This is a genomic window from Dietzia sp. NPDC055877 (assembly GCF_053615975.1).
Map to the genome: position 1 here is coordinate 282,991 of NZ_JBSHCV010000002.1, position 54,475 is coordinate 337,465.

The window sequence follows — 54,475 nt, forward strand, 5'->3', positions numbered from 1 at the left end:
CGTCGGCGACCTCCGGTCGAAGACGCAGGGCCGGGCCAACTACTCGATGGTCTTCTCCCACTACGCCGAGGTTCCGGCGAGTGTGTCGAAGGAGATCATCGCCAAGGCGACCGGCGAGTAACCGGTATGGTCCCGTTCCGCCCTCGCGGCGGGACGGGGCCGATGCCGGCGGCGCACGGTCGAACCTCCGGGTGGCCGCCGGTTCGTGCCCCACGGCACGATGAGTAAGATCAATCCACACAAAGCAGTGCCCACTACCCGAAGTGGGGACAGACCAGTCCAGGAGGACATCAAGTGGCGAAGGCGAAGTTCGAGCGGACGAAGCCGCACGTTAACATCGGCACCATCGGTCACGTCGACCATGGCAAGACCACCACCACCGCGGCCATCACCAAGGTACTCGCGGACGCGTTCCCGGACCTCAACGACTCGTTCGCGTTCGACGAGATCGACAAGGCGCCGGAGGAGAAGGCTCGTGGTATCACGATCAACATCTCCCACGTCGAGTACCAGACCGAGAAGCGTCACTACGCGCACGTCGACGCCCCCGGTCACGCCGACTACATCAAGAACATGATCACCGGTGCCGCCCAGATGGACGGCGCGATCCTCGTCGTGGCCGCCACCGACGGCCCGATGCCCCAGACGCGTGAGCACGTGCTGCTCGCCCGTCAGGTCGGCGTTCCCTACATCCTCGTCGCGCTCAACAAGTGCGACATGGTGGACGACGAGGAGATCCTCGAGCTCGTCGAGATGGAGGTCCGCGAGCTGCTGGCTTCGCAGGACTTCGACGAGGACGCCCCCGTCATCCACATCTCCGCCCTGAAGGCTCTCGAGGGTGAGCAGAAGTGGGTCGACTCGGTCCTGGAGCTCATGCAGGCCTGTGACGACTCCATCCCGGATCCCGAGCGCGAGACGGACAAGCCGTTCCTCATGCCCGTCGAGGACGTCTTCACCATCACCGGTCGTGGCACCGTCGTCACCGGTCGTATCGAGCGTGGCCAGATCAACGTGAACGAGGATGTCGAGCTCATCGGCATCAAGGATAAGGCCACCAAGACCACCATCACGGGCATCGAGATGTTCCGTAAGCTCCTCGACTACGGCGAGGCGGGCGACAACGTCGGCCTGCTGGTCCGTGGCCTCAAGCGTGAGGACGTCGAGCGCGGCCAGGTCGTCATCAAGCCGGGCGCCTACACCCCGCACACCACGTTCGAGGGCCAGGCGTACATCCTGTCCAAGGACGAGGGCGGCCGCCACACGCCGTTCTTCAACAACTACCGTCCGCAGTTCTACTTCCGTACCACGGACGTGACCGGCGTCGTGACCCTCCCCGAGGGCACCGAGATGGTCATGCCGGGCGACAACACCGAGATGAGCGTCGAGCTCATCCAGCCGGTCGCCATGGATGAGGGCCTGCGCTTCGCGATCCGTGAGGGTGGCCGCACCGTCGGCGCCGGACAGGTCACCAAGATCATCAAGTGATCGTCTGACCTCACGGACCGGGTGAAGTAACCGGACCAGAGAGTAAGGGGCGCCCCGCCTGAGCGGGGCGCCCCTTACTCTATTTGTCGACTTCCGGTAGGTCGGACGGACAGGTGGTCACCGGCGACGTCCGAGCACGCTCATCGCCACGGAGAGCCCGATCGCGGCCACGCCGGCCAGCGCGGTCACCGCCACCGCGGCGACCTGCTCGGCCGAGGCGGAGTGTTCACCGCGTGCCGAGCCGATGACCCCGTGCCGCCGGTCGACCTCTTCGAGCGCGCGCAGCAGCTCGTCCGGGTTCCCGCCCTTGTCCGGGTGATGACGCAGCACGGCCTGACGACGGTCCCTCTTGTAGGCGGCGGGATCACGTGGTTCGCGGCGGGTGTTCACGGGGGAGCTCCTCGGGGCAGGCTCGTCAGGTCGATGGTCGTTCCGACGATACCCGTGCGGGGGCGGGGCCCCGCGGCGCCGGTGGACGCCTCTGTACCGGGTCCGCCCCGGGCGATTTTGCTCTGTGCGCCACCGTGCGGCATACTGGTGAAGTTGCCCGGACAAGGCGGCATCCGAACGTGGGTACATTTTACCCGCGGCAGGGGCCGGGTTGGCCGGGCGAGCACGACCGTGGCGGGTGAGCGATCACCCGCTGGAAAAGTGGGAGGGCGACACGCCCGACCGCGTGGACGCGTCGTGACACGTCAACAGCGGCAGCGGATCGGTCCGCCGTCTTCTTCGCCCAGCGGGGAGCGGCATCCCGTCCTCTGGATCACCTGAGTCGTGTTGCGCCTATGGCCGCGCGTCCGGGGACCTCCACGACGGGCACCGATGCACGAGACCGGGTGGTAGACGGTTTGACGGTGTCACATATGACAAGCGAACACAGCAGTGTCCCCGCCAGGCGAGGGCGCTCACGACAGCCGCCTTCACGGGCGGGAGGAGAAGAGGACGAAGTGGCGGGACAAAAGATCCGCATCCGGCTCAAGGCCTACGACCACGAGGCGATCGACGCCTCGGCGCGCAAGATCGTCGAGACGGTGACCCGTACCGGCGCTCGCGTCGTCGGTCCGGTGCCGCTGCCCACCGAGAAGAACGTTTACTGCGTCATCCGCTCGCCGCACAAGTACAAGGACTCGCGTGAGCACTTCGAGATGCGTACCCACAAGCGGCTGATCGACATCCTCGACCCCACGCCCAAGACCGTGGACGCGCTCATGCGCATCGACCTGCCTGCCAGCGTCGACGTCAACATCCAGTGACCTCCGACCGCGTAGCGGTCAGCAAGCAACGTGCAGCGGAGACAGTGAACAGATGAGTAACACCGAGATCAAGGGCATCCTGGGCGCCAAGCTCGGCATGACCCAGGTCTTCGACGAGAACAACCGGGTGGTTCCGGTCACCGTCGTCAAGGCCGGGCCGTGCGTCGTCACCGGGATTCGTACCGAAGAGACCGACGGCTACAACGCCGTCCAGATCGCGTTCGGCGCGATCGACCCCCGCAAGGTCACCAAGCCTGTCGCGGGTCAGTTCGACAAGGCCGGGGTCACCCCGCGCCGCCATGTCGCGGAGATCCGCCTCGAGAACGCCGAGCAGGCCGCCGGCTTCGAGATCGGCCAGGAGCTCGGCGCGGACGTGTTCGAGGACGGCGCTTTCGTCGACGTCACCGGAACGTCCAAGGGCAAGGGCTTCGCCGGCACCATGAAGCGTCACGGCTTCGCCGGTCAGGGCGCCTCGCACGGTACCCAGGCCGTCCACCGCAAGCCGGGCTCGATCGGTGGCGCCGCCACCCCGGGTCGCGTCTTCCGCGGCAAGAAGATGGCTGGCCGCATGGGTAACGAGCGGGTCACCACCATGAACCTCAAGGTCCACAAGGTCGACGCCGAGGCCGGCGTCCTCCTCATCAAGGGTGCCATCCCCGGCCGCAATGGCGGCCTCGTGATGGTCCGTTCCGCAGTGAAGGGCGGTGCGCGCGCATGACCACCACGGAGAACACCGTGAACCTCAAGCTCGACGTCCGTACTCCGGCCGGGAAGACCGACGGTGCCGTCGAGCTCCCCGCCGAGATCTTCGGTGTCGAGCCCAACCTGCCGCTGATGCATCAGGTCGTGGTGGCCCAGCTGGCCGCCGCACGTCAGGGCACCCACTCGACCAAGACCCGTGGCGAGGTGCGCGGCGGTGGCCGCAAGCCGTTCCGTCAGAAGGGCACCGGCCGCGCGCGCCAGGGCTCGACCCGCGCACCCGCGTACACCGGCGGTGGCACCGTCCACGGTCCGAAGCCGCGGGACTACTCGCAGCGCACGCCCAAGAAGATGAAGGCCGCCGCCCTGCGCGGTGCCCTCTCCGACCGGGTCGCCAGCGAGCGGCTCCACGTCGTGACCGAGTTCATCGAGGGGCAGAAGCCGTCGACCTCGGGCGTCCGGACGTTCCTGGCGTCGTTGTCCGACCGCAAGAAGTTCCTGATCGTGGTGGGTCGTGAGGACCTCGCTGCATGGCGTTCGGTCGCCAACCTCGATCACGTCCACCCGATCGCTCCGGATCAGCTCAACACCTACGACGTCCTCAACGCCGACGACGTCGTGTTCACGGTCGAGACTCTGGACGCGTTCGTCACGCAGGCGGGTCGCATCCTCGCCGGCAAGGCTGCGAAGGAGGCCGACAAGTGAGCACAGTCGCCGATCCCCGGGACGTGATTCTCGCCCCGGTCGTCTCCGAGAAGGCCTACGGCCTGCTCGAGCAGGGCGTGTACACGTTCCTGGTGGCGCCGGACGCCAACAAGACGCAGATCAAGATCGCCATCCAGGAGATCTTCGGCGTCACCGTTGATTCCGTCAACACCGCAAACCGTAAGGGCAAGCGCAAGCGCACCCGCACCGGGTTCGGTCAGCGCAAGAGCACCAAGCGCGCCATCGTGACCCTCGCGGCCGACAGCAAGCCCATCGAGATCCCGGGTCTGACCGCCTGACGGCGGGAAGAGTTAAGGACGAGAGAACCTCATGGCTATCCGCAAGTACAAGCCCACGACCCCCGGTCGTCGCGGCTCGAGCGTCTCGGACTTCGCCGAGATCACCCGCTCGACGCCCGAGAAGTCGCTGCTGCGCCCGCTGAGCAAGACCGGCGGTCGTAACGGCCACGGCCGTATCACCACTCGCCACAAGGGCGGTGGGCACAAGCGCCAGTACCGTGTCATCGACTTCCGTCGCAACGACAAGGACGGCGTGCTCGCCACCGTCGCGCACATCGAGTACGACCCGAACCGCACCGCCAACATCGCCCTGCTGCACTACGCAGACGGTGAGAAGCGGTACATCCTGGCCCCGCGCAACCTGAAGCAGGGCATGAAGGTCGAGTCGGGTGCGAACGCCGACATCAAGACCGGCAACAACCTGCCGCTCCGCAACATCCCCGCCGGCACCGTCGTGCACGTGGTGGAGTTGCGTCCGGGCGGCGGCGCCAAGATGGCCCGCGCGGCCGGCGCCGGAATCCAGCTTCTCGGTAAGGAAGGTGCCTACGCCACGCTGCGTATGCCCTCCGGCGAGATCCGTCGTGTCGACGTCCGTTGCCGGGCGACGATCGGCGAGGTCGGCAACGCCGAGCAGATCAACATCAACTGGGGTAAGGCCGGCCGCATGCGGTGGAAGGGCGTTCGCCCGACCGTCCGTGGCGTGGTCATGAACCCCGTCGACCACCCGCACGGCGGTGGCGAGGGCAAGACGTCCGGTGGACGTCACCCCGTCAGCCCGTGGGGGCAGCTTGAGGGACGTACCCGCAAGCCCAACAAGGCGAGTGACAGTCTTATCGTCCGTCGCCGTCGCACCGGCAAGAAGCGCTAAGGAGGGAAACTAGGATGCCTCGTAGTCTCAAGAAGGGTCCGTTCGTCGACGAACACCTCCTCGCGAAGGTGGACGTGCAGAACGACAAGGGCACTCATCAGGTCATCAAGACCTGGTCGCGTCGCTCGACGATCCTGCCCGATTTCATCGGACACACGTTTGCCGTTCATGACGGCCGCAAGCATGTGCCCGTGTTCGTGTCCGACTCGATGGTGGGTCACAAGCTCGGCGAGTTCGCGCCGACACGCACGTTCAAGGGGCACATCAAGGACGATCGGAAGAGTAAGCGTCGATGAGCACTGATACCCAGCAGAACGAGCAGCAGGCCGATCAGAACCTGACGGCCCGCGCGACCGCGAAGTTCGTCCGTGTCACGCCCATGAAGGCGCGTCGCGTGATCGACCTGATCCGTGGCAAGGACGCTGCAGACGCGCTGAACACGCTGCGGTTCGCCCCGCAGTCCGCCAGCGAGCCCGTCGCCAAGGTCCTGGCCTCCGCGATCGCCAACGCAGAGAACAACCTCGACCTGGATCCCCGGACCCTGGTCGTCTCGACGGCGTACGCCGACGAGGGCCCGACGCTCAAGCGGTTCCAGCCGCGTGCACAGGGTCGTGCGTTCCGCGTGCGTAAGCGCACGAGCCACATCACCATCGAGGTGACCAGCGTGCCCGACAAGGCCGGTGCCGGCCGGGGACGTCGCAACCAGGGAGGTGCCCGCTAAATGGGACAGAAGATCCAGCCGCACGGCTTCCGTCTCGGCATCACCTCGGACTGGACGTCCAAGTGGTATGCCGACAAGCAGTACGCAGACTACGTCGCCGAGGACATCAAGATCCGCGAGCTCCTGTCCAAGGGCATGGAGCGGGCCGGGATCTCGGGCGTCGACATCTCGCGTACCCGTGACCGGGTCCACGTCGACATCCACACCGCCCGCCCGGGCATCGTGATCGGTCGTCGTGGCGCCGAGGCCGACCGCCTGCGTGGCGAGCTCGAGAAGCTCACCGGCAAGCAGGTCCACCTCAACATCCTCGAGATCAAGAACACCGAGGCCGACGCCCAGCTGGTGGCCCAGGGCATCGCCGAGCAGCTCACGAACCGCGTGGCGTTCCGCCGCGCGATGCGTAAGGGCATCCAGTCGGCCATGCGCCAGCCCCAGGTCAAGGGCATCAAGGTGGTCTGCTCGGGTCGTCTCGGCGGCGCCGAGATGTCCCGCTCGGAGCGGTACCACGAGGGACGCGTCCCTCTGCACACCCTGCGTGCCGAGATCGATTACGGCACCTACGAGGCCAAGACGACCTTCGGTCGCATCGGCGTCAAGGTGTGGATCTACAAGGGTGACGTCGTCGGCGGTCGTCGCGAGTCCGACCAGTTCGCCCAGTCCAGCAACCGCGGCGGTGGCGACCGTGGCCCGCGCCGCGAGCGTGGCGCCGGCCGCCCGCGTCGTTCCGGCGCCCAGGGCACCACGGCCACGAGCACCGAGACCGGCCGTGCCGGCTCGGCTGCCCCGGCCGAGGCGCCCGCAGAAAACAAGGAGGCCTGACAGTGCTGATCCCCAAGCGCGTCAAGCACCGCAAGCAGCACCACCCCGGTCGTAAGGGCGGGGCGAAGGGCGGCACCAAGGTCACGTTCGGTGACTACGGGATCCAGGCTCTCGAGCCGGCCTACATCACCAACCGGCAGATCGAGTCCGCTCGTATCGCGATCAACCGCCACATCAAGCGTGGCGGCAAGGTCTGGATCAACATCTACCCGGATCGTCCGCTGACGAAGAAGCCCGCCGAGGTCCGGATGGGTTCCGGTAAGGGATCCGTCGAGTGGTGGGTCGCCAACGTCAAGCCGGGTCGCATCCTGTTCGAGATGTCGTACCCGAACGAGGAGACCGCCCGGGAGGCTCTGCGCCGTGCGCAGCACAAGCTCCCGTGCAAGACCCGCATCGTCACCCGGGAGGAGCAGTTCTGATGGCAAGTGGAATCACCGCCCCCGAGCTGCGCGAGCTCGACGCCGATGCGCTGACCGCGCGCCTTCGCGAGGCCAAGGAAGAGCTGTTCAACCTGCGCTTCCAGATGGCCACCGGTCAGCTGACCAACAACCGTCGCCTGCGGGTCGTACGACACGACATCGCGCGCATCTACACCGTCATCCGTGAGCGTGAGCTCGGGCTGTCGGCGGCGCCGGGTGATGCCAAGTGAGTGACAAGGAAACAGTTGTGACTGAGTCAGGCGAGAGCACGGAGCGCAACAGCCGCAAGGTGCGCATCGGGTACGTCGTGTCCGACAAGATGGAGAAGACCATCGTCGTCGAGCTCGAGGACCGCGTGAAGCATCCCCTGTACGGCAAGATCATGCGCCGTACCGAGCGTGTGAAGGCGCACGACGAGACCAACACCGCCGGCATCGGCGATCGCGTGCGGATCATGGAGACCCGCCCGATCTCCGCCAGCAAGCGGTACCGCCTCGTCGAGGTGCTGGAGCGGGCCAAGTAGTCCACTCCGCTCAGATAGTCCGGCCCGGCCACGAGAACTCTCGTGGCCGGGCCGACCTCTTTTTCCAGTGTTCCTCGCAGTAGGACCGCGCCGCCGAGGATTACCCAGGCGAAACAAAATATGAGTAATGTGTCACCCGTTCGAAGGGCACCGCGTGTCAGACAGGAGCGACACATGAGCACCCGGATCTTCTCGGGACCCAGGCCTCCGCGTAATCGCGGTGGTCGGCGCCGGTCCTACCCGGTGGCTGTCGCGGCCGCGGTGGCCGCACTCTCAGTCACCGGCGCGCCGGCGGTGAGCGCCCAGGGCTCCGGGGTGGGATCACTGGATCCGCAGTCATTTGCTCCCAGTGTCGCTCCCGGCAGCCTGTTCGGCGTACCGTCGCTCAGCCTGGCCGCGGCGACCCAGGTCGGAGCGCCGATCCCACTCACGGCTGTCCTCGGATCCCTCGGGATGGTGGGGTCGTCGGACTTCGCGAGGCCGGGTAGTTCGGGCAGCGCGCCGGCGGAGCCCATAGCGACGCGGGATCCGGACATCAAGGCGACAACGATCAGGTCGGTCGAGCCACTGTTCCCGGCGTCGACAGACGAGGTGGACCGCCGCGCAGAGGTATGGACCGTCACGTCGGAATCGATGCAGCGTGAGGTGCGGGTCGAGGTCTACCGGGCTCCGGCCGGGGTCGACGCCCCGAACATGTACTTCCTCGACGGTGTGGGTAGTGAGTCGCCGTCGGGCTGGAGCGGGGGGATGGGATGGGGCGATCCCCGGCTGCGCCAGCGTGCGGTGAACGTGGTCGCGCCCACGGGGGCGCCGTCCTCGATGTGGAGTGACTGGGAGGAAGACGACCCGGTCCTCGGCCCGAACATGTGGGAGACCTTCCTGGTGGAGGAGCTGCCCGGACTACTCTCCAGGGGCCTGGAGGGCACGGTGGAGCCCGTGGCGCATAACGGCGACTGGGGAGTCCTGGGTGTGTCGATGGGCGCGGCATCGGCCGTGCATCTCGCGAACACCAACGATATGTTCGGGGGAGTGGCCGGCGTCAGCGGCGCCTACTCCACGATGGACGCTCTCGGGTACCAGTACGCGAGGTTGACCGTGGCCGCGCGGGGCGGCGACGCGACCAACATGTGGGGCACCCGGGGCGCGGAGCCGTGGCGTGAGCACGACACGATCGCGAACCCCGCCGGGCTGGCGGGCAAGTCGGTCTACCTCAGCGCCGCGACCGGCCGCGTCGGGTCGAGCGAACTCGGACGCTTCGGTAGTAACGAGATGGTCCTTCTCGACGGGCACGTGTTGGAGAAGGGATCGTTCGAGAGCACCCGTGCGCTGGAATCGGCTCTCGCCTCCGTCCCCGGTGTGCACCTGCAGATGAACTATATGCCGACCGGCATCCACAACTGGCCGGTGTTCGTCACCGAGATGCTCCCGGGTACCGACCACATCCTGAGCGGACTGGCGCCGGCGACACCCAACGGCCGCACGACCACCGGGGCGGTGGGGGAGCGGGCTTCGGGCTCCCTCGGGTCGGCGACCTCCAGCGGATCGGCCGGCTCCGGTGGTGGCACCGGGTCGCTCGGTTCGAGCGGGTGATGATCCGGATTTGGGCTGAGTAGCCCGCTCACCCTACACTGGAGCAGTTGCCCGACCTGCGCGCGTCCGCGCGTGCGGCCCGGCGACATGACCGCGTGTGTCGGGTCGGTATCCGGCACACACAGAACAGACCTGGTCAGGAGAACCATGATCCAGCAGGAGTCGCGACTGAAGGTCGCCGACAACACGGGTGCCAAGGAGATTCTGTGCATCCGCGTTCTCGGTGGATCCAAGCGTCGCTACGCGGGCGTCGGTGACATCATCGTCGCCAGCGTCAAGGACGCCATCCCCGGTGGCAACGTCAAGAAGGGCGAGATCGTCAAGGCGGTCATCGTGCGCACCGCCAAGGAGCGCCGTCGCCCGGACGGCTCGTACATCAAGTTCGATGAGAACGCCGCCGTCATCATCAAGAACGACAACGATCCGCGCGGAACGCGCATCTTCGGGCCCGTCGGCCGCGAGCTGCGCGACAAGAAGTTCATGCGCATCGTCTCGCTGGCTCCGGAGGTGCTCTGACATGAAGGTCCACAAGGGCGATACGGTGCTCGTCATCTCGGGCAAGGACAAGGGCGCCAAGGGCAAGGTCATCCAGGCCTTCCCGGCGCAGGAGAAGGTCCTCGTCGAGGGCGTCAACCGCATCAAGAAGCACACCTCCAACTCGGCTGCCGAGCGTGGCGCCTCTTCCGGTGGCATCGTCACCCAGGAGGCCCCGATCCACGTGTCGAACGTGATGGTCGTGGACGCTGACGGCACCCCGACCCGGGTCGGAATCCGCACCGACGAGAACGGCAAGCGTGTCCGTGTCTCGCGCAAGACCGGGAAGGACCTGTGACCATGACTGATACCGCGCTTCCCACTGGTTACACCCCGCGCCTCAAGGCCAAGTACCGCAGCGAGATCAAGCCGGCGCTGAACGAGACGTTCGAGTACGAGAACGTCATGCAGATCCCCGGCGTCGTCAAGGTCGTCGTGAACATGGGTGTCGGTGACGCGGCTCGCGACGCCAAGCTCATCAACGGTGCGATCAACGACCTCACCCTGATCACCGGTCAGAAGCCGGAGGTCCGTCGGGCCCGCAAGTCGATCGCGCAGTTCAAGCTGCGTGAGGGCATGCCGATCGGCGCGCGCGTCACCCTGCGTGGCGATCGCATGTGGGAGTTCCTGGATCGCCTGACGACCGTTGCCCTTCCCCGCATCCGCGACTTCCGCGGTCTCTCGGGCAAGCAGTTCGACGGCCACGGCAACTACACGTTCGGCCTCAACGAGCAGAGCATGTTCTACGAGATCGACGTGGACAAGATCGACCGCCCCCGCGGCATGGACATCACGGTCGTCACCACGGCGACCAACAACGAAGAGGGCCGGGCGCTGCTCAAGCAGCTCGGGTTCCCCTTCAAGGAGGACTGACCTCCGACCGGCCGGACCGGCCGTCCCCGCCGGGGCTTCGCGCCATGCGCTGGCCACGGCGGCGGGCAGACGGCCCAGTCGTCAGGTCGTCCACGGTGAGAAGAGCACCGGGGACGGCGGGACACCCGGCACGCCCCACGGGGACCCCGGATCCCACACAAGAGAACATTCGCACTCTTCGTGATAGGCCCACGACGTCAGCTGCCCGGCCCACAGGCCGCCGCACACGACGTGTTGCATGGGAACCGTTACGAGAAAGGAACATGGTCCATCCATGTCGATGACCGATCCCATCGCGGACATGCTGACGCGTGTGCGTAACGCCAATTCGGCGTTCCACGAAACCGTGTCGATGCCGCATTCCAAGCTCAAGGGCAACATCGCGGCGATCCTCAAGCAGGAGGGCTACATCGCCGACTACGCCGTGGCCGACGCCGAGGTGGGCAAGAAGCTCACAATCGACCTCAAGTACGGCCCGTCGCGCCAGCGGAGCATCCAGGGCATCAAGCGCATCTCCAAGCCGGGTCTGCGCGTGTATGCCAAGTCGACCGAGCTGCCCAAGGTCCTCGGTGGCCTGGGTGTCGCGATCATCTCGACCTCCCAGGGGCTCCTCACCGACCGTCAGGCGAACAACAAGAAGGTGGGCGGGGAAGTCCTCGCCTACGTCTGGTAAGGGGGCGAGAAATGTCACGTATCGGCAAGGCTCCGATCAACGTCCCGTCCGGTGTCGACATCAAGGTCGACGGCCAGACCGTCACGGTCAAGGGCCCCAAGGGTGAGCTCACCCAGGTGCTGCCCGACCCCATCTCGGTGACGATCGAGGAGGGCACCCTCACGGTGAACCGTCCCGATGACCACCGCGACAACCGCTCCCTGCACGGCCTCTCGCGCTCGCTGATCAACAACATGGTCGTCGGCGTCACCGAGGGCTACAAGCAGGACATGGAGATCTTCGGCGTCGGTTACCGCGTCGTGGCCAAGGGCAAGGACCTCGAGTTCGCGCTCGGCTACTCGCACCCGGTACCGGTCACCGCTCCCGACGGCATCGCGTTCGCCGTGGACGGTGCGACCAAGTTCTCGATCTCCGGTATCGACAAGCAGCAGGTGGGCCAGATCGCCGCCAACATCAAGCGACTGCGGAAGCACGACCCGTACAAGGGTAAGGGCATCCGCTACGCGGGCGAGCAGGTCCGTCGCAAGGTCGGAAAGACGGGTAAGTGATCATGAGCAGCACCAAGAAGCGTTCCCCGCTGGGTACCGATGCCTCGACCGCACGTCGGGAGAGCCGCGCCCGGCGCCATTACCGCCTCCGCAAGAAGGTCTCCGGTACGCCGGAGCGTCCGCGGTTGGTCGTGAACCGGTCCTCGCGCCACATGCACGCCCAGATCGTCGACGACCTGGCCGGCCGTACGTTGGCCGCCGCGTCGACCATCGAGGCCGATGTGCGTGCACTCGAGGGCGACAAGAAGGCCCGCAGCGCGAAGGTCGGCCAGCTCCTGGCCGAGCGTGCGAAGGCCGCCGGCATCGACGCAGTCGTGTTCGACCGTGGTGGCAACCGGTACCACGGCCGGATCGCGTCGCTCGCCGACGCCGCCCGCGAGGGTGGGCTGGAGTTCTGATGATCAACACCACTGCACTGACCGCTAATGGAAGGACCGTCTGATGCCGGGACGTCAGCGTCGTGACGGCGGAAGCAACGGGCCCGCCGCAGACAACAAGAACACCAACGACAACGCCCAGGGCCGCGGCAACGACCGTGGCCGTGGTCGGGGCCGCGACGACCGTCGGGGTCGCGACGAGGAGAAGTCGCAGTACATCGAGCGCGTCGTCACCATCAACCGCGTCTCCAAGGTCGTGAAGGGTGGCCGTCGCTTCAGCTTCACCGCCCTCGTGATCCTCGGTGACGGTAACGGCATGGTCGGCGTCGGCTACGGCAAGGCCAAGGAGGTGCCGGCGGCCATCCAGAAGGGTGCCGAGGAGGCCCGGAAGAACTTCTTCCGCGTTCCGCTCATCGGCTCCACCATCCCCCACCCGATCCAGGGTGAGGAGGCCGCCGGTGTCGTCATGCTCCGTCCGGCTTCGCCCGGTACCGGTGTCATCGCCGGCGGCGCCGCCCGCGCCGTGCTGGAGTGTGCCGGCGTCAACGACATCCTGTGCAAGTCGCTGGGGTCGGACAACGCGATCAATGTCGTTCACGCCACCGTGGCCGCGCTCAAGGGCCTGCATCGTCCGGAGGAGGTCGCGGCTCGTCGTGGGCTTCCGATCGAGGACGTCGCTCCCGCGGGCATGCTCCGCGCCCGTGCCGGACAGGGGGCCTGATCATGGCTAACCTCAAGATCACCCAGGTCCGCGGGACCATCGGGTCCAAGAAGAACCAGCGGGACTCCCTGCGTACGCTCGGCCTCAAGGGCATCCGGAAGTCGGTCGTGCGTGAGGACAACGCGCAGACCCGGGGTCTCATCAACGTCGTGAACCACCTCGTCGTGGTCGAAGAGACGGAGTGAGCATGAGCATCAAGTTGCACCACCTGCGCCCGGCGCCCGGTGCCCACACCGAGAAGACCCGTGTCGGTCGTGGTGAGGGTTCGAAGGGCAAGACCGCCGGCCGCGGCACCAAGGGCACCAAGGCCCGTAAGAACGTCCCCGCCGGGTTCGAGGGCGGCCAGATGCCGATCCAGATGCGTCTCCCGAAGCTCAAGGGCTTCAAGAACCGCAACAAGGTCGTCTTCCAGGTCGTCAATGTCTCGGACATCGAGCGGCTGTTCCCGAACGGCGGGCAGGTCGGCGTCGCCGAGCTCGTCGCCGCGGGTGCCGTTCGCAAGAACGAGCCGGTCAAGGTGCTCGGTGACGGGGAGATCTCCGTCGCTGTCACCGTGACCGTCGACAAGGTTTCCGCGTCGGCCAAGAGCAAGATCGAGGCTGCCGGCGGAAGCGTGTCGGAGGCCGGGGCCTGATTCCCCGACCGGCCCCCACGGGGCCGACGACGGGTGCAGGGGCCGTGTCCGAGACTCTCGGATCCGGCCCCTGCGTTCGTCTTGATAGAGTTTTCCCGTTGTGCGTTCCGGGGCCGACCGATCGGTCTCACCGTCCGTTCCCGGCGCATCTGATCTCGACGACAGGCGGCCGCGAGCCGTCAATGACCAGGAGGACATGTGCTCTCCGCACTCGCGTCCGCGATCAAGGACAGTGACCTGAGGAAGAAGATCTTCTTCACGCTCGGGATCATCATCCTGTACCGGATCGGCGCACAGATCCCGTCGCCCGGCGTCGACTACCCCAAGCTCCGCGGGTTGCTCGACACGGCGATGACCGGAGACAACGCGCAGTTGTACTCCCTGGTCAATCTCTTCTCGGGTGGCGCACTCCTGCAGCTGTCGGTGTTCGCGATCGGCATCATGCCGTACATCACGGCCAGCATCATCGTGCAGCTGCTCACCGTGGTCATCCCGCATTTCGAGCAGCTGAAGAAGGAAGGCCAGTCGGGCCAGGCCAAGATGACGCAGTACACGCGTTATCTGACCATCGCCCTGGCCATCCTCCAGTCCGCCGGTATCGTCGCGCTCGCCGACCGTGGTCAGCTCCTCGGCAACGGCCAGTCGGTCCTGATGGACAACGACATCCTCACGCTGATCACCATCGTGCTCGTCATGACCGGCGGCGCCGCTCTCGTCATGTGGTTCGGCGAGCTCATCACCGACCGTGGCGTCGGTAACGGCATGTCCCTGCTCATCTTCGCCGGAATCGCCTCCCGCATCCCGGCGGAGGGTGTGAACATCTACCAGAACTCGTCGACGCTGAAGTTCGCCGCGGTGATGTTCGCCGTGGTGCTGATCGTCGTCGCCGTCGTCTTCGTCGAGCAGGGTCAGCGTCGGATCCCGGTCCAGTACGCCAAGCGCATGGTCGGACGTCGCCAGTACGGCGGCACCTCCACCTACCTTCCGCTCAAGGTCAACCAGGCCGGCGTCATCCCGGTCATCTTCGCGTCGTCGCTGATGTACGTGCCGATCCTCATCACTCAGTTGATCTCCGGTCCCGACGGCACGGGCGATGGATTCTGGCAGCGCTATGTCATGCAGTACCTGCAGAACCCCTCGAGCGTGGGCTACATCCTCCTGTACTTCGTCCTGATCATCTTCTTCTCGTACTTCTACGTCGCCATCCAGTTCGATCCGATGGAGCAGGCCGAGAACATGAAGAAGTACGGCGGCTTCATCCCGGGCATCCGTCCCGGTCGACCGACCGCCGAGTACCTGGGCTACGTCCTCAACCGCATTCTTCTGTTCGGCTCCCTGTACCTCGGTCTCATCGCGGTGCTCCCGAACATCTTCCTGGACATGGGCAGCGGGGGTGGAGATCTCCAGAACATGCCGTTCGGCGGTACCGCGGTGCTCATCATGGTCTCCGTGGGCCTCGACACCGTGAAGCAGATCGAGGCGCAGCTGATGCAGCGCAACTACGAGGGTTTCCTCAAGTAGCCGCTCAGGATCACGCGCAACACAACACCGTAGAAAGGCTGGTCATCACCATGCGTCTCGTCCTCCTCGGCCCTCCCGGCGCCGGCAAGGGAACCCAGGCGGCCCTGCTCTCCGAGAAGCTCGGCGTGCCCCACATCTCGACCGGCGACCTGTTCCGCGCGAACATCTCGCAGGGGACCGATCTGGGCAAGGAGGCGAAGTCGTACATCGACGCGGGCAACCTCGTCCCCGCCGAGGTCACCAACCGCATGGTCGAGGCGCGGATCGTCGAGCCCGACGCCACCGAGGGCTTTCTCCTCGACGGCTACCCGCGCAGCGTCGAGCAGGCGGATGCGCTGAAGGTCATGCTCGCCGAGTCGGGCAACTCGCTCGACGGCGTGCTCGAGTTCCGCGTGGACGAGGACACGGTCGTCGCACGGATGCTGGCCCGCGGCCGCGAGGACGACACGGAGGACGTCATCCGCAACCGGATGTCGGTCTACCAGTCGGAGACCGCACCTCTGCTGGAGTACTACGCGGGGCAGGTGTCGACCATCGACGCCGTCGGTGAGGTCGAGGAGATCAACTCCCGCGCACTCGCCGCTCTCGGACGCTGACGACCGCCGTGTTCGGTAGATCCCGCAAAGGGGCGGTAACCGCACGCACCCCGGGTGAACTCGATGCCATGGAGGCGGCCGGCCGGATCGTCGGCCGGGCCCTGGTGGCGGCCCGGGAGGCGGCCGTTCCCGGAGCGACGACCGCTGATCTCGACGCGATCGTCGAACAACTGATCCGGGATGCCGGTGCGGTGCCGTCCTTCAAGGGCTACGAGGGTTTCCCGGGGTCGGTCTGTTCCTCGGTGAACGAGGTCGTGGTCCACGGCATCCCCGGCTCGTCCACGGTGCTGGCCGAGGGCGACCTGGTGTCCGTCGACTGTGGAGCGATACTCGACGGCTGGCACGGCGATTCCGCCTGGTCCTTCGGCGTCGGGGCGCTCGAGCCCGGGGTGCAGGCGCTGAATGACGCGACACGCGAGGTCCTGGCCGAGGGCATGCTCGCCATGCGGCCGGGTAACCGGCTCACGGACGTCTCGCATGCACTCGAGGTCGCGACCCGCCGCGCCGAGGAGCGGCACGGCGTATCGCTGGGCATCGTGGACGGCTACGGGGGACACGGGATCGGCCGCGAGATGCACGAATGGCCGTTCCTCGCGAACGAGGGCAAGCCCGGCCGGGGGCCGAGGCTCCAGGAGGGCTCGGTCCTGGCGATCGAGCCGATGCTCGTCCTCGGCGGAGAGACGGACACCACGACCCTGTCCGATGACTGGACCGTCGTGACCGTGGACGGCTCGCCGGCCGCGCACTGGGAGCACACCATCGCCGTGACCGCCGACGGGCCCCGGATCCTCACGCCGCGGCCCCGGGAGTGACCGGCGGCCCGGTGCGACACCCGAGAACGATTTCTTATACGTAGTCTTCTCCGCATATCGTGTGTTCGACGCGAACATCAGGCCATCCTCGAAAGGTGCCGGCATGCTCTCTCGCCCTCAGGCTGGTCGTCGGACCCCCTCACTGACGTGGGCGGCGGGCACTGTCCTCATGATTCTGGCGCTGATCGCCGGGCAACTCACGAGCGCGTTCGCGCCGTCGGCGGCGGCGCAATCCGTGGCGGACGACGCCGGCGGTTCGCTCATGGCGCAGCCGGGGCCGGGCCCCTTCTACCAGGCGGATCCGGCGGTCCTGTCCGAGGCCAGACCAGGCCAGGTCATCAATTCACGTGGCGCCGCGATGCCGGCCTTCGCGGGTTACGGCATCACCGAGATCGCCTACCGGTCGACCGACACCGCGGACCGTCCGATCCTGGCCACCGCGACGGTGGTGCGTCCGCATCATGCGCGTCCCAACGGTCCCGTCCTGAGCTACCAGCACTACCTCAACGCGCTCGGGCAGGGATGCGCGCCGACCGAGACGCTGGTCAATCCGACGGTCGAGACCGTCCAGGACAACGCGATGGCCTTCCTGCGTTTCCAACTGGATCGCGGCTGGACGGTCATCATCCCCGACCACCTCGGTCCGAAGGTCGCTTATCCCGGTGGCCGTCTGTCGGCGAGGATCGTCCTCGACGGGATGAGGGCGGTGCGGGATGATCCGCGATTCGACTCCCGGGAGAGCCGATTCGGTGCGCTCGGCTACTCGGGTGGGGGCATCGCGAGCGCCTGGGTGGCGCTCCTGCACGACGAGTACGCGCCCGACGTCAATCTGGTCGGTGTGGCCCAGGGCGGCGTCCCGACGGACATGACCACGATGGCCCGCATGATCGGCAACGACCCGCATCCCGCATTCGGTCTGGCCTTCGCCGCCGCGGTGGGGATGGCGCGCGAGTACCCGGAGGAGATCCGACTCGAGGAGAAGTTGACGCCGGAGGGCTGGGGGCTCTACAACCAGGTCCGGGACAGGTGCACCGCCACGCTGCTGACCCGTGGGGCCTTCAAGTCGGTGCCGATGGTGCTGAACGGGGGGAACCTCATGGCGGAGGAGGGCCTGATGCGCGCGCTCGCGGACAACAGCATTCGCCTGAGTCCTGATGTCCCCCGGGTGCCGGTCTACATGTGGCACTCGGGCACCGATCCACTGGTGCCGTTCTGGGACGCGGAGGAGACCGCGAAGCGGTACTGCCGTGAGGGATCGCCGGTCACGTGGGAGCCCGGGTTCGCCCCCGAGCACCTTCTCGGGGCGGTCGAGAAGCTGCCGGCGGCACTGGGGTGGTTGCAGCAGCGGTTCGACGGCGTGCCCGCGGGATCCGCCTGCTACCACTGACCGGTTCCGGCGCGATTGGCGCAGCGGGGGCCACTGACGTAGGCTTATACGTCGGTGTGCCCACCAGTGCACCACAATCCGGTAGACGTCACCCGGGGAATCGTGGAGGACCGTAACCAGCATGGCAAAGAAAGACGGAGCCATCGAGGTCGAGGGCCGTGTCATCGAGCCGTTGCCGAACGCTATGTTCCGCATCGAACTCGAGAACGGGCACAAGGTCCTCGCTCACATCAGCGGGAAGATGCGGCAGCACTACATCCGCATCCTTCCGGAGGATCGCGTCGTCGTGGAGCTCTCGCCCTACGACCTGACGCGTGGCCGGATCGTCTACCGCTACAAGTAAGACGTTCAACTCCCTGAACCAGCCGCCGCGCCCCCTCGTGGGTACGGCGGGTTCACACCCTCGGTTGCGGAGGCCGGGGCCCCGAACGGATCGCTCATCGTGAGATGACCATCCGGGCAGGGGGCGGTCGGGGAGCAGACCTACCGCACGACGAAAGAGATACGCCACATGGCACGCCTTGCCGGCGTTGATCTCCCTCGCGACAAGCGCATGGAGATCGCGCTCACCTACATTTTCGGCATCGGTCGCACCCGGTCGCTCGAGATCCTGGAGCGTACGGGCATCGACCCGAACCAGCGCACCAAGGACCTCACCGATGAGCAGCTGACCGTCCTTCGTGACGACATCGAGGGCAACTACAAGGTGGAGGGTGACCTTCGCCGCGAGATCCAGGGCGACATCCGCCGGAAGATCGAGATCGGTAGCTACCAGGGGCTCCGCCACCGTCGTGGCCTGCCCGTCCGTGGTCAGCGCACCAAGACCAACGCCCGTTCCCGTAAGGGTCCGAAGAAGACCGTCGCCGGAAAGAAGAAGTAATGCCCCCCAAGTCACGCGCTGCGGGCCCCAAGAAGTCGGGTCGTCGCAGGGAGAAGAAGAACGTCGCCCACGGGCAGGCTCATATCAAGAGCACGTTCAACAACACCATCGTCTCGATCACCGACCCCACCGGTGCCGTCCTGTCCTGGGCGTCCTCGGGTCACGTCGGCTTCAAGGGGTCGCGCAAGTCGACGCCCTTCGCCGCCCAGCTGGCCGCCGAGAACGCTGCCCGCAAGGCGCAGGAGCACGGCATGAAGAAGGTCGACGTGTTCGTCAAGGGCCCCGGCTCGGGCCGTGAGACCGCGATCCGCTCGCTCCAGGCCGCCGGCCTCGAGGTGGGCACGATCTCCGATGTCACCCCCCAGCCCCACAACGGCTGCCGTCCGCCCAAGCGGCGTCGAGTCTGAGCCGGAAGGAACGTAGAAAACAATGGCACGTTACACCGGCCCAGCCACCCGCAAGTCGCGTCGTCTCGGCGTCGACCTCGTGGGTGGGGACACCGCATTCGAGCGTCGGCCCTTCCCGCCCGGTCACCATGGCCGTGCGCGGATCAAGGAGTCCGAGTACCGCCTCCAGCTGCAGGAGAAGCAGAAGGCCCGCTTCACCTACGGCGTCATGGAGAAGCAGTTCCGTCGTTACTACGAGGAGGCGAACCGTCGCGCCGGCAAGACCGGTGAGAATCTCCTCCAGATTCTCGAGTCGCGACTGGACAACGTCGTCTACCGCGCGGGTCTCGCGCAGACGCGTCGTCAGGCACGTCAGCTCGTGAGCCACGGGCACCTGCTGGTCAACGACCAGAAGGTGACCATCCCGAGCTACCGCGTCTCGCAATACGACATCATCGACGTCCGTCCCAAGTCCACCAAGATGGACTGGTTCGAGATCGCCCAGGAGTCCCTCGGCGAGCGTCCTGTCCCGGCGTGGCTGCAGGTGGTTCCTACGAACCTCCGCATCCTCGTCCACCAGCTCCCCGAGCGCGCCCAGATCGAGGTGCCGCTGCAGGAGCAGTTGATCGTCGAGCTCTACTCGAAGTGATCTGTCCTCCACCGTCGCCGGGCGGGCCGCGTAACGCAGCCCGCCCGGCGACGGTGGGTTCCCACGGCGTCAAATAGCGGGCGCCGAGAATCGAAAGAGGTAGCACATGCTCATCTCCCAGCGGCCCACCCTGACCGAAGAGGTCATCTCCGAGAACCGGTCGCGCTTTGTGCTCGAGCCTCTCGAGCCGGGCTTCGGCTACACCATCGGCAACTCGCTGCGTCGCACGCTGCTGTCGTCCATCCCGGGCGCGGCCGTCACCAGTATCCGCATCGAGGGTGTCCTGCACGAGTTCACCACCGTGCCGGGCGTGAAGGAGGATGTCACCGACATCATCCTGAACCTCAAGGGCCTGGTCGTCTCGTCCGTCGAGGACGAGCCGGTCACGATGTACCTCAAGAAGCAGGGACCGGGCGTCGTCACCGCTGGTGACATCGTTCCCCCCGCCGGCGTCGAGGTGCACAACCCGGACCTGCACATCGCCACTCTCAACGAGAAGGGGCGTCTGGAGATCGAGCTCGTCGTCGAGCGGGGCCGTGGTTACGTCCCCGCCGGGCTGAACAAGGACGCGGGTCACGAGATCGGCCGTATTCCGGTCGACTCGATCTACTCGCCGGTCCTGAAGGTGACCTACAAGGTCGAGGCGACCCGTGTGCACCAGCGCACGGACTTCGACCGTCTGGTCCTGGACGTCGAGACCAAGAACTCGATGACCGCTCGTGACGCCCTGGCGTCCGCCGGTAAGACCCTCGTGGAGCTGTTCGGGCTGGCCCGTGAGCTCAACGAGGAGGCGGAAGGCATCGAGATCGGGCCCAGCCCGGCAGAGGCCGATCACATCGCCGCCTACGGCATGCCCATCGACGACCTGGATCTGTCGGTTCGGTCCTACAACTGCCTCAAGCGTGAGGGCGTCCACACCGTGGGCGAGCTCGTCGCGCGCAGCGAGTCGGATCTGCTCGACATCCGCAACTTCGGTCAGAAGTCGATCGACGAGGTCAAGGTCAAGCTCGTCGAGCTCGGCCTCTCGCTCAAGGACGCGCCTCCCGGATTCGATCCCGCCTCGGTTGCCGGCTACGACGCCGAGACCGGGACCTGGACCGACGAGGGCGGCGAGGATTACGCCGAGACCGAGCAGCTCTGACGAGCGCTCGGCACACAAATTCCTAGGAGAATCTGATGCCCAAGCCCAAGAAGGGCGCCCGCCTCGGCGGATCCGCCGCCCACCAGCGGCTCATCCTCTCGAACCTGGCCACCCAGCTGTTCGAGCATGATGCCATCCGCACCACCGAGACCAAGGCGAAGCTGCTGCGTCCCTACGCGGAGAAGCTGATCACCAAGGCTCGCCGTGGCACGCTGGCCGACCGCCGCGAGGCGGCCAAGGTCATCCGCGACAAGGACGTGCTGCACAAGCTGTTCGCAGAGATCGGCCCCCGGGTCGAGAACCGCGACGGTGGCTACACCCGGATCATCAAGCTCGAGAACCGCAAGGGCGACAACGCGCCCATGGCGATGATCGCGCTCGTGACCGAGGAGCTCGCCTCCGCCGAGGCCTCGCGCGCCACCCGCGCCGCCGCCTCGAAGAAGGCCTCGGAGAAGCCGGCCGAGGAGTCCGCCGACGACGTGACCGCCGAGGCGGAGGCCAACAGCCCGGTCGCCGACCAGGTCGAGGCAGCTGACGAGGCCGAGGTCGAGACCGCCGTCGAGACCGCGGAGGCCGTGTCCGAGGACACGACCCACGCCGACGACGCCGACAAGGCCTGATCGACCCACGATCACAGACGTAGGCCCCGTCTCCGCTTCCCGCGGAGACGGGGCCTACGTCGTCTTCCCGGGGTTGTCAGGTTCCCGGACCTGTTCAGGATCTGGTGGTCACAGCACCGCGGTCACCGCGTCCGCCATGGCGGCCTGCCCCTCGGCGGTCGGGTGCATCGGGTGCGAGCCCGTCCCGGCGCCGGTGAAGTCCGTGTACCGCTCGCCGGCCGGGGCGCACGCGTGACGATCCGCGGCGTCGACGGGCATGACCGGTTCCGCGCCGGCCCGCTCGGCGGCGTCCGCGACGAGGAGGTTGATCCGCTCGGTCACCTGGCGGGTCCACGTCACGTCGCCGGGGGCCATGGCGGACACGAACCCGCAGCCGCCGTGTGCCGGTACGAGTGGCATGTAGCCGGTGGTGACGACCCGCGCTTCGGGAGCGAGCTCACCGATGCGTGCGTACACCGCGTCGAGCGCGTCGGGAAGGGCGCCGAGCGCGTCCGTGACGAGCGCCTCCAGCCGATCGCGGCACGGGGCGCCGGTGTCGGCGCGGGTGCTCGTCACGCACCCGGCGATGTCACCGAAGCCGATGTCGTTGCCGCCGATCGAGAGCGTGACCAGGTCCGTGTCGGCCGTCAGCGCCGCGAACTGGGCCGGGATGTCCGGTCGCTGCGCGCCGATCATGTCGCGGGTCCGGGCTCCGCCGCACGTCGCGTCGACGAACTCGACGGCGCCGGGCCCGCCGGTGCGTGCGCTGGAGACATCGCCTGAGGGGCCGCCGCCGAGGCGTTCGGCGACCAACGCCGGGTAGTTGCGGGTCGAGCGGTAGCACCGCGACGGCCCGGTGGTGGGCGCGTCGACGGGGCCGAACGCGGCGAAGGAGTCGCCCAGCGCGACGTACCGGGAGTACGCGGGCGCGGTGTCGGGTCCGGAGCCGGGGGCGGATCCGGAGCCGGACCGCGCCCCTGCGCCGGTGTCGTCCTCGACTGCCGTGGCGCTGCCGGTGGGCGTGGGGTCGGCGGCGGCGTTGTCGTCGTCGGCGGTGCAGGCTCCCAGTGCCAGGGCGGCCGCCGCTCCCGCGGCGAGAAGCGCGGCGCGGGGCGTCGTCCGTGGGGCCGCGCGCGGTGCCGGGTGGCGCGACGCAGGATGAGGGGAGGACGAGGACGACGACATCTACCCATCCTGCCGCAGGCGGCGCGGGTCGGGCCGGGCGCGTGGCGTCAGTGCACGGGCGTGGACTAGCGTCTGTAGTCCGTGAGCACCCGCCGGATCCGCCTCGACGTCGCCTACGACGGCACCGATTTCTCCGGGTGGGCCCGCCAGCCCGGCCTGCGCACCGTGTGCGGGACCCTCGAAACCGAGCTCGCGAAGGTCCTGCGGGAGCCTGTGACGGTGACCGTCGCCGGCCGGACCGACGCCGGCGTCCACGCGCGCGCCCAGGTCTGCCACCTCGACGTGGACCCCGCCTGGCTCGACCAGCGCTCCTTCGAGGGGCGCCCCGAGCTGCTGGTGCGGCGGTTGGCGCGGCTGCTGCCGGACGACGTCGCGGTGATGGGCGCCCGCTGGGCCCCCGCCGAGTTCGACGCCCGCTTCTCGGCCCTGCGCCGCCATTACGAGTACCGGCTCACCACCGCGCCGTGGGGCGCCGAGCCGACGCGGGCCCGCGACACCGCGGCCTGGCAGCGGCAGGCGGATCTCGACCTGGTGCGGAAGGCCTCCGAGCGGCTGCTGGGCCTGCACGATTTCGCGGCGTTCTGTCGACGCCGTGAGGGTGCCACGACGGTGCGCGAGCTGCAGCGGTTTGACTGGCGCGTGGAGCCGGACCCGCGGGGCCCGGATGCGCCCGGGGCCGCCGAGGTGTGGACGGCGAGTGTGAGTGCCGACGCGTTCTGCTGGTCGATGGTGCGCAGTCTGGTGGGCGGCGTGATGGCCGTGGGGGAGGGGCGGCGCAGCCTCGACTGGATCACCGGTCTGTTGTCGGAGACGCAGCGGTCGTCGGCGGTGCCGGTGGCGCCCGCGCGCGGGCTGGCGTTGGTGCGGGTCGACTATCCCGACGACGACGAGCTCGCCGCCCGCAACCTCGTCACCCGCGAGGTGCGGCAGGCTCCGGGGACGCCGGGACCGGCCGGCGGTTCCTGCTGCGGGTAGGAGCCGCGGTCCGTGCGGTTCGCCCGTCCGCGGCGCCCGCCCTGTCCGCACTTCCCGTCTCGTGCGAGCGTCCCTGCGCCGACGCCCCGTGGCGTCGGCACCGCCTCCGACCTGCCGCCGACCCGCCCGGGTGTGGCGCTGCGGGCACAGGTGGCCGGTTATCCGGATACTGGGGGCAGGTTGGGCCCACGGGCCCCTGGCACCTGCGGAAGGAGAACAGATGGCGATCGGTGCGGCGCGACCCCGGCAGCTCTCGCGGTCGCTGGACTTCTCCGGAGTACGCATCGAGACCGCCCGCCTGCGGTCCGACCGGGCCGTCACCGCGTTCTGGCGGTGGTGGGCCGAGGGCGGTCGCGGGCGCGCGACCGCGGCCCTGGACTCGGGGGACGGGCGCCGTGTGGTCCCCGAGATCACCTCGCTGGTCGAGGCCATCGACCCCGGGTTGTCGTGGGAGTTCATCCCAGCCGCCGAAGGGGAGCCGCACAGGCTGACCGTCACCGCCGCGGGGGTCCCGGAGCTGCGGGGCGCGGCCCGCAGGTGGCTCGCCTCGGCCCCGGCCGCGGACGCGACGTGGAGCTACGCCGACCTCCGTGAACCGGTCCGCGGCTGCGCGATGTACTTCCGCGATCGCCGCCTGGGATTCGATGAGGCGGAGGTGGTTGTGGATCTGGGGCTGGCGCGGGCGGATATCACCGTGCACCACCCGGGCTTCGCGGGTCTGGTGGGGGCGGACGCGAGCATCGCCGCGTACCTGCTGTTGGACGCGGTCTGCGGCGAGGAGCAGGTGGAGACCTGGGTGGGCGTGATCCGCGCCAATGCGATCGCGCCGGGCGACGACGCGGTGGCGTTGGGTGAGCTACCCCGGATCCTCAGCGAGCTGTCGGTGGACAACACCGACGAGCTGGGTGACCCGGCCTGGCAGATCCTCCACGGCGACACGTGCAGCGGTCCGCTCGTGGCGGTGGTGCGGGTACCGCTCGTGTCCCTGTCCGCCCCGCATTTCGACCGTCACGTGGCCGTGAACGTTCCCTATACGGATGTTGAGGACGGGGGGCTGCCCGGCTCGCTCTCGCTGCCCGGCCTGCGGGATCTCGAGGATCACCTGGTGGAGCGGCTCGAGGGCACCGGGGAGTGCGTGGGCGCGGAGAGTTGTGACGGCGCGCGGCTGCTGCACTTCTATGTGGACTCCACCACCCCGGCACACGAGCAACTACGCGCCGCGGCGTGCGGCTGGGATCAGGGCGAGGTGACCGTCACCATCACGGATGATCCGGGCTGGCGGAAGGTGCAGCACCTGCGGGTGTGAGGGCTGCCGGCCCCACGAACGCCTCCTCGCCGGGGCCCACGACCACGGAGACGCGCACCGACTCGCCCATGCCGGACTCGTCCGCGCGGGGCTCGACCGAGATCCAGCCGTCGATCCGGCCGTCCAGCACCAGATCCGGGGGCGCGGCGGACCTGAGGCCGCGCCCGCCGCGAAGCTCCCAGTCGGCGTCCACGCGGATGACCGTCGGCGGGGTGACGTCGGGTCCTCCCGGGCCGGCCAGGGCGTCGATCCTGGCCTCGCTGAGCGGGCCGTCGACGTCCCACATCACCGCGTCGACGGGAGCTCCCGCGTCCGAGGCGTCCGGGTGGACGATCCGGTACCGGGCCTCGTCGCCGATCCGCAGCAGGGGCCGCCACCGGTCGGGGACATCGGTCACCACCGCGATCCGGTAGCCGGCCGCCACCGCGCGAAACGCGACCTGGCGACAGACCGGGGGCCTGGCCGTGAGGAGCACCGACCGCAGGTGCGGCCCGGCCAGCTGGACAGCGGCAGCGCCGCCGTCCCGAGTGGCGCCGAGGATCTGTCCGGCGCCATGGGCGGGCAGGGCTGCCTCGTCGAGCCTGTCGATGCGGCGCCGGTCGAGACAGCCCGAGACGGTCCCGGGCATCGGCTCGCCCGGCACCGGGAGCACGGCGGGGTTCGAAAGACGGTGGCATCCGGACGTGACCTCGTCCACGGCGCCGTCGGAGATCCCGGTGAGGCCGACGGTGGTCACCGTGTCCACCACATCGGTGCGACCCGGGACCCGGCGAAGGCGTACGACCTCGGTGATCTCGGCGGCACGGACCGCGGCGAGTCGGTCACTCACCACCCGCGGATCCGCGGCCGGGCGCAGGACCAGCCCCCGCCCGTCGCCCGGGCTCGCCTCGGCCTCCACGTAGAGCTCGGCGAGTTCGGTGGCGTCGAGCACCCGGCACGGCATCCCGTGGTGGACCAGAGCACGGCGCACCCGCTCGGTCGCCACCGCCACGACATGGTCCAACGGCGCCTCCGCCCCCGCGGAGCCGCGCAGCGCGAGCGGCGCCAGGTCGAAGCGGAGCAACAGGTGGACGCTCCGGTGCGAGATCAGGGCCAACGGCCCGACGAGCTGCGCGTACACCTCGCCGTCGTCGCCTCGTGCGGCACGCCGGCCGCGCACCACGACGTCGATCCCCTCCATCACGATCCCACCCTGGTCGAGCTGCCGCGCGATCGCGGCGAGCGGCAGGCGGCCGCCGCGGTGATCGCCCGGGGCATCGCGCCCCACCACGGTCGGGACGTAGGCGCCGGCGGAGATCTCGACGGCGGTCGTGACCACGCTGTCGCCTTCGACACAGCCCACGACGGAGCGGTCCGGTGCGCGCAGATCCACCACGTCGACCGGCACCTTCCGCGGCGCCGGATCGCGCGCGAGCAGCGGGCGTCCGCGACGTCGCGCGGCGACGACCGCGGCGATCCCACACGCGACCAGCAGTTGCACCCACGGCTGCAGCGACGCCGGGCTGAGGACCGTGAGCAGCACCGTGGCCGCCACCGTCGCGGCCAGTCCGAGCAGCGTGGGGACCGCCGACATGAGCTCGTCCTCCTCGCGCACCGACATCCGCCGGTCGTCGCGCCGGACGGCCCGGGATGACCGGCCATCAGGACCGGGTCGTCGCGTAGCCTACCCCCGGTGACCCCGGTCAAGGGGCGTCAACATCGGGCGAACGAAAGGCGGGGCGTGCCGCTCAGACCCACGACCAAGGCGCAGGTGGACGGGCATCGCTTCCTCGCCCGGCGAGCCCGCCACGCGGTGGTCTCGCGTGACGTCCGGATGCTGCACGACCCCCTCAAGCGCCAGGCGACAGGACTGACGGTCGGGGTGGTCGCGGCGGTCGTGGGCGTGGCCGGGGCGGCTGTACTGGCGCTGCTCGACCCGGCGCCGGACGTCGACCGCACCGCGATCATGGTGGGGCGCGACTCCGGTCAGATGTATGTCCGTGCCGGTGACCGCGTCCACCCGGTCCACAACCTGGCCTCGGCGCGGCTCGTCGTGGGCGAGCCGGCCGAACCCGAGACCGTGCGCGACTCGGACATCGAGGGAACCGCCCGCGGCGGACTGCTGGGTATTCCGGGGGCGCCCTCGGCGCTGCCCGGTTACCGTGATGCTGACGCGGCCGCGGCCGTGTCGTGGTCGGTGTGTGACGAGGTCGCCGACGCCGACCGGGGCCGCCCGCGCGTGGTGGGCACGAGCGTCGTCGCGCGGGAGGGGGCCGGTCCGGGACGGGAGACGGATGCCGACGAGATCGTGCTGGTCGAGACCGGTGGCGAGGGGTGGCTGCTGCGCGACGGGGCGCGGGCGCGTATCGATCTCGAGGACTCCGACCTGCTGTCGATCCTGGGGCTGGGCGGCGTGGACCCCCGCCCTGTGACGGCGGCTCTGCTCGACCCGCTACCGGAACTCGACCGGGTCGCCCGGCCGGAGATCGACATGATCGGCGAGCCGGTCGACTACGGGTTGGCCGGGTTGCGCATCGGGCAGGTCTTCACCGTGGACACCGCGAGCGGGCCGCGGGCCCACGTCGCCCTGGCCGACGGGGTCCAGGAGGTGGGGCCGGTGCTCGCCGACGTGATCCGGTCGACCTCCACGGTCGGCGCGGTGGTGGACATCGCCCCGGATCGGATGGGGGTGCCGCGCTCGGTGGCGCTGGACGTCGAGGCGTTTCCCCGCACCCGGGCCTCGGTGTTGGCGGCGGCCGATTCCCCGGTGCTGTGTGTGCGCGAGGCCGCCGACGGGGACGCGTCGGTGCGGCGGATGGCGATCATCGCGGGCGCCCCCGCCCCGGGTCCGACCGAGGCACGTCCGGTGGCGGGTGCGGACGGCGCGGGGCCCGCGGTGGACGCCGTGGGCGTCCCCGGTGGCGGCCTGATGGTGGCCGCGGCGGGGCGTGGCACCACGACGCGCGGGGCGGTCACGACGATCGTCGCCGACACGGGGGTGCGATTCGACGTGCCGGACGACGAGACCGCCGCGGTTCTCGGACTCGGCGGCGCCGCCGTGCCGACGGACGGCGGCATCCTCGACCGGCTGCCGGCCGGGCCGCGGCTGGACCGCGCCACCGCGCTCGTCAGCCGCGACGGCTCGGACCTGACCCTGGCCGGAGACGAGCAGCCGACCGGCTGACGCCGCGGTCGACGGGTCAGCGCGAGTCGTCCCGGGGTCGGAGCAGGACCACGACCACGAGCGCCGCCGCCCCCAGTGCCAACGCCCCCGCGGCCACGAGGGCCCCGCTCCCGGTTCCGGGTGGGCCCGGCTCGGGGGACGGCGCCGCCAGGGTGGTGCTCGCCGGGGCGGGGCGTCTGGTTCCGGGCCTGCGGACTCCGGTCACGGCCGCCACCGGATCCACCACACCGTGGCCGATGGCGTGGTCGTGGCCGCCGGCCGCGGCGATGGTGGTGTTCTCGATCCTCTCGATCACCTGACGGGCCGTCAGCCCGGGGTGGGCCTGCCGGACCAGTGCGGCGGTGCCCGCGACGAAGGGGGCGGCGAAGCTGGTCCCGCTGATGGGCGCCCGTGAACCGTCGCCGCCCACGACCAGGTCGGAGACCCCGGCGCCGTCGGCGCCCACTGACCGTAGGTCCACGGCCGGGGCGGCGACGTCGACCCACGGTCCGCGCAGCGAGAAGTCGGTGGGACGCCCGGCCGGGTCCACGCCGCCGACCGTCAGGACGTGGTCGTCGTACCAGGCGGGGGAGGCGATGGTCCGGACGCCGGACCAGCCCTCGTCGCCCGGGACGGACGCGTCGGGTCCGGCCGGGTTCTGGTCGCCACAGGTGTCGCCGACGTTGCCGGCCGCCGCGACCACCACCACGTCGTGGTCCACCGCCGCGTAGCGGATGGCGCCGCCGAGGGGGTCGTCCGCGAGCACCGTGTCGGCGGGCACACAGGCGACCTCGGAGATGTTGATGACGTCGGCCCCCGCGTCCACCGCCAACCGGATCGACGTCGCGAGCGTCGTCAGGGTCCCCACCCCGCCACCGGTGCCGACGGGCGCCCCGTCCATGCCGACCCCGTCGCCACTGCCGGGGTCGCCCGCCCGTCCGGCCGCCCGCGAATCGGCGCGCAGGACGCTGCTGGACTGGCGGATCGAGACGATCTCGACGCCCGGCGCGATGCCCGAATGCCCCGTCTCGTCCTCGGCGGCGGCGAGGACGCCCGCGACCAGGGTCCCGTGGGCGTCGCAGTCCTCGGTCCCGTTCCGGCCGGGCACCACGTCCCCGGCCCCGCGCACCCTGGGCAGGCGCGGGCCCGGGTTGACGCCGGTGTCGATCACGGCGACGACCTGTCCCTCGCCACGCCCGTGGATCCACGCGTCGCGTAGCTCGGCGGCGGTGGCCGCGGCCGGCGGCGACGACGGAGAGAGCACCGCCGCGGTGGTGCGACACGGCCCGTCCTGGCGAACCGGCCCCGACGCGAGGCCGGTCGCCCGGGGCACCGGGCCGTCGACGGTCGGCGGCTCCACCGCCGACGCGAACGCGGGTGTGCCGAGCTGCGCGACGAAAATCGCCAGCGCGACCCGGGCGCCGGCGGAGAACCCGGCGGCGGGTGCCAGGGCGCGTCTCATCGTTGGCGCACGAGTGAGTAGACGTCCATCGCGCCCACCGCCAGCGGCACCACGAGGCAGATCGAGATCGCCTCGACGACCCCCACCGCACGAAGGGTGGCAGGGGAGGGGTCGACGTGGGGCAGGACCGAGGCCGCAACCACGACGGCGACCGCCACGGCGACTGCGGCGGGTACCACCACCCCGACCGGCGACGCCAAGGACAGCGCGGCGCCCACCAGGACCCCCGCGGCGAGCACCAACGCCGCCGCGAGCAGCACCGTGGTGTGGACGCGGTCGGAATAGCCGAGACCGCGCAGGACGAGGACCACGATGAGCACCAGGGCGAGCGGCGCCGCCCAGCGGCTCGCCGCGTCCCCGGACAGGGCGGTCAGCGCGCCGGACGTGCACACGGTCACGGCCGCGAGCAGCAGTCCGGTCAGCCAGGAGCGGGAGGTGAGGAACCGGTGCCGCAGCGCCTCGGGTGTCGGGAGCTGCCCCTGTGGCCGGCGGGCATCGGCCATCCGGGCGTGGAGGTCGTGGTCGATCTCCTCGAGGTCGCCGTTCGCGACCTCCTCGCCGGGTGCCGGCACGGGCGGGATCGGGATGCGTGCGGCGGACACGGCGAGTCGCGGAGCGGCGGTGAGCAGCAGGAGGCCGACGAGCACCGCCCCGGCCCCGACGGAGCCGGCCGGGATACCGGCCACCGCGACGACCAGCGCCCCGACCGCGCCGACGCCCAGTGCGATCGCCGCGGCGAGGTAACCGGCCGCCATCCCGTATGTCCCGGTTGTCGGACGGAACACGGTGCAGCGCAGAACAGTCGCCGCGACCGCGCCGGCGGTACACGCGCCCAGGATTGTGCCGGGCCCGGCGGGCGGGGGCCCCGTGGTCCCGGCGGCGAGGACCGTGAACCCCACGACGACCGACCCCGCGACCGCGTGCGCGGCGCCCGGCGCGGGGGTACGGCGCAGGGCGATCACCGCGGCCAGGCCGAGCAATGCCAGCACCAGCGAGATCAGTGACGTGAGCAGCCCACCGCGCGCCGACCACTGGATCCCGAGGGCGAGAGCGGCGGCCACGGCGGCGACCCCCGCCGTCGCGGTGGCGGTCAACACCGCATCCCGGCGGTCCCAGACCGGGGACCGCGCGACGTCGGGCTCGGTCAGTCCCTGCAGCACGTCGTCGAACAACGGCGCCGGCGTGGGCACCGGGCGGTGGTCCAGCACGAGGATCTCGCCGTCGTGCACGCGCTGTTGCGCAAGCGTCTCGGACACGGCCAGCGGACCCCCGGCCAGGCGGGAGAGTTGCCAGGACCCACCGGTGCCGCCACCCATCCGCGCGTCGGCGTCCACGCCGGAGCCCGGCCCCGCGGCGACACGGACGTGGTCGCGGACCAGGTCCACGACCTCCGGGATCACCGAGACGAGCTCGAGGTGGGCCGGCAGACTCACGTCGACGCGCGTGGACCGGCACACGATCGACACACGCCGCTGATCCAGCGGTTCGACGCCCGCGGCGACCTCACGGACCTCGCTCTGTCGTGTCACTGCCGGACCTCCCACTCCGTGCACCCACCCTGGTCAGCCGTGCCCGACCTCGCCGGTAGGTGACCCGTCAGTACGTGTACTGCCCTAACATCGCCGTTCGATACGCGGATCATTGTCGGCGTCCGGGGTCGTTCGTGGGGGCGTCAACTCGTGGCGCCCGCCGGTCTGCAGCTCGCGAGGGGGTCGGGTCATGGGGGACGTGGTGTTCACGCGTGCCGGGAAAGTCGCCGCGCCGCCGGTGCCGCAGGGGGAGGTGGCGCTGCAGGCGCCGCCGGACCTGCCGCGCCCCACCCCGCGCCCGCTCATTCAGATAGTGTTGCCCATCGTCCTGGTGGTGGCCGTGGTGGGCATGGTCGTGGTGATGATGCGCACCGGGATGATGCGTAATCCCATGTTCCTGCTGTTCCCGGTGATGATGGCGGTCTCGGCGGTGGGCATGCTCGCCGGCAGCCTCGGCGGCGGCGGCAAGACCGTCGAGACCGACGAGCTGCGCAAGGACTATCTGCGCTACCTGGGCCAGACCCGGGACACGGTGCGCGGGACGGCCGCGGCGCAGCGGGCGGCCGCCCTGTGGCGCCACCCGGATCCGGTCGAGCTGCCGGCGATGGTCGGAACCGCCCGCATGTGGGAGAGGAACGACGACGACCCCGACGACCTCACGCTCCGCGTCGGCCCCGGGCGGCAGTCGCTCGCCACCCCGCTCAGGGTGCCCGACACCGGTCCGGTCGACGACCTGGAGCCGGTCTCCGTGGTGAGCATGCGGCGCTTCGTCCGGGTGCACTCGGTGGTCGATGACCTGCCGGTGGCACTCGAGTTGCGGGCGTTCGCGGCACTGTCGCTGGACGGAGAGGTGGCCACCGTGCGTTCGGCGGTCCGCGCGATGCTCGCGGGGTTGGTCCTGTCCCACGGCCCGGGCAGGGTGCGGGTCGCGGTGGCCGCGAGCGAGGGGGAGGCCCGGCGGGCGTGGGAATGGCTCAAATGGCTTCCCCACCATGAGCATCCGGTCTACACCGACGGCGGCGGGCGGGTCCGTCTCACCGAGTTCTCGTTGGCCGGGGTGGAGTCCATGCTCGGCTCCGAGATCGCCGAGCGTCCGACGTTCTCGCCGAGTGCGGCGCAGGTACCGGGACGGGCCCACCTCGTGCTCGTCGTCGACGGCTTCGGGGTGACCGGCGCCGAGCGGATCCTCGCAGAGGACGGACTCGACGGCGTCACCGTCATCGAGGTCTCCGGCAGCCGCGCGGGGCAGCTGCGCGACCTCGCCCTGCGCCGCGGCCTGTGTCTGCGGGTTGACGACGACGGCGTCGCCCGCATCCGCACCGACAGCGGCGACGAGGACATCGCCCGGGTCGACGCGATGAGCCCTCCGGAGGCGGAACGGCTCGCCATGGCGCTGTCCCGCTACCGCCCCGCGGACACGGTCACCCATGCCGACGGCTCCACCACCACCCGGCGCGCACCCGGCCTGCCGGACCTGCTCGGGATCGGGGTGGCCACACAGGTCGACCCGGCGGTCGCCTGGCGACGTCGCGGTGAGCGCGACCGCCTGCGCGTCCCGGTGGGGGTCAGCCCCGACGGGGCGCCGGTCGAACTCGACCTCAAGGAGGCCGCGCACGGTGGCATGGGGCCGCACGGGCTGTGTATCGGTGCCACCGGATCCGGGAAATCCGAGTTCCTGCGCACGCTCGTCCTGGGGCTGGTGGCGACGCACGACCCGGACGCGCTCAACCTCGTCCTGGTGGACTTCAAGGGCGGCGCCACGTTCCTGGGACTGGAGCCGCTGGCCCACGTGGCCGCGGTGATCACCAATCTGCAGGCCGAGATCACGATGGTCGACCGGATGCGCGACGCCCTCGAGGGCGAGCTCACCCGGCGCCAGGAGATGCTGCGCGCGGCGGGGAACTACGCGAACGTCGGCGAGTACGAGGCCGCCCGCGCCAGGGGGGCCGCGCTCGACCCGCTGCCCGCCCTGGTGATCGTCGTGGACGAGTTCACCGAGTTGCTCTCCTCGAAGCCGGAGTTCGCCGAACTCTTCCTGACGATCGGCCGACTGGGTCGAAGCCTGCACATCCACCTGCTGCTGGCCTCGCAGCGGCTCGAGGAGGGGCGGTTGCGCGGGCTCGACAGTCACCTCTCGTATCGCATCGCCCTCAAGACGTTCTCGGCCACCGAGTCACGCACCGTGCTGGGGGTGACCGACGCCTATCACCTGCCCGCGACCCCGGGTGCCGGCTACCTCAAGGTGGACGCCGGCGACCCCGTACGGTTCGACGCCGCCTACGTCTCCGGACCGTACCGGCAGGACCGGCGACTGGACGGTTCGTCCGTCGCGACCCCGGCCGCCCGGGCGACCGTGCGGCCCTTCACCTCGTGGTACATGCCGGTGCCGGCGCCGGCACTGCCGCCGGTCGACGACGCCGCCCTCGCCCCGCCCACGCCGACAGACGACGACTCGGCGAGCCTGCTCGACGTGCTGGTCGGAAGGCTCACCGGGCATGGCCGACCGGCCCACGAGGTGTGGCTGCCCCCGCTGGCCGAGGGTGCGCCACTCGACGCGGCGGTGGCCGCCGAGCCCACGGGCGCCGGACAGGCGGGCCCGGGGGGCGGGCCGGCGGCGCTGCGGTTCCCGCTCGCCGTGGTGGATCTGCCGTTCGAGCAACGTCGCGCCACCTGGTCGGTGGACCTGTCGGGTGCGGACGGCAACGTGGCCGTGGTGGGCGGGACGCGCGCCGGGAAGTCGACGACCCTGTGCACCCTCGTGCTGTCCGCCGCGGCCACGTCCGAGCCCGACCGCCTATCTGTCTACATCGTGGACCTGGGCGGCGGGCTTCTCCGGTCGGTCGCCTCGCTGCCGCACGTCGGCGGCGTGGCCCAGCGAGGTGACGAGGAACGGATCCGTCGCACGGTCGCCGAGGTCGACGCCGAGCGGCGCCGCCGGGAGACCGCGTTCCGCGAGTCGGGCATCACCTCGGTCGAGCAGGCTCGTCGTCGCACGGTCGATCGGGACGGACGGCCGGTCGCGGAGTTCCCGGACGTCCTGCTCGTCGTCGACGGGTGGCAGGCGCTGCGCACCGAGTACGAGGACCTCGAGCAGGTGGTGCTCGGCCTGGCCGCGGACGGACTGTCGTACGGGATCCACGTCGTCCTGTCCGCCGCACGCTGGGCCGATCTGCGGCCGGCACTGCGCGACGCCCTCGGTACCCGGGTCGAGTTGCGGCTGGGTGACCCCACCGATTCGATGATCGACCGGCGGGCGGCGATGGGCGTGCCGGTGGCACCGGGCCGGGGGTTGACCCGCGACCGCGAGCACATGCTGGTCTACCAGCCCAGACTGGACGGCCGCGTCGACCCCGGCGGCATCGCCGACGCCACCGCTGACGCCGCGCGGCACCTGGCGGCGCGATGGCGCGCGCGGGTCGGGGACGTGGGCGCGGCGCCGGTGCGCATGCTTCCCGAGGTCCTGCCCTACGAGCAGGTGGCGAGCCTGGCCCGCCCCGGGCCGGACGGTGGCCGCACCCGACTGCCGCTCGGGCTCGACGAGTCCGACCTCACGGTGGCCTACGCCGACCTCGAAGCCGATCCGCTGATGCTGGTGTTCGGCGATTCCGAATGCGGCAAGACCTCTGTGCTCCGGTCGCTGGCCCGGGGGCTCGTCGCCGGGAACGATCCCGCCCACGCCAAGCTCATCGTGGCGGACTACCGGCGTTCCATGCTGGGGGAGTTCGACGACACATACCTGGCGGGCTACGCCGCGACCGAGGGCGCGTTCGTGCCGATGGTCGAGCATCTCGAGCGCATCCTCGACGAGCGCATGCCGGGTCCGGATGTGACGCCGGATGAGCTGCGGTCGAGGTCCTGGTGGAGCGGCCCGCGCATCACCCTGCTCGTCGACGATCTCGATCTGGTGATCACCGGTGCCGGCAACCCGTTGCAACCGCTGGCCCGATTCCTTCCGCACGCACGGGACATCGGACTATCGGTGGTGCTCGCGCGTCGGAGCGCGGGTGCCTCGCGCGCGATGTACGACCCGTTCGTCAGCAGGATCCGAGACCTCGGCGGCGCCGGGCTCATCATGTCGGGCAGCCGTGAGGAGGGACCGCTGCTGGGCGGCGTCCGCCCGGGCCCGCTACCCGCCGGACGCGGAAGGTTCGTCACCCGCGACGGCGGTGCGCGCCTCGTGCAGACCGCACTGGCGAAGCCGGGGCCGACCGCATGACCGGCTCGGCGCCGGGAACCGCGGCGGCCACCGCGACCGGCCCGGTGGCCGGGGCGGGCCGGAGCGACGGTGCGGTGCTCGCGGTGGACCTCTCCTGCTCCGGACTGGCGGTCGCCTCGGCTGCGGCGTCGGTGGTGTTGGACCCGGTCGTCGCACCGGTGTCCGTCCTGGCCGCGATGGACGGTTCCTCGTTGCCACCGGGCGGTGATCGCCTCGAATGCTCGGAGAGGTCGGAGGCGGCGGCCGCGCGGTTCCCGGATCGCTGTCTCGCCGACCCGGCCCGGACAGTGCACCGGAGTCGGGTCGACGTGGCCGGCCTGTCCGTCCCCGTGGCGGAGCTGCTGGCCGCCCCCGTCGCCCGGGCGTTGCGGTGGTCGGGCGACGCGGGGGAGGACGTCGTGCTCCTGGCGCCCAGTGACTGGGGGGTCAGCCGGACGAGCCGGCTCACGGCCGCTGTCCGCGATCTGGGAGTCGAGGCGCGCGTGGTCAGGTCGGCGCTGGCCACGGCGGAGGCCTTGTCGTCGTCGTCCTCCCGCTGGGCCGTCTGTGTGGAGACCTGCCGGACCCGCACGACGGTGGGACTGGTCGAGCGCACCCGCGCCGGGCTCACCCTCGTCGACCGGGCGGTGGTTCATCGCCGGGACCCCGCCCGGGACGGCCTCGTCGACGACGAGGTGCGGCGGATCCTCGACGCGATCGCCGAGGTGCGGCGGAGGCGTCGCGAGGCCGGGACCGGGTCCACCGAGGTGTTGGCCCGCGGCCGGCTCGCCGAGCGGGTCGTCGACGCCTGTGACCGGGCGAGGTTGCTGTCGTTCGTGGTGCCCCCGATCGCCCCGGCGGACGCGGCCTCGCGGCTCTACGCGGCCTGGTGACCAGACCGGGCCAGGTTTCTTCGAATAGGTGGAACCGACCGGGCACCCGGGTGCGTCGAACACTGTGACGGACCCAAGAGGCATCCGCACGACTACAGGGGAGGCAGACATGACCGGTTTCAATACGCATATCGGGACCATGGACACCGCGGCCAAGAGGGTCGATGAGGTCAACATGGAGATCAACCGGCTGCTCGGCAACGTCCGGGATTCCGTGTCCCAGCTGGGCGGCGGTGTCTGGCGAGGCGCTGCCCAGGCCCGGTTCACCCAGATTATGTCCGAGTGGCAGCAGCAGAGCGCCAAGCTCAACCGGGCCCTCGAGGGCATCTCGGAGACGATGCGGGTCAACAGCTCGTCATTCGACGCCGCGGACCAGGAGTCCGCTCAGCTGATCTCCAGGGCCGGCGCCGACGGCCCGCTGAAGTTCTGATCCACCCACACCTTCGAACGGGGAGAACCGACATGACCTCAGGACAGATCACCTACAACCACGGCTCGATCGACGCGCTGGTGGGGCAGGTATCGCAGGCCTCCGTCCAGCTGCGTGGCACCCTGGACGACCTCAAGCAGTACCTCGCTCCGCTCGTCGCCGAGTGGGAGGGCGACGCCGCGGTGGCCTATCAGATGCACCAGAAGGACTGGGACCAGGCGGCGGCCGCGCTGCAGGCGATGCTCGCCGAGATCTCGCAGGCGGCGAATCAGGGCAACCAGGGGATGGCGGACGCCGACCGTCTCGCCGCGCGGGGCTGGGGCTGAGCCGGCGCACGCCCTGCGAGGGGCCCCTCACGCCGGTGCCCAGTGTGTCGGCGTGAGGGGCCTCGTCCTCGTTGTGCTGCCGACATCGAGCGGACGCCACGGGCCCACGCGCCGCCCCTGAGAGGGCCTGCACGGATGCCGAAAACAGACAGGTCTGTCTATGGTGGGGTCATCCCCTCGAGAAAGGACATCCGATGACTCCGCTCAGTGTGAGCCCCCGGTGGCTGCATGACCATCTGAACGACGAGAACCTCGTCGTCGTCGACGCCACCAACCATCTCCCCGTCCCCACCGACGGCCCCTACGTCCCCGAGTCCGGCGCGCAGACCTACCGCGCCGAGCACATCCCCGGCGCGCTCTTCGCCGACCTGTTGGGCGACTTCGCGGATCCCGCTGCCGCCGAGCCCTGGACAGCACCCGACCACGAGCGGTTCGCCGCGGCGGCCGGTGCCCTCGGGATCGGCGACGGTGCCACGGTCGTCGTCTACGACCAGCACGACGGCTTCTGGGCCACCCGTTTCTGGTGGCACCTGCGCTACGAGGGCTTCGATCAGGTGATCGTCCTGGACGGCGGGCTCCCGGCGTGGAAGGCCGCGGGCTTCGAGGTCACCGACGTGGTCCCCGAGCCGACGCCGCGCACCTTCACCGGGACGCGACGACCCGGGTTGATCCGGTCGACCGACGAGGTCGCCGCGAACCTCGACGACGAAGGGACCGTCCTGGTCAACGTCCTCGACGAGGCCACCTACCGCGGCGAGGTCGACACCTACGCGCGCCGGGGGCACATCCCCGGCAGCATCAATCTTCCCGTGTTCACCCTGCGTGATCCGGCATCCGGCGCCCTGCGGCCGGTCGAGGAGCTGCGGGCGGAGTTCGAGAGCGCCGGACTGCTCGACACAGACATGCGCGTCGTCACCTACTGCGGTGGCGGCATCGCGGCGACGGGCGTGGCCCACGCGCTCGCGCTCGCGGGCCGCGATGATGTCGCGATCTACGACGGCTCGATGACCGCATGGGCCGGGAACCCGGAACTGCCGCTGGTCACCGGCGAGAGCCCTCGCTGACGGCGGAGCGTCCGCCGGATCGGGATCGGTCGCGATCTGGCAGGCATCGGCCGAGAGGCTACCTGCCGGATCGCGACGGGATCCCTCCGATCACGACGACGATATTACGAATCGCGACCGATCCGTCGATGCACGGGCGCGACCGCCCTGGGCGGCGGGTGATCGGGTCCGCGGATGAGGGACTCAGCGGCTGCCGGCGAACGCCTGGGCCAGGCGCGAGATCTTCTGCGCCCGGGCCAGCCGCGGCAGGTCCGAGCCGTCGCGGCAGCGCTCGCCGCCGGGGCCCAGCTCGTCGATCACGGACTCGGCCCACGAGACATCGGCGGCCGACGGCGCCAGCACCTCGTTGATGTAGGGGGCCTGGTCCACCCGCAGGCACAACTTGCCGGTCATGCCCATCTCGACGGCGTGCTCGGCGGCGTCCATGAGAACCCGCGTGTCATTGGAGATGGTCGGACCGTCGATCGGCGGGGCCACGCGTGCGATCCGGCTGGCCACCACGAACTGCGAACGGGTGTAGGCCAGCGCGATCTGCGACGAGCCGATGCCGGTGTCGCGGCGGAAGTCGCCCACCCCGAACGCCAGCCGGACGACCTGCTCGGACGCCGCGATCTCCGCAGCCTGGGCAAGACCGTCCGCCGATTCGACCAGGGCCACGATCGGGGTGTCCGGCGCCAGCCGGGCGGCCGTGAGAGCGACGTGCTCGGGGTTCTCGGTCTTGGCCAGCATCACGCCGTCCAGCCCGGGGCAGTGGCCCAGCGCCATGAGGTCCTTCTCCCACTCGGGGGAGCGGACATCGTTGATCCGGATCCAGGCGTGGTTGCCGGCCTCGAGCCACTGGCGGACCTCGCGACGGGCGCGCTCCTTCTCCGACTGGCGGCAGCCGTCCTCCACGTCCAGGACCACGACGTCCATCTCGGACTGTACGGCGGCGTCGAAGCGTTCGGACTTGTCGGCCGGCAGGAGCAGCCAGGAACGGGCGATCGTCGGCGGGATGGTCGACATGGGGCTCATCGGTACCGGTCATCCTTTGCTCGAGTGGTGTCGCTCGGTGGACACTTCACGATACGCGGAGCGTGCTCCACCACCACAAACGGGAACAGGTTCCTACATGTCGGGAGCGGTAGCCAACTGGATGAGATTGCCGCAGGTGTCGTCGACGATCATCGTCCACACCGGCCCCATCTCGGTCGGTGGCTGCACGATCCGGGCGCCGCGCTCCTTCAGCTCGGTGTGCACCCGCTCGATGTCGTCGACCTCGAACTGCGCGGCGGGGATGCCGTCGGCGTGGAGCGCGGAGGTGTAGGCGCTCGCCGCGGGATGCTGGTCGGGCTCGAGGAGTAGCTGCGTGCCGTCCGGTGCGCCGGGGTCCACGACGGTCAGCCAGCGGTACTCGCCGGCCGGGATGTCGTACTTGACGGCGAACCCGAGCACGTCCGTGTAAAAGCGCAGTGCGCGTCCCTGGTCGTCGACGTGGACGGAGGTCATGGTGATGCGGGGCATGTACCCGAGCCTAGAGCCGTCCTGGCAGGCACCGGGTCGTTCTTCGCGAGGCGCACCGGCGCGTCGGTGGCGGCGTGCCCCGCGGCGTCAGGCTGGTGACAGAACGTGTCCTCATCAACCTGGGGAGTTATTGACTGCGCGACGGTCGGGGTCCACTCTTTTCTGGTGACCACCCCAGCGCCCGCCGCCAGCGCGACCCCGTCAGCGCCCGCTATCGAAGCCGAGAACCTCGTGAAGAGATTCGGCGATTTCACCGCGGTCGACGGCATCTCGTTCTCCGTCCCCACCGGATCGGTGCTGGGTCTGCTCGGCCCGAACGGGTCCGGCAAGACCACGACCATCCGCATGATGACCACGCTGAGCCCGCCCACGTCCGGAACCGCCCGCGTGGCCGGGTACGACGTCCTCCGCCGGCCCGCCGAGGTCCGCAAGGCCATGGGGCTCACGGCGCAGGCCGCGACCGTCGACGAGTTGTTGACCGGGCGAGAGAATCTCCGTCTCATCGGGGACCTGTACGGACTGCCGAAGAAGTCGGTCAAGGCCCGCGCGGACGAGCTGCTCGACAAGTTCTCACTCACGGACGCCGCCACCAGGGTGGCCAAGAGCTACTCCGGCGGGATGCGCCGCCGGCTCGACCTCGCGGCCAGCCTCGTGGCGGCGCCGCCGGTGCTGTTCCTCGACGAGCCGACCACCGGCCTCGATCCGCGGTCGCGCAACGAGCTGTGGGACGTCCTCCGGGGTCTCGTGCGGGACGGCACGACGCTGCTGCTCACCACGCAGTACCTCGACGAGGCCGACCAGTTGGCGGACAACGTGATCGTGATCGACCACGGCAAGGTCATCGCGGAGGGGACGCCACTGCAGCTCAAGGACCGGTCAGGTGCCGCGAGCCTGGTGATCACCGTGTCCCGGCCCGAGGACGTGGACGGCGCGGCACGGGTGCTCGCCGGACGAATCGAGGAGTATCACGTCGACCATGACTCGCGCCGGATCACCGCGCCGTCGGAGGGGGTGTCGGCACTGGCGGGCATCGCCTCCGCGTTCTCCGAGGCCGGCATTGAACTCGACGACATCGGACTGCAGCGCCCGAGCCTCGACGACGTCTTCCTCTCCCTGACCGGCCGCAGGGCCGAGGAGCCCGAGGCTGACGCGTCGAACGTCGGAGACGGCCGGGACGAGACCACCGAACAGGAGCAGCGGGCATGAGCACCGTAGTAGACCCCACCGCGGACGCGTCCGCCTCCAGGGCGTTCAGCGTCCCGGCCCGGCCGGACGGGCCCTCGTTCGGGCGCCAGGTATCGGCGCTGGTGCGCCGCAACCTCTTCCATATCCGTCGGCAGCCGGAGAACCTGGCGGACGTCACCATCCAGCCGGTGATGTTCGTGCTGCTGTTCGCGTTCGTTTTCGGCGGTGCGATCGCGGTCTCGAGCGGCGACTACCGCGAGTGGTTGCTGCCCGGGATCATGGCGCAGACCATGGCGTTCTCGTCGTTCATCGTGGCCTCGGGCCTGTGCAACGACCTGAACAAGGGGATCATCGACCGCTTCCGCACGTTGCCGATCCAGCGTTCCTCGATCCTCATCGCGCGCAGTGCCTCCAGCCTCATCCACTCGTCGATCGGCGTGGTGGTCATGTCGTTGACCGGCCTGCTCGTGGGGTGGCGGATCCACACGGGGATTATCGACGCGTTGCTGGGCTACCTCGTGCTGGTGGGCTTCGGCTTCGTGATGATCTGGATCGGCATCGTGGTGGGCTCGCGGCTTAAGACGATCGAGGCGGTCAACGGCGTCATGTTCACCACGACGTTCCCCATCACGTTCCTGGCCAACACGTTCGCGCCGCCGGAGTCGATGCCGACGTGGCTCCGCGCGTTCGCGGAGTGGAACCCGCTGTCGTCGGTGGTGCAGGCGATGCGCCAGCTGTGGGGTAACGCCCCGGCCGTCGGGCCGGACGCGGCGCTCCCGCTGCAGTACCCGCTCGCGGCGTCCCTGATCTGGATCGTCGGCCTCACGGTGATCATCGCCCCGATCGCCATCAAGGCCTTCGACGCCCGCACTCGCGACTGATCTCGCCGCCACGGCTGATTTCTGCCACGGCCGAGTTCCGCGCGGGTCCCCGCTGCGGCGGGCGACTACTCGCCGTCAGGCAGGCCCTCCGCGGCCGCGGCCAGTTCACGCAGCGCCTCGAGATGACCGGCGAAAGCGCGCCGGCCGTCTCGGGTCAACGACAGCCACGTCCGCTGACGCCCGGTGTCGCCCCTGGCCTTGGACGTGGTGGCGAACCCGGCGTCGGTCAGGGCCTTGAACTGCTTGGACAGCACCGAGTCGGCCACGCCCAGCTCGTCACGCACCGTCCCGAACTCCATCGATTCCACGGGCGCGAGCAACGCGCAGATCCGCAGTCGGTGCGGGGCGTGAATGGTCTCGTCGAATCGCGGTGTCGGCCGGCGGTCCCTCACCGGCGCGCCTCGGGGGCGGTGGCCGCGCCGGAGCGGATCTCGGCGCGCATCGCCGCGTCCATCCCGCGGCCCAGCACGATTGTCCCGACGAGGATCACCACGACGAGCAGCGCGGTCGTCCACCCGGGCAGGCCGCGGTCGGTGAAGGACGGCACCAGCGAGATCCCGACCACCGCGACGACCATCACCAGGTAAGCGAACCACCAGCGCAAGGAGACGGGGCCGAGGTTCCGGATGTCCACCCACAGCCCCGTCACGCGTTGGTAGGCGGAGATCAGCAGGCCGATCGCCGCGGCGCACGCCACGGCGACGGGGATCCGGACGGCATTGTGCAGGTCGAGCGCCCCCACCAGCACGAGCGCGGCGAGGATCGTGCCGAGTGCCGGGTGGTACCACCACGGGGTGATCAGCCGGTCGGCGACGGAGCTGCGGGTCGCTGCCACGTCGGCCAGGGCGTCGCGGGGGTCATAGTCGGGGCGGGGACCGTTGTCTCTTTCCATGGTGGAAACAGTAGGGGTTCATTTCCGTTTCCGCAACGGAAAGTAAATGTCGAGGCGACGGCCGCGCCGGCCACGGCTACCGCGCGGACGACTGCGCCGGCGATGGCTGCGCCCACGACTGCGCCCACGACTGCGCCGACGACTGTGCCGACGACGACAACGGCCGGCGCCCGCTATGCGGACACCGGCCGGCGGTGGTGAGGCTGCGCCGATCAGCGCTTCTTCGTGGGGGATACGCGGATCGTGATGCTGCCGACCACGGGCTCCACGCCGGCATCGTCGACGAACGTCAGCGGCACCTCGATGTCCTCGCCGGAGGTGATCGACCCGAAGTCGGGGATCTGCTCCCACTCGGCGGTCACTGTCATGCCGCCTGTCGACTTGGCGGGGTAGCGCACGTTCATGCCCACGGGGATCCAGCGGTGCGTGGTGGGCACGGTGGCCTCGGCGAGCATGCCCATGGCGAACTCGGCGAGGTTGCACGCCGCGATCACGTGGAAGGTGCCGATGTGGTTGCGGTTGCCCCACCAGCCCGGCCCGCGTACGACGCAGCGCCCGGGGCGCATCTCGGTGACGTGCGGTAGGGCGGTGCGGAAGTAGGGCGCCTTGAGGCTCACCGCGGCCGTGAACAGGCGGGAGCCGAAGGGGAGACGGTTGGCCTGCTGCCACAGCCTGTAGGTGGCGGTGCTCGCGGCGGCGCTGACGGCGGAGGTGGGGGAGCTGTTGGTCACGACGACGAGGTTACCCGCCAGTAAGTTCTGTGCCTAGACCGAAGCCCCGTCCTGACTTGCGCGTCGGCCCGGCCAGTGGTCGACATGCCCGGCGAGGTGCCGACGCGGGCGTGAGTTCGGACCGGGCCGCGTCAGCCCAGGATCTGGGTGCCCGCGCGCAGCAGATCGTGCAGGTGGTCCTGGTCCGCGCCCGGTTCGTCGATCCACAGTCGATACGCCGACAGGGCGATCCCCAGAGCGGCGTGGGCGGTGGCGGCAGGGATCAGGTCGTCGACCGACTCGCCGCGGCGGTCGGCCACGAAGCCTGCGACCGCCCGCCGCCAGTCCGCGTAGACAAGCGTCGAATGCGCCCGGAGCTCGTCGACGGTGAGCAGGAGACGCATGCGGACGCGGTGCACCTCGGTCTGCGAGTCGGGGAACGTGTTGAACGCGACGAGGGCGTCAGCGAGCGCGTCGCGCAGGGGAGTGGACTCGGGCACCGCGTCGAGGTAGTCGAGCATCAGGTGGATCTGCTCACCGAACTCGCCCCAGGCGATCGCCGCCTTGCCCGGGAAGTAGCGGAACAGTGTCCGTCGCGAGATGTGCGCGGCCTCTGCGATCTGGTCGACGCTCGTGGACTCGTACCCGCAGCGGGCGAAGAGCGCGAGCGCGACCTCGACGATCGAGGCGCGCGTGGTCGACGGGCGGCGGCCCGGGGTGCGCCCCTCGACCCTCTCCTGCGGCTCCATGGGAGGAGTTTAAATCAGAAACCGTTGCAAGTGGCACCAAGTGCCAATATGATGCAGATCTCACCAGTTCGTGGTGAGACATCCCCATGCGCAGACGAGAGGACACGCAATGGAGAACACGCAGAACACCGAGGTCGTGCTGGAGGAGGCCCTCATCGAGGAGGTCTCCATCGACGGCATGTGCGGGGTCTACTGAGATGACCTCCGCAGCAGCGCCGGCCGGCGCCGAACAGGAAGCCGCCCCGGCGGCGTTCGATCTCGACGCCGGCTGGCGCCTGCACCCCGGGGTGGCGCTTCGGCCCGAGCCGTTCGGGGCATTGCTCTACCACTTCCACACCCGCAAGCTCAGCTTTCTCAAGTCGCCGACCATCGTCGAGGTGGTCCGCACCCTTGCCGATCACCCCTCCGCGCGCGCGGCCTGCGCTGCCGCCGGGGTGCAGATCGATGATCCGGGTACCGCGCGGCTGTATCTGCACGCGCTCGGCCAGCTCGCCGCCTCGCGCATGATCGAGGAGACCTCATGACCAGCATGCTCGACCGTCCCGCAAGTCCAGCTCCCGTCGGCCGCCTGGTCGACCAGTTCGAGCGTGGACTCGACGCCCCCATCTGCCTCACCTGGGAACTCACCTACGCCTGCAACCTCGCCTGCGTGCACTGCCTCAGCTCGTCCGGTCGCCGCGACCCGCGCGAACTGAGCACGGAGCAGTGCAAGGCGATCATCGACGAGCTGCAGAAAATGCAGGTCTTCTACGTCAATATCGGTGGCGGTGAGCCGACCGTCCGCCCCGACTTCTGGGAGCTCGTCGACTACGCGACCAGCCACCAGGTGGGCGTCAAGTTCTCCACCAACGGTGTGCGCATCGACGAGGAGGTGGCCCGCCGCCTGGCCGCGAGCGACTACGTCGACGTGCAGATCTCGATCGACGGTGCGACCGCCGAGGTCAACGACGCCGTCCGTGGGCCGGGCTCGTTCGACATGGCCTGCCGCGCACTGCAGAACCTCAAGGACGCGGGCTTCCGCGACTCCAAGATCTCGGTCGTGGTGACCCGCGAGAACGTCTCCCAGCTCGACGAGTTCAAGGCGCTGGCCGACAAGTACGACGCGACCCTGCGGATCACCCGGTTGCGTCCGTCCGGCCGTGGCGCCGACGTGTGGGACGACCTGCACCCGCTTCCGGAACAGCAACGCGAGCTGTACGACTGGCTCGTCGCCCACGGCGAGAACGTCCTCACCGGCGACAGCTTCTTCCACCTGTCGGCGTTCGGCGACGGCCAGGGCTCGCTGCCCGGCCTCAACCTGTGCGGCGCCGGCCGCGTGGTCTGCCTCATCGACCCGATCGGTGACGTGTACGCGTGCCCGTTCGCCATCCATGAGCAGTTCCTCGCCGGCAACGTGGTGTCGGACGGCGGCTTCGAGACCGTGTGGCAGACCTCCGAACTGTTCCGCGAGCTGCGCGAGCCACAGTCCGCCGGGGCCTGCTCGGCCTGCGATTTCTACGACAGCTGCCGCGGCGGCTGCATGGCCGCCAAGTTCTTCACCGGGCTGCCCATGGACGGGCCCGACCCGGAGTGCGTCCAGGGATACGGCGAGGGACTACTCGCTGCCGAGCGCAACATCCCCGCGCCGTCCCAGGACCACACCCGGCCGATGGGTCTCGCGGCACGGAAGCAGCCCACGGGCCCGATCCCGTTGACCCTGGTCACCACGCCGCCGCGCAGGCCCACCAGCCTGTGTGACGAGTCCCCGATCTAGGCCGCACCGGTACTGACGCGCCCCGCCGCCCCGGGCCTCGCCCGGCGGCGGTGGGGCGACCCGGGGCGTGCCGGCCCCCTGAACTTTCGACAACCCCAGAGAAGGAGGCACGCCCGTGTCCCGCCTGTCCAAGATCGCCGAGGCCAACCCCTGGCGGCAGAACCCCTGGTTCGAATCCGTGGCCGTGGCCCAGCAGCGCGCCAAGAAGAAGCTCCCCAAGAGCGTGTACATGGCGCTCGTCGGCGGCAGTGAGGCCGGGGTGACGCTGCGCGACAACATGGATGCGTTCAGCGAGCTCGAGCCCAAACCGCACGTGATCGGCGCGAAGCAGGACCGGGACATGGCGACCACCGTCATGGGGCAGCCGATCAGCCTGCCGGTGATGATCTCGCCGACCGGTGTCCAGGCCGTGACCCCCGACGGAGAGGTCGACGTCGCCCGTGCCGCGGCCGCCCGCGGCACCGCGATGGGCCTGAGCTCGTTCGCCTCCAAGCCCATCGAGGAGGTCATCGCGGCGAACCCGCAGACCTTCTTCCAGGTGTACTGGCTCGGCGGCAAGGAGAGGGTCCTCGAGCGCCTCGAGCGTGCGAAGGCGGCAGGCGCCGCGGGCGTCATCCTCACCACCGACTGGTCGTTCTCGATGGGCCGTGACTGGGGCAGCCCGGCGATCCCCGAGAAGCTCGACGCCAAGGCCATGCTCACCATGGCGCCCGAGATCGCCGTGAGCCCGCGGTGGGCCATGGAGTGGGCGCGCGACGTGATCACCAACAAGCGGTTCCCGGACCTGACCACCCCGAACCTGGTCAACCAGGGCGAGATGGGGCCGACCTTCTTCGGCGCCTACGGCGAGTGGATGGGCACCCCGCCCGCGACGTGGGACGACATCGCCTGGGTCGTGGACAACTACGACGGCCCGGTCATGCTCAAGGGCATCACCCGCATCGACGATGCCAAGCGCGCTGTCGACGCCGGCGTGAAGGCGATCTCGGTCTCGAACCACGGCGGCAACAATCTCGACGCCACCCCGGCGTCGATCCGCTGCCTCGCGCCGATCGTCGACGAGGTCGGCGACCATGTTGAGGTCCTGCTCGACGGCGGCATCCGCCGCGGCTCCGATGTGGCAAAGGCTCTCGCCCTCGGTGCTCGCGCGGTGATGATCGGCCGCGCCTACCTCTGGGGCCTGGGTGCCAACGGCCAGGCGGGTGTCGAGAACGTGCTCGACATCATGCGGTCGGGCCTGGACTCCAGCCTCATCGGGCTGAGCAAGTCGTCCATCTCGGAGCTGAATCGCGACGACTACCACATTCCGGACGACTTCGTGCGGCGCCTCGGCGCCTGATGGCGGCATTCCGCCACCCCTGTTCGCAACAACTGTAGAGAAAAGGACAACCCCTCAATGGGAGACTTCGACGGCAAGGTCGTCTACATCACCGGTGTCGCTCGCGGCCAGGGCCGCAAGCACGCCATCCGCTTCGCCCGCGAGGGCGCCAAGATCATCGGCATGGACCTGTGCGACGTACCGTCGGAGTACGTCAAGTACCCCACGGCGAACAAGGACGACCTCGCCACGACCATCGAGCGGGTCGAGGCGGAGGGTGGCGAGATCTTCACGGAGATCGGCGACGTCCGTGACCTGGCGTTCCAGCAGGATCTCGTCACCCGGGGCGTCGAGCGCTTCGGCGGCCGCCTGGACGTCGTGATCGCCAACGCCGGAATCTGCAACTGGGGCAAGGTCTGGGAGATCGACGAGCAGCAGTGGAACGACACAATCGACATCAACCTGACGGGGTACTGGAAGACCCTCAAGGCGTCGATCCCGCACATGCTCGAGGCCGGTAATGGCGGGTCGATCGTCCTGGTCAGCTCGGTCGCCGGCCTCAAGGCGATGCCGGTGCAGTCGCCCTACTCGGCCTCCAAGCACGGCGTGGTGGGACTGGCGCAGACCGCCGCCAAGGAGCTCGGGGAGCACAACATCAGGGTCAACACGATCCACCCGTACGGCGTGCTCACCCCGATGGGGGCCGACGACCCGGACGCGCACGCGGTGTTCAATGATCAGCCCCAGTTCCTGCCGCATTTCACGCCGATCCTCGGCATGGGAATGGCGACGACCGACGACATCTCGGACTCGGTCATGTTCCTCGCCTCGGACGCCTCGCGCACCATCACCGCCTCGACCTTCACCGTCGACATGGGCGCGATCAAGGTCTGAGCCGACATGACGGGTGCGTCCGGTGCCGCCGCGTCGGCCGGCCGACAGGTGCTCGCCGTCCTCCCTGTCGGCGCCACTGAGCAGCACGGACCACATCTGCCGTCCGAGACCGACACCCTGCTGGCGACCGCGGCCGCCCGGGTGCTCGGAGAGTCCGCGGGCCGTGGCGCGGATGCCGGCGCCGGATTCGGTGTCGGTACCGACGTCGAGGTCATGGTGCTCCCCGCCCTCGCCTACGGGGCGAGCGGGGAGCACCAGTCCTTTCCGGGGACCGTGTCACTCGGGACCGACGCGCTCGCCGAGGCGGTGCTGGAGCTCGGTCGGTCGGTGTCCACCTGGGCGGATCGGCTGCTCGTGGTCAACGGTCACGGCGGAAACGTCGAGGCACTGCGCCGGGCGGTCACCCGCCTGCGATACGAGGGGCGCGACGCGGCCTGGCTGTCCTGCCGCACCTCCGAGGATCCCGCGGACACCCACGCCGGCCACGCGGAGACCTCACTCATGCTGCATCTCCACCCGGGCCTCGTCCGTGGCGAGCTCGCCGAGCCCGGCTGCACCGATCCGCTGCCACAGATCCTCCCGGCGATGCGCGACGGCGGGGTGGCCGCGGTGAGCAGCAACGGGGTCCTCGGCGATCCCACCGGGGCAACGGACGTAGAGGGGCGTCGCCTGTGGGGCCTACTCGTGGCCGACGCCCGCCGCAGACTCGACGCCTGGCAGCCCGGACAGGCGGATGGGATGCTGCGATGACCCGGCCCGCCGGGTCCGCGAGCCCCGCGTACCCCGGCCCCGCCCCGGTCTGGCTCGACCGTCGGACCAGCGTCCTGCGCCGTGGGCAGGCCGTTCGGATCCTGGGCGGGGACCCGGTCACCCTGGTCACGCCCTCGCCGACGGCCGCCGCGCTCCTGGATCGCCGGCGGGTGATCGATACCGGCACCCCGGCCGGAGCCGCGCTGGCCAGGGCCCTGACGGATCGGGGGATGGCCCACCCTCTGGTCGACGGCTCGGCTGTGAACGGCGCTGTACAGTGCGGCGCTGCTGAGCGCGGCGCTGCTCAGTCCGGCCGCACCGCCACGGCCCGCGCCCTGGACGACGTGACTGTGGTGGTGCCGGTCCGCGACGACGCCGCCGGGGTCGCCGCCCTCGCGGAAGCTCTCGGTCCGGAACTGGCCCGGGGTATGCGTCTCGTCGTCGTCGACGACGGCTCCGCCGTCCCACTGACCGCACCGGCGTGCCCGGCCGGACCCGCGCCGGTGGTCCTGCGCCACGACTGCTCGCGGGGGCCCGCCGCCGCCCGCAACGCCGGGACGGCCGCCGCGGTGGAGGCCGGCGCGCGGGTCGTGGTCTATCTCGACGCCGACGTCCTGCCCCGGCCCGGTTGGCTCGACATCCTGCTCGCGCACCTCGACGACCCGCTGGTCGCCGCGGTCGCTCCGCGCATTATCGCGGCCGAACCCGGCCGGTTCTGGGTGCGTGGTTACGAGACCGCGCGGTCGGCGCTGGACATGGGCACCGACCCGGCGCGGGTCCGGCCGCGCACGCGGGTGCCGTACGTGCCCAGTGCGGCGCTCGCGGTGCGCCCCGACAGGCTCCCGCCGCCACCGGGCGGGGGAGGTCAGGGGCCGTTCGACGAGCGGCTGCACGTGGCCGAGGACGTGGATCTGTGTTGGCGCACCAGCGCCGCGGGTGGGCGCGTGCGGTACGAGCCGGCGGCCCGCGTCGCCCACCGCCACCGCACGACGCTCGCCCCACTGCTGGCCCGGCGCGCCTATTACGGCCGCGGCGCGGCGCTGCTCGAGGACCGACACGGCCCCGCGGTGGCACCCGCGGTGGCCTCGTCGTGGTCGCTCACCCTGGCTCTCGGGGTGTGGAGCGCGACGCCGGCGGGACTGGTGCTCGCGGCCGGCGCGGCGGGCCGGGCCTGGTGGCGCACACGCGGCCTCACCGGTGACGGTCGCGCCGCCGCCCGGCTCATCGCGCGCGGGTCAGCCGCCTCGGTCCGGCAGTTGCCCGAGGCTCTTCTACGCCCGTACTGGCCGGTCACGGCCGCGGTGCTCCTCGCCGCAGCCCCGTCCGGCTCCCGCGTAGCGAAGGGCCTGCGTCGCCGGCTGCTGGCGGCCGCGGTGGTGGACGGACTGTGGCACTGGTGGTCGGCGCGCGAGCCGGGGTCGCTGCCGGTCGACGAGCCCCTCGGCCACGTGGTGCTGCGCCGCCTCGACGACATCGCCTACGGGGTCGGCGTGTGGCGTTCGGCGTGGGACGCCCGCTCGCTCGGCGCCCTCCGTCCGGAGTTCAGGCGGTGAGAGCCGACGTCGTGGTGGTGGGGGCCGGCCCGGCCGGGTGCGTGATGGCACGCCGGCTGGTCGAGGCCGGTGCGGACGTGGTCCTGCTCGAGGCCGGCGACCACGTCGCCTCGCCGCGCGCGGGGCTGCTCGACGTGGGGCCGGACTCGCCCGTGGTCACCCGGCATCGCGCCCGGCTCGGGGACACGGTTCTCGACCTCCCGCGTGGCCGAACCCTCGGCGGGTCCGGCGCCGTGAACGGCGGATACTGTGTCGCGGCGCGCCCGTCCGACCTCGTGGCGTGGGGGCCGGACTGGCCGCGACGGTATGCGGTCGGACTGGCGCGCGCTGCCGAGCGACTCCGCCCGACGCTGGCGCCGATGGACCCGGTCGCCGCCCGGGTCGCCGCCGCGTTCCCGGGGCGGGTGTCGGCCGTCGCCCAGGCGCGTCGGGGTGAACGGCGCGTGACGGCGTTCGACGCCTGGGATCCGCCCGGCGCGGGGGTGAGCGTGCGGGCCGGGGCGCGCGTGGCGCGGCTGAGCTGGGCCGGCGGCGCGGTGGGCGGGAGGTGCGACGGCGTCGTCCTCGCCGCTGCGAGCGGCAGCGCCGGGGGAGGCGACGACGACAACGCCGCCGGCGAGGTGGTCACCACCGACCTGGTGATCCTGTGCGCCGGGACGATCGGTTCAGCCGCCCTCCTCCGGAACTCGGGGCTGGGGGAGTCGACGGGGCACCCGGTGGGAGAGCGCGTCCAGGAGCATCCGGAGGTCCTGCTGGATCTGCCGGCCGGGATCGCGGCGGGCCGGTTCTCTTCTCACGGGGTCACCGCCTACAGAAGCGTTGCACCCGGCGACGCCGCCCTCGTGCCACTGCTCTCCCACGTCATCCGCCTCGGACTCGAGGGGACTCCCGGGCCGACCGGGTCCGCCGCGCCCGAGATCGAGGTGCGGCCGTACGCCGTCCCGCTGCACGATGTCATCCCGGGAGTCGATCCGATGCCCCTGCGCGTGGGGGTCGCTCTCATGAACCCCCTCGGATACGGCCGGATCGATGCGGACGGCACGGTGTGGCTACCGGATGATCCGCGAGACATCGCTGCGCTGTCCGCCGCGGCCGCGATCGTCTCGGACCGGCTCGGGCTGGGGGAGGCGGAGCAGGTGCCGTCGACGTCCCAGCACCTCTCCGGGTCGGCCCGGATCGGTGAGGTCGTCGATCACACCGGTCGCGTTCTGGGCGTCGACGGGCTCTACGTCGCCGACGCGTCGGTGCTGCCGACCCTCCCGCGATGCGGGCCGTACTACACGGTCCTGGCGGTTGCCGAGGTCCTCGCCGCCGGGCTGACAGCCGAGCGGCCGTGGTAGAACTCTTCAGTGGAACACGTTCCATCGACGGGGTGGGCAGCGGACCGGGAGGCGTGCGCATGACAGGTACCGACACGGCGGTCGAACCACGGCGATTCACCGTCGCGCGAGACGCCGGGGTGACGCTGGTCGGCGAGGTCTGGGAGCCGGCCGGGCCCGACGGCGCCGCGGTCGACGACATCCTCATGCTCCACGGCGGCGCGCAGACCCGCCACGCCTGGTCCCGGGCGGCCCGGCGGCTCGTCGGGGAGGGATACCGGGTCACCGCGATGGACGCGCGCGGTCACGGCGACAGTGACTGGGACCCCGAGGGCGACTACGACATCCACCGCATGGCCGAGGACCTCGAGGCGATCATCGCCGATCGGTTCGTCGCACGGCGACCGGTCATCGTCGGGGCCTCGCTCGGTGGGATGACGGCCATGCTGTCGCTCGGTTCCGGCGCCGACGTCGCGAGGGCCCTGGTGCTCGTCGACGTCACCCCGAGGATCGAGGCGGCCGGCGTCCAGCGGATCGGGGAGTTCATGCGCTCCGGCTTCGACGGCTTCGCCAGCCTCGACGAGGCGGCCGATGCGATCGCCGCGTACCAACCGCACCGCAAGCGCCCGTCCAACACCGACGGCCTGCGCAAGAACCTCCGGCTCCGCGAGGACGGGCGTTGGCACTGGCACTGGGACCCGCGGTTTGCCGGCAACGCCTCCGCGGACAACGCCGAGATCGGCAACGCCTTCTTCGAGACCCTCGTGCCGAAGATCCAGCAGCCGACCCTTCTCATCCGCGGCTCCGCCTCCGACATCGTCAGCGACGACACGGTCCGGCACCTGCTCGAGTTGCTCCCGCACGCCTACACGATGGAGGTCCCCGAGGCGGGCCACATGGTGGCCGGAGACGACAACGCGGTGTTCCTCGACCAGCTCGAGTGGTTCCTCACCGAGATCGTGGGTACGCCCGGGGAATAACCCCGAACGGGCGGTGTTGGGACTGTCAGCGCCGGAAGGTCGTCGCGGACGCGGCCTGTCCGTAGGCTGGCGGCCACGGCATGACGGGACGAGAGTCGCCCCGTCCCGCAAGGAGGCATTCCCATGACCACCGTCGACATCACGACCGCCGAGTTCGAGCAGACCGTCACCGAGAACGACATCGTCCTGGTGGACTTCTGGGCAGAGTGGTGCGGCCCGTGCAAGGCGTTCGGGCCGGTGTACGAGAAGGTGTCGGGCAAGAACCCCGAGATCACCTTCGCCAAGGTCGACACCGACGCCGAGCAGCAGCTCGGCGCGATGCTGCAGATCCAGTCGATCCCCACGCTCATGGCGTTCCGTGAGGGCATCGCCGTGTTCCGCCACTCCGGCGCCATCCCGGAGCAGGCGCTCGACGATCTCGTCGCCCAGATCAAGGGTCTGGATATGGACGAGGTCCGCACGGCCGTCGAAGAGGCCCAGGCCCAGCAGGGCGACGCGCAGCCCTGATCCGGCCGCCGACCACTCGCGAGGGGCTCGCCGAGGTCTGACCGCGGCGGTCCTCCCGAGCGCTGGAACGTGTTCTAGGAAGCATGACACCCCGTGCCGATTAGGGGTTATCGTGACGAGAACACGTTTCAGTGCCGGGGGGATATCCGGCAGGTCCGAAAGGGAGCCGCATGAAGACCAAGGCTGTCATCGCCCGCGAGCTGGGCAAGCCGTTCGAGATCGTCGAGGCCGAACTCGACGGCCCCCACTACGGCGAGGTGCTCGTCAAGTGGAAGGTCGCCGGCCTGTGCCACTCCGACCTGCACATGCGTACCGGTGACCTGCCCGGCCGGCTCCCGATCGTCGTGGGCCATGAGGGCGCCGGCGTGGTCGAGGCCGTGGGTGAGGGTGTCACCCACGTCCAGCCCGGCGACCATGTCGTGGGGTCTTTCATCCCCGCCTGTGGCAAGTGCCCCGCCTGCGCGCGCGGCATGTCCAACCTGTGCGACGGCGGCCTCAACGGCACCTTCGGCGTGATGGCCGACGGTCGCTACCCGTTCGCACTCGAAAACGGTGAGACCGCCGGTGCCATGTGTACCCTCGGCACGTTCTCGCAGTACACCGTGGCCAACATGAACTCGGTGGTCAAGATCCAGGACTGGATCCCCTTCGAGGTGGCCGCCCTGGTCGGCTGCGGCGTCACCACGGGCTGGGGTTCGTCCGTCTACTCGGCCGAGGTCAAGGCCGGCGACACGGTCGTCGTGTTCGGGATCGGCGGCATCGGTATCAATGCCGTGCAGGGCGCCAAGCACGCCGGAGCGCGCTTCATCATCGCCATCGACACCGACGAGTCGAAGCGGGCCAAGGCGATGGAGTTCGGGGCCACTCACTTCTACACCGACGCGGACGAGGCCAAGGCCGAGCTTCCCGGCCTGACGTGGGGCCTCATGGCGGAGAAGGCCATCATCACGATCGGCGTCGCCGATGCCAAGGTCACCTCCGACGCCGTCGACATGGTGGGCAAGCGTGGCGTCGTGGTCCTCACGTCGATGGGCGGACTCGACAACCAGTCCATCAACCTGACCGGCCTGTTCGTCTCCCAGTACGAGAAGGTCATCAAGGGCTCGCTGTTCGGCTCCGCCAACGCGTTCTACGACATCCCCAACCTCCTGAGGCTCTGGGACGAGAAGCAGATCAAGCTGGACGAGCTCGTCACCCACCGCTTCACCCTCGACCAGGTCAACGAGGGCTACGAGATGATGGAGGCCGGCGGCGACGGGATG

At 70.0% G+C, this 54,475-nt stretch carries 65 protein-coding genes (2 of these 65 running past the window's edge); 54 read left to right on the forward strand and 11 right to left on the reverse strand.

Features of this window, described 5'->3' with window-relative positions:
• On the forward strand, positions 1–121 hold the 3' portion of the coding sequence (gene fusA / locus ACWGLC_RS03510; RefSeq protein ID WP_452098600.1) for an elongation factor G. Its footprint begins 1,991 nt before the window's first position; 121 of the gene's 2,112 nt are visible here — the last part of the coding sequence; the start codon falls outside the window, past its left edge; it ends in the stop codon at positions 119–121.
• A 173-nt stretch (positions 122–294) separates the two neighbouring features.
• A complete protein-coding gene (gene tuf / locus ACWGLC_RS03515; RefSeq protein ID WP_452098601.1) occupies positions 295–1,485 on the forward strand; it encodes an elongation factor Tu in 1,191 nt (396 codons plus the stop codon).
• Between the two features lie 117 nt (positions 1,486–1,602).
• On the opposite strand, the gene ACWGLC_RS03520 is transcribed toward tuf, so the two are convergent.
• A complete protein-coding gene (locus tag ACWGLC_RS03520) occupies positions 1,603–1,875 on the reverse strand; it encodes a hypothetical protein (RefSeq protein WP_452098602.1) in 273 nt (90 codons plus the stop codon).
• A gap of 557 nt (positions 1,876–2,432) precedes the next feature.
• Between ACWGLC_RS03520 and rpsJ the strand changes: the two genes are divergently transcribed.
• The 31 genes from rpsJ to rplQ all read left to right on the forward strand — a co-directional run bounded on the left by rpsJ (position 2,433) and on the right by rplQ (position 21,733).
• Entirely contained in the window at positions 2,433–2,738 is a 306-nt protein-coding gene (gene rpsJ / locus ACWGLC_RS03525) for a 30S ribosomal protein S10 (RefSeq protein ID WP_003938093.1), read from the forward strand.
• A 52-nt stretch (positions 2,739–2,790) separates the two neighbouring features.
• A complete protein-coding gene (gene rplC / locus ACWGLC_RS03530; RefSeq protein WP_452098603.1) occupies positions 2,791–3,456 on the forward strand; it encodes a 50S ribosomal protein L3 in 666 nt (221 codons plus the stop codon).
• Positions 3,453–4,142 (forward strand): 50S ribosomal protein L4, encoded by a 690-nt coding sequence (rplD, locus tag ACWGLC_RS03535; protein WP_452098604.1) that lies wholly within the window; start codon positions 3,453–3,455, stop codon positions 4,140–4,142. The genes rplC and rplD overlap by 4 nt, the downstream gene beginning before the upstream one ends.
• On the forward strand, positions 4,139–4,441 hold the full coding sequence (rplW, locus tag ACWGLC_RS03540; protein ID WP_230928230.1) for a 50S ribosomal protein L23: 303 nt from the start codon (positions 4,139–4,141) through the stop codon (positions 4,439–4,441). Before rplD ends, rplW begins: the two co-directional genes overlap by 4 nt.
• Before the next feature lie 31 nt (positions 4,442–4,472).
• Positions 4,473–5,309 (forward strand): 50S ribosomal protein L2, encoded by an 837-nt coding sequence (gene rplB, locus ACWGLC_RS03545; RefSeq protein ID WP_230928229.1) that lies wholly within the window; start codon positions 4,473–4,475, stop codon positions 5,307–5,309.
• Between the two features lie 14 nt (positions 5,310–5,323).
• Positions 5,324–5,605: a 30S ribosomal protein S19 gene (gene rpsS, locus ACWGLC_RS03550; protein WP_007628126.1), complete on the forward strand. Its 282-nt coding sequence runs from the start codon at positions 5,324–5,326 to the stop codon at positions 5,603–5,605.
• Positions 5,602–6,030, forward strand: coding sequence for a 50S ribosomal protein L22 (rplV, locus tag ACWGLC_RS03555; RefSeq protein ID WP_230928228.1), 429 nt, complete (start codon positions 5,602–5,604; stop codon positions 6,028–6,030). Before rpsS ends, rplV begins: the two co-directional genes overlap by 4 nt.
• Positions 6,031–6,849 (forward strand): 30S ribosomal protein S3, encoded by an 819-nt coding sequence (rpsC, locus tag ACWGLC_RS03560; RefSeq protein ID WP_230928227.1) that lies wholly within the window; start codon positions 6,031–6,033, stop codon positions 6,847–6,849.
• Positions 6,850–6,851: 2 nt separating this feature from the next.
• Entirely contained in the window at positions 6,852–7,268 is a 417-nt protein-coding gene (gene rplP / locus ACWGLC_RS03565; RefSeq protein WP_182631363.1) for a 50S ribosomal protein L16, read from the forward strand.
• The gene (gene rpmC / locus ACWGLC_RS03570) at positions 7,268–7,498 is read left to right on the forward strand and encodes a 50S ribosomal protein L29 (RefSeq protein WP_010541176.1); all 231 of its coding nucleotides are present in this window, start codon (positions 7,268–7,270) and stop codon (positions 7,496–7,498) included. Before rplP ends, rpmC begins: the two co-directional genes overlap by 1 nt.
• Before the next feature lie 17 nt (positions 7,499–7,515).
• Complete coding sequence (gene rpsQ, locus ACWGLC_RS03575) at positions 7,516–7,791, forward strand: 30S ribosomal protein S17 (protein ID WP_372459507.1); 276 nt, start codon at positions 7,516–7,518, stop codon at positions 7,789–7,791.
• 174 nt (positions 7,792–7,965) lie between these two features.
• On the forward strand, positions 7,966–9,381 hold the full coding sequence (locus ACWGLC_RS03580; protein ID WP_452098605.1) for an alpha/beta hydrolase: 1,416 nt from the start codon (positions 7,966–7,968) through the stop codon (positions 9,379–9,381).
• Between the two features lie 147 nt (positions 9,382–9,528).
• Positions 9,529–9,897, forward strand: a complete 369-nt coding sequence (gene rplN, locus ACWGLC_RS03585) for a 50S ribosomal protein L14 (RefSeq protein WP_182631360.1) — start codon at positions 9,529–9,531, stop codon at positions 9,895–9,897.
• A gap of 1 nt (position 9,898) precedes the next feature.
• Positions 9,899–10,213 carry a 50S ribosomal protein L24 gene (gene rplX / locus ACWGLC_RS03590; RefSeq protein ID WP_007628110.1) on the forward strand — a complete coding sequence of 105 codons (315 nt, stop codon included), beginning with the start codon at positions 9,899–9,901 and terminating at the stop codon, positions 10,211–10,213.
• Between the two features lie 2 nt (positions 10,214–10,215).
• On the forward strand, positions 10,216–10,788 hold the full coding sequence (rplE, locus tag ACWGLC_RS03595; protein ID WP_230928224.1) for a 50S ribosomal protein L5: 573 nt from the start codon (positions 10,216–10,218) through the stop codon (positions 10,786–10,788).
• Between the two features lie 274 nt (positions 10,789–11,062).
• Positions 11,063–11,461 (forward strand): 30S ribosomal protein S8, encoded by a 399-nt coding sequence (rpsH, locus tag ACWGLC_RS03600; protein WP_230928223.1) that lies wholly within the window; start codon positions 11,063–11,065, stop codon positions 11,459–11,461.
• Between the two features lie 11 nt (positions 11,462–11,472).
• A complete protein-coding gene (gene rplF / locus ACWGLC_RS03605) occupies positions 11,473–12,009 on the forward strand; it encodes a 50S ribosomal protein L6 (RefSeq protein WP_230928222.1) in 537 nt (178 codons plus the stop codon).
• 2 nt (positions 12,010–12,011) lie between these two features.
• The gene (gene rplR, locus ACWGLC_RS03610) at positions 12,012–12,407 is read left to right on the forward strand and encodes a 50S ribosomal protein L18 (protein ID WP_230928221.1); all 396 of its coding nucleotides are present in this window, start codon (positions 12,012–12,014) and stop codon (positions 12,405–12,407) included.
• Between the two features lie 43 nt (positions 12,408–12,450).
• Complete coding sequence (gene rpsE / locus ACWGLC_RS03615; protein ID WP_230928220.1) at positions 12,451–13,107, forward strand: 30S ribosomal protein S5; 657 nt, start codon at positions 12,451–12,453, stop codon at positions 13,105–13,107.
• Entirely contained in the window at positions 13,104–13,292 is a 189-nt protein-coding gene (gene rpmD / locus ACWGLC_RS03620; protein ID WP_452098740.1) for a 50S ribosomal protein L30, read from the forward strand. The genes rpsE and rpmD overlap by 4 nt, the downstream gene beginning before the upstream one ends.
• A gap of 2 nt (positions 13,293–13,294) precedes the next feature.
• On the forward strand, positions 13,295–13,741 hold the full coding sequence (gene rplO / locus ACWGLC_RS03625; protein WP_452098606.1) for a 50S ribosomal protein L15: 447 nt from the start codon (positions 13,295–13,297) through the stop codon (positions 13,739–13,741).
• Positions 13,742–13,939: 198 nt separating this feature from the next.
• On the forward strand, positions 13,940–15,262 hold the full coding sequence (gene secY / locus ACWGLC_RS03630; protein ID WP_452098607.1) for a preprotein translocase subunit SecY: 1,323 nt from the start codon (positions 13,940–13,942) through the stop codon (positions 15,260–15,262).
• 50 nt (positions 15,263–15,312) lie between these two features.
• Positions 15,313–15,858: an adenylate kinase gene (locus ACWGLC_RS03635; RefSeq protein ID WP_452098608.1), complete on the forward strand. Its 546-nt coding sequence runs from the start codon at positions 15,313–15,315 to the stop codon at positions 15,856–15,858.
• 8 nt (positions 15,859–15,866) lie between these two features.
• A complete protein-coding gene (map, locus tag ACWGLC_RS03640; RefSeq protein ID WP_452098609.1) occupies positions 15,867–16,670 on the forward strand; it encodes a type I methionyl aminopeptidase in 804 nt (267 codons plus the stop codon).
• Between the two features lie 103 nt (positions 16,671–16,773).
• Positions 16,774–18,057 carry a lipase family protein gene (locus ACWGLC_RS03645; protein WP_452098610.1) on the forward strand — a complete coding sequence of 428 codons (1,284 nt, stop codon included), beginning with the start codon at positions 16,774–16,776 and terminating at the stop codon, positions 18,055–18,057.
• Between the two features lie 121 nt (positions 18,058–18,178).
• The gene (gene infA / locus ACWGLC_RS03650; RefSeq protein WP_006554587.1) at positions 18,179–18,400 is read left to right on the forward strand and encodes a translation initiation factor IF-1; all 222 of its coding nucleotides are present in this window, start codon (positions 18,179–18,181) and stop codon (positions 18,398–18,400) included.
• Positions 18,401–18,568: 168 nt separating this feature from the next.
• Positions 18,569–18,937, forward strand: a complete 369-nt coding sequence (rpsM, locus tag ACWGLC_RS03655) for a 30S ribosomal protein S13 (RefSeq protein WP_452098611.1) — start codon at positions 18,569–18,571, stop codon at positions 18,935–18,937.
• On the forward strand, positions 18,937–19,344 hold the full coding sequence (gene rpsK / locus ACWGLC_RS03660) for a 30S ribosomal protein S11 (RefSeq protein ID WP_182631347.1): 408 nt from the start codon (positions 18,937–18,939) through the stop codon (positions 19,342–19,344). Before rpsM ends, rpsK begins: the two co-directional genes overlap by 1 nt.
• A gap of 22 nt (positions 19,345–19,366) precedes the next feature.
• Positions 19,367–19,972: a 30S ribosomal protein S4 gene (gene rpsD, locus ACWGLC_RS03665; protein ID WP_295651489.1), complete on the forward strand. Its 606-nt coding sequence runs from the start codon at positions 19,367–19,369 to the stop codon at positions 19,970–19,972.
• Positions 19,973–20,078: 106 nt separating this feature from the next.
• On the forward strand, positions 20,079–21,113 hold the full coding sequence (locus ACWGLC_RS03670; RefSeq protein WP_230928211.1) for a DNA-directed RNA polymerase subunit alpha: 1,035 nt from the start codon (positions 20,079–20,081) through the stop codon (positions 21,111–21,113).
• Positions 21,114–21,148: 35 nt separating this feature from the next.
• Positions 21,149–21,733: a 50S ribosomal protein L17 gene (gene rplQ, locus ACWGLC_RS03675; protein WP_452098612.1), complete on the forward strand. Its 585-nt coding sequence runs from the start codon at positions 21,149–21,151 to the stop codon at positions 21,731–21,733.
• Between the two features lie 108 nt (positions 21,734–21,841).
• Here the strand turns inward: rplQ and ACWGLC_RS03680 are convergent, their stop codons facing one another.
• The gene (locus tag ACWGLC_RS03680) at positions 21,842–22,897 is read right to left on the reverse strand and encodes an SGNH/GDSL hydrolase family protein (protein WP_452098613.1); all 1,056 of its coding nucleotides are present in this window, start codon (positions 22,895–22,897) and stop codon (positions 21,842–21,844) included.
• 81 nt (positions 22,898–22,978) lie between these two features.
• Here ACWGLC_RS03680 and truA point away from each other — a divergent pair, with 81 nt between their 5' ends.
• Positions 22,979–23,872: a tRNA pseudouridine(38-40) synthase TruA gene (truA, locus tag ACWGLC_RS03685; RefSeq protein ID WP_452098614.1), complete on the forward strand. Its 894-nt coding sequence runs from the start codon at positions 22,979–22,981 to the stop codon at positions 23,870–23,872.
• Between the two features lie 220 nt (positions 23,873–24,092).
• Complete coding sequence (locus tag ACWGLC_RS03690) at positions 24,093–25,178, forward strand: DUF695 domain-containing protein (RefSeq protein ID WP_452098615.1); 1,086 nt, start codon at positions 24,093–24,095, stop codon at positions 25,176–25,178.
• Here the strand turns inward: ACWGLC_RS03690 and ACWGLC_RS03695 are convergent.
• Complete coding sequence (locus ACWGLC_RS03695; protein ID WP_452098616.1) at positions 25,132–26,778, reverse strand: type VII secretion protein EccE; 1,647 nt, start codon at positions 26,776–26,778, stop codon at positions 25,132–25,134. The two genes, ACWGLC_RS03690 and ACWGLC_RS03695, sit on opposite strands and share 47 nt — an antisense overlap.
• A gap of 120 nt (positions 26,779–26,898) precedes the next feature.
• Between ACWGLC_RS03695 and eccB the strand changes: the two genes are divergently transcribed.
• A complete protein-coding gene (gene eccB / locus ACWGLC_RS03700; protein WP_452098617.1) occupies positions 26,899–28,341 on the forward strand; it encodes a type VII secretion protein EccB in 1,443 nt (480 codons plus the stop codon).
• Between the two features lie 16 nt (positions 28,342–28,357).
• On the opposite strand, the gene mycP is transcribed toward eccB, so the two are convergent.
• Complete coding sequence (mycP, locus tag ACWGLC_RS03705) at positions 28,358–29,782, reverse strand: type VII secretion-associated serine protease mycosin (RefSeq protein ID WP_452098618.1); 1,425 nt, start codon at positions 29,780–29,782, stop codon at positions 28,358–28,360.
• The gene (gene eccD, locus ACWGLC_RS03710; protein ID WP_452098619.1) at positions 29,779–31,311 is read right to left on the reverse strand and encodes a type VII secretion integral membrane protein EccD; all 1,533 of its coding nucleotides are present in this window, start codon (positions 31,309–31,311) and stop codon (positions 29,779–29,781) included. Before eccD ends, mycP begins: the two co-directional genes overlap by 4 nt.
• 190 nt (positions 31,312–31,501) lie before the next feature.
• Between eccD and eccCa the strand changes: the two genes are divergently transcribed.
• The 5 genes from eccCa (at position 31,502) to ACWGLC_RS03735 (ending at position 38,219) form a co-directional block, all read left to right on the forward strand.
• The gene (gene eccCa / locus ACWGLC_RS03715; protein ID WP_452098620.1) at positions 31,502–35,527 is read left to right on the forward strand and encodes a type VII secretion protein EccCa; all 4,026 of its coding nucleotides are present in this window, start codon (positions 31,502–31,504) and stop codon (positions 35,525–35,527) included.
• On the forward strand, positions 35,524–36,399 hold the full coding sequence (locus tag ACWGLC_RS03720; protein ID WP_452098621.1) for a hypothetical protein: 876 nt from the start codon (positions 35,524–35,526) through the stop codon (positions 36,397–36,399). Before eccCa ends, ACWGLC_RS03720 begins: the two co-directional genes overlap by 4 nt.
• Before the next feature lie 109 nt (positions 36,400–36,508).
• On the forward strand, positions 36,509–36,829 hold the full coding sequence (locus tag ACWGLC_RS03725; RefSeq protein WP_452098622.1) for a WXG100 family type VII secretion target: 321 nt from the start codon (positions 36,509–36,511) through the stop codon (positions 36,827–36,829).
• A 32-nt stretch (positions 36,830–36,861) separates the two neighbouring features.
• Positions 36,862–37,155, forward strand: a complete 294-nt coding sequence (locus ACWGLC_RS03730; RefSeq protein ID WP_295651525.1) for a WXG100 family type VII secretion target — start codon at positions 36,862–36,864, stop codon at positions 37,153–37,155.
• Positions 37,156–37,349: 194 nt separating this feature from the next.
• Positions 37,350–38,219 carry a sulfurtransferase gene (locus ACWGLC_RS03735; protein WP_452098623.1) on the forward strand — a complete coding sequence of 290 codons (870 nt, stop codon included), beginning with the start codon at positions 37,350–37,352 and terminating at the stop codon, positions 38,217–38,219.
• A 183-nt stretch (positions 38,220–38,402) separates the two neighbouring features.
• On the opposite strand, the gene ACWGLC_RS03740 is transcribed toward ACWGLC_RS03735, so the two are convergent.
• Together ACWGLC_RS03740 and ACWGLC_RS03745 are read right to left on the reverse strand one after the other, a co-directional pair.
• On the reverse strand, positions 38,403–39,224 hold the full coding sequence (locus ACWGLC_RS03740) for an HpcH/HpaI aldolase/citrate lyase family protein (RefSeq protein ID WP_230928648.1): 822 nt from the start codon (positions 39,222–39,224) through the stop codon (positions 38,403–38,405).
• A gap of 102 nt (positions 39,225–39,326) precedes the next feature.
• Positions 39,327–39,722: a VOC family protein gene (locus tag ACWGLC_RS03745; protein ID WP_452098624.1), complete on the reverse strand. Its 396-nt coding sequence runs from the start codon at positions 39,720–39,722 to the stop codon at positions 39,327–39,329.
• 165 nt (positions 39,723–39,887) lie between these two features.
• Between ACWGLC_RS03745 and ACWGLC_RS03750 the strand changes: the two genes are divergently transcribed.
• Both ACWGLC_RS03750 and ACWGLC_RS03755 read left to right on the forward strand, forming a co-directional pair.
• Positions 39,888–40,928, forward strand: a complete 1,041-nt coding sequence (locus ACWGLC_RS03750; protein ID WP_452098625.1) for an ATP-binding cassette domain-containing protein — start codon at positions 39,888–39,890, stop codon at positions 40,926–40,928.
• Entirely contained in the window at positions 40,925–41,788 is an 864-nt protein-coding gene (locus ACWGLC_RS03755; RefSeq protein ID WP_452098626.1) for an ABC transporter permease, read from the forward strand. Before ACWGLC_RS03750 ends, ACWGLC_RS03755 begins: the two co-directional genes overlap by 4 nt.
• A gap of 65 nt (positions 41,789–41,853) precedes the next feature.
• On the opposite strand, the gene ACWGLC_RS03760 is transcribed toward ACWGLC_RS03755, so the two are convergent.
• The 4 genes from ACWGLC_RS03760 to ACWGLC_RS03775 all read right to left on the reverse strand — a co-directional run bounded on the left by ACWGLC_RS03760 (position 41,854) and on the right by ACWGLC_RS03775 (position 44,139).
• Entirely contained in the window at positions 41,854–42,180 is a 327-nt protein-coding gene (locus ACWGLC_RS03760; protein WP_452098627.1) for a transcriptional regulator, read from the reverse strand.
• Positions 42,177–42,680: a hypothetical protein gene (locus ACWGLC_RS03765; protein ID WP_452098629.1), complete on the reverse strand. Its 504-nt coding sequence runs from the start codon at positions 42,678–42,680 to the stop codon at positions 42,177–42,179. Before ACWGLC_RS03765 ends, ACWGLC_RS03760 begins: the two co-directional genes overlap by 4 nt.
• Positions 42,681–42,892: 212 nt before the next feature.
• Positions 42,893–43,411: a hotdog fold domain-containing protein gene (locus tag ACWGLC_RS03770; RefSeq protein ID WP_452098630.1), complete on the reverse strand. Its 519-nt coding sequence runs from the start codon at positions 43,409–43,411 to the stop codon at positions 42,893–42,895.
• A gap of 131 nt (positions 43,412–43,542) precedes the next feature.
• Positions 43,543–44,139: an acyl-CoA-like ligand-binding transcription factor gene (locus ACWGLC_RS03775; RefSeq protein ID WP_452098631.1), complete on the reverse strand. Its 597-nt coding sequence runs from the start codon at positions 44,137–44,139 to the stop codon at positions 43,543–43,545.
• Between the two features lie 109 nt (positions 44,140–44,248).
• Between ACWGLC_RS03775 and mftA the strand changes: the two genes are divergently transcribed.
• The 11 genes from mftA to ACWGLC_RS03830 form a co-directional block, all read left to right on the forward strand.
• On the forward strand, positions 44,249–44,335 hold the full coding sequence (mftA, locus tag ACWGLC_RS03780) for a mycofactocin precursor MftA (protein WP_067716580.1): 87 nt from the start codon (positions 44,249–44,251) through the stop codon (positions 44,333–44,335).
• A 1-nt stretch (position 44,336) separates the two neighbouring features.
• Entirely contained in the window at positions 44,337–44,663 is a 327-nt protein-coding gene (gene mftB / locus ACWGLC_RS03785) for a mycofactocin biosynthesis chaperone MftB (RefSeq protein WP_452098632.1), read from the forward strand.
• The gene (mftC, locus tag ACWGLC_RS03790; protein WP_452098633.1) at positions 44,660–45,892 is read left to right on the forward strand and encodes a mycofactocin radical SAM maturase; all 1,233 of its coding nucleotides are present in this window, start codon (positions 44,660–44,662) and stop codon (positions 45,890–45,892) included. Before mftB ends, mftC begins: the two co-directional genes overlap by 4 nt.
• Positions 45,893–46,007: 115 nt before the next feature.
• Positions 46,008–47,231: a pre-mycofactocin synthase MftD gene (gene mftD, locus ACWGLC_RS03795; RefSeq protein WP_452098634.1), complete on the forward strand. Its 1,224-nt coding sequence runs from the start codon at positions 46,008–46,010 to the stop codon at positions 47,229–47,231.
• A gap of 57 nt (positions 47,232–47,288) precedes the next feature.
• Positions 47,289–48,104, forward strand: a complete 816-nt coding sequence (locus ACWGLC_RS03800; protein ID WP_230928187.1) for a mycofactocin-coupled SDR family oxidoreductase — start codon at positions 47,289–47,291, stop codon at positions 48,102–48,104.
• Positions 48,105–48,110: 6 nt separating this feature from the next.
• Positions 48,111–48,854, forward strand: coding sequence for a mycofactocin biosynthesis peptidyl-dipeptidase MftE (mftE, locus tag ACWGLC_RS03805; protein WP_452098635.1), 744 nt, complete (start codon positions 48,111–48,113; stop codon positions 48,852–48,854).
• On the forward strand, positions 48,851–50,407 hold the full coding sequence (mftF, locus tag ACWGLC_RS03810; RefSeq protein WP_452098636.1) for a mycofactocin biosynthesis glycosyltransferase MftF: 1,557 nt from the start codon (positions 48,851–48,853) through the stop codon (positions 50,405–50,407). The genes mftE and mftF overlap by 4 nt, the downstream gene beginning before the upstream one ends.
• The gene (gene mftG, locus ACWGLC_RS03815; protein WP_452098637.1) at positions 50,404–51,747 is read left to right on the forward strand and encodes a mycofactocin system GMC family oxidoreductase MftG; all 1,344 of its coding nucleotides are present in this window, start codon (positions 50,404–50,406) and stop codon (positions 51,745–51,747) included. The genes mftF and mftG overlap by 4 nt, the downstream gene beginning before the upstream one ends.
• A gap of 59 nt (positions 51,748–51,806) precedes the next feature.
• Positions 51,807–52,706 (forward strand): alpha/beta fold hydrolase, encoded by a 900-nt coding sequence (locus ACWGLC_RS03820; RefSeq protein ID WP_452098638.1) that lies wholly within the window; start codon positions 51,807–51,809, stop codon positions 52,704–52,706.
• A 123-nt stretch (positions 52,707–52,829) separates the two neighbouring features.
• Positions 52,830–53,213, forward strand: coding sequence for a thioredoxin (gene trxA, locus ACWGLC_RS03825; RefSeq protein WP_230931447.1), 384 nt, complete (start codon positions 52,830–52,832; stop codon positions 53,211–53,213).
• A gap of 170 nt (positions 53,214–53,383) precedes the next feature.
• On the forward strand, positions 53,384–54,475 hold the 5' portion of the coding sequence (locus tag ACWGLC_RS03830; RefSeq protein ID WP_452098639.1) for an NDMA-dependent alcohol dehydrogenase. 30 nt of this gene lie beyond the right edge of the window; the window shows 1,092 of its 1,122 coding nt (coding positions 1–1,092); its start codon is at positions 53,384–53,386; the stop codon falls past the right edge of the window.

Coding starts and splice junctions, on each gene's coding strand:
- rplC (WP_452098603.1), top strand. CDS start 2,791: ATGAGTAACACCGAGATCAAGGGCATCCTGGGCGCCAAGCTCGGCATG.
- rplD (WP_452098604.1), top strand. CDS start 3,453: ATGACCACCACGGAGAACACCGTGAACCTCAAGCTCGACGTCCGTACT.
- rplB (WP_230928229.1), top strand. CDS start 4,473: ATGGCTATCCGCAAGTACAAGCCCACGACCCCCGGTCGTCGCGGCTCG.
- rpsS (WP_007628126.1), top strand. CDS start 5,324: ATGCCTCGTAGTCTCAAGAAGGGTCCGTTCGTCGACGAACACCTCCTC.
- rplV (WP_230928228.1), top strand. CDS start 5,602: ATGAGCACTGATACCCAGCAGAACGAGCAGCAGGCCGATCAGAACCTG.
- rpsC (WP_230928227.1), top strand. CDS start 6,031: ATGGGACAGAAGATCCAGCCGCACGGCTTCCGTCTCGGCATCACCTCG.
- rpmC (WP_010541176.1), top strand. CDS start 7,268: ATGGCAAGTGGAATCACCGCCCCCGAGCTGCGCGAGCTCGACGCCGAT.
- ACWGLC_RS03580 (WP_452098605.1), top strand. CDS start 7,966: ATGAGCACCCGGATCTTCTCGGGACCCAGGCCTCCGCGTAATCGCGGT.
- rplN (WP_182631360.1), top strand. CDS start 9,529: ATGATCCAGCAGGAGTCGCGACTGAAGGTCGCCGACAACACGGGTGCC.
- rplX (WP_007628110.1), top strand. CDS start 9,899: ATGAAGGTCCACAAGGGCGATACGGTGCTCGTCATCTCGGGCAAGGAC.
- rplE (WP_230928224.1), top strand. CDS start 10,216: ATGACTGATACCGCGCTTCCCACTGGTTACACCCCGCGCCTCAAGGCC.
- rpsH (WP_230928223.1), top strand. CDS start 11,063: ATGTCGATGACCGATCCCATCGCGGACATGCTGACGCGTGTGCGTAAC.
- rplF (WP_230928222.1), top strand. CDS start 11,473: ATGTCACGTATCGGCAAGGCTCCGATCAACGTCCCGTCCGGTGTCGAC.
- rplR (WP_230928221.1), top strand. CDS start 12,012: ATGAGCAGCACCAAGAAGCGTTCCCCGCTGGGTACCGATGCCTCGACC.
- rpsE (WP_230928220.1), top strand. CDS start 12,451: ATGCCGGGACGTCAGCGTCGTGACGGCGGAAGCAACGGGCCCGCCGCA.
- rplO (WP_452098606.1), top strand. CDS start 13,295: ATGAGCATCAAGTTGCACCACCTGCGCCCGGCGCCCGGTGCCCACACC.
- ACWGLC_RS03635 (WP_452098608.1), top strand. CDS start 15,313: ATGCGTCTCGTCCTCCTCGGCCCTCCCGGCGCCGGCAAGGGAACCCAG.
- ACWGLC_RS03645 (WP_452098610.1), top strand. CDS start 16,774: ATGCTCTCTCGCCCTCAGGCTGGTCGTCGGACCCCCTCACTGACGTGG.
- infA (WP_006554587.1), top strand. CDS start 18,179: ATGGCAAAGAAAGACGGAGCCATCGAGGTCGAGGGCCGTGTCATCGAG.
- rpsM (WP_452098611.1), top strand. CDS start 18,569: ATGGCACGCCTTGCCGGCGTTGATCTCCCTCGCGACAAGCGCATGGAG.
- rpsK (WP_182631347.1), top strand. CDS start 18,937: ATGCCCCCCAAGTCACGCGCTGCGGGCCCCAAGAAGTCGGGTCGTCGC.
- rpsD (WP_295651489.1), top strand. CDS start 19,367: ATGGCACGTTACACCGGCCCAGCCACCCGCAAGTCGCGTCGTCTCGGC.
- ACWGLC_RS03670 (WP_230928211.1), top strand. CDS start 20,079: ATGCTCATCTCCCAGCGGCCCACCCTGACCGAAGAGGTCATCTCCGAG.
- rplQ (WP_452098612.1), top strand. CDS start 21,149: ATGCCCAAGCCCAAGAAGGGCGCCCGCCTCGGCGGATCCGCCGCCCAC.
- ACWGLC_RS03680 (WP_452098613.1), bottom strand. CDS start 22,897: ATGTCGTCGTCCTCGTCCTCCCCTCATCCTGCGTCGCGCCACCCGGCA.
- ACWGLC_RS03690 (WP_452098615.1), top strand. CDS start 24,093: ATGGCGATCGGTGCGGCGCGACCCCGGCAGCTCTCGCGGTCGCTGGAC.
- ACWGLC_RS03695 (WP_452098616.1), bottom strand. CDS start 26,778: ATGTCGGTGCGCGAGGAGGACGAGCTCATGTCGGCGGTCCCCACGCTG.
- mycP (WP_452098618.1), bottom strand. CDS start 29,782: ATGAGACGCGCCCTGGCACCCGCCGCCGGGTTCTCCGCCGGCGCCCGG.
- eccCa (WP_452098620.1), top strand. CDS start 31,502: ATGGGGGACGTGGTGTTCACGCGTGCCGGGAAAGTCGCCGCGCCGCCG.
- ACWGLC_RS03720 (WP_452098621.1), top strand. CDS start 35,524: ATGACCGGCTCGGCGCCGGGAACCGCGGCGGCCACCGCGACCGGCCCG.
- ACWGLC_RS03725 (WP_452098622.1), top strand. CDS start 36,509: ATGACCGGTTTCAATACGCATATCGGGACCATGGACACCGCGGCCAAG.
- ACWGLC_RS03730 (WP_295651525.1), top strand. CDS start 36,862: ATGACCTCAGGACAGATCACCTACAACCACGGCTCGATCGACGCGCTG.
- ACWGLC_RS03735 (WP_452098623.1), top strand. CDS start 37,350: ATGACTCCGCTCAGTGTGAGCCCCCGGTGGCTGCATGACCATCTGAAC.
- ACWGLC_RS03740 (WP_230928648.1), bottom strand. CDS start 39,224: ATGTCGACCATCCCGCCGACGATCGCCCGTTCCTGGCTGCTCCTGCCG.
- ACWGLC_RS03745 (WP_452098624.1), bottom strand. CDS start 39,722: ATGCCCCGCATCACCATGACCTCCGTCCACGTCGACGACCAGGGACGC.
- ACWGLC_RS03755 (WP_452098626.1), top strand. CDS start 40,925: ATGAGCACCGTAGTAGACCCCACCGCGGACGCGTCCGCCTCCAGGGCG.
- ACWGLC_RS03765 (WP_452098629.1), bottom strand. CDS start 42,680: ATGGAAAGAGACAACGGTCCCCGCCCCGACTATGACCCCCGCGACGCC.
- ACWGLC_RS03775 (WP_452098631.1), bottom strand. CDS start 44,139: ATGGAGCCGCAGGAGAGGGTCGAGGGGCGCACCCCGGGCCGCCGCCCG.
- mftA (WP_067716580.1), top strand. CDS start 44,249: ATGGAGAACACGCAGAACACCGAGGTCGTGCTGGAGGAGGCCCTCATC.
- mftB (WP_452098632.1), top strand. CDS start 44,337: ATGACCTCCGCAGCAGCGCCGGCCGGCGCCGAACAGGAAGCCGCCCCG.
- mftC (WP_452098633.1), top strand. CDS start 44,660: ATGACCAGCATGCTCGACCGTCCCGCAAGTCCAGCTCCCGTCGGCCGC.
- ACWGLC_RS03800 (WP_230928187.1), top strand. CDS start 47,289: ATGGGAGACTTCGACGGCAAGGTCGTCTACATCACCGGTGTCGCTCGC.
- mftE (WP_452098635.1), top strand. CDS start 48,111: ATGACGGGTGCGTCCGGTGCCGCCGCGTCGGCCGGCCGACAGGTGCTC.
- mftF (WP_452098636.1), top strand. CDS start 48,851: ATGACCCGGCCCGCCGGGTCCGCGAGCCCCGCGTACCCCGGCCCCGCC.
- ACWGLC_RS03820 (WP_452098638.1), top strand. CDS start 51,807: ATGACAGGTACCGACACGGCGGTCGAACCACGGCGATTCACCGTCGCG.
- trxA (WP_230931447.1), top strand. CDS start 52,830: ATGACCACCGTCGACATCACGACCGCCGAGTTCGAGCAGACCGTCACC.